The sequence below is a fragment of the Limnothrix sp. FACHB-1083 genome (assembly GCF_014696485.1).
GTDB lineage: Bacteria > Cyanobacteriota > Cyanobacteriia > CACIAM-69d > CACIAM-69d > CACIAM-69d.
The window spans coordinates 230,687-288,357 of record NZ_JACJQD010000001.1; the positions used below are offsets into that span (position 1 = coordinate 230,687).

49 protein-coding genes, 2 tRNA genes and 1 other RNA gene (2 of these 52 running past the window's edge) are annotated in these 57,671 nt (G+C 54.5%); 28 read left to right on the plus strand and 24 right to left on the minus strand.

Features of this window, described 5'->3' with window-relative positions; all coding sequences use genetic code 11:
- The 4 genes from H6F46_RS00900 to H6F46_RS00915 form a co-directional block, all read left to right on the plus strand.
- Nucleotides 1–210: the final stretch of a glycerate kinase gene (locus H6F46_RS00900; protein ID WP_190354799.1), read on the plus strand. Its footprint begins 717 nt before the window's first position; 210 of the gene's 927 nt are visible here — the last part of the coding sequence; its start codon lies off the left edge, out of view; it ends in the stop codon at nucleotides 208–210.
- Between the two features lie 59 nt (nucleotides 211–269).
- Nucleotides 270–1,109 (plus strand): 3'(2'),5'-bisphosphate nucleotidase CysQ, encoded by an 840-nt coding sequence (locus H6F46_RS00905; RefSeq protein ID WP_190354800.1) that lies wholly within the window; start codon nucleotides 270–272, stop codon nucleotides 1,107–1,109.
- 483 nt (nucleotides 1,110–1,592) lie between these two features.
- On the plus strand, nucleotides 1,593–2,252 hold the full coding sequence (locus H6F46_RS00910; RefSeq protein WP_190354801.1) for a Crp/Fnr family transcriptional regulator: 660 nt from the start codon (nucleotides 1,593–1,595) through the stop codon (nucleotides 2,250–2,252).
- Between the two features lie 137 nt (nucleotides 2,253–2,389).
- Nucleotides 2,390–2,560, plus strand: a complete 171-nt coding sequence (locus H6F46_RS00915) for a DUF2256 domain-containing protein (protein ID WP_099534134.1) — start codon at nucleotides 2,390–2,392, stop codon at nucleotides 2,558–2,560.
- 135 nt (nucleotides 2,561–2,695) lie between these two features.
- Here the strand turns inward: H6F46_RS00915 and H6F46_RS00920 are convergent, their stop codons facing one another.
- Nucleotides 2,696–3,589 (minus strand): glutaminase, encoded by an 894-nt coding sequence (locus H6F46_RS00920; RefSeq protein ID WP_190354802.1) that lies wholly within the window; start codon nucleotides 3,587–3,589, stop codon nucleotides 2,696–2,698.
- Between the two features lie 292 nt (nucleotides 3,590–3,881).
- On the opposite strand from H6F46_RS00920, the gene H6F46_RS00925 reads away from it, so the two are divergent.
- A complete protein-coding gene (locus tag H6F46_RS00925; RefSeq protein ID WP_099534136.1) occupies nucleotides 3,882–5,066 on the plus strand; it encodes a transaldolase in 1,185 nt (394 codons plus the stop codon).
- 84 nt (nucleotides 5,067–5,150) lie between these two features.
- On the opposite strand, the gene H6F46_RS00930 is transcribed toward H6F46_RS00925, so the two are convergent.
- A complete protein-coding gene (locus tag H6F46_RS00930) occupies nucleotides 5,151–6,461 on the minus strand; it encodes a hemolysin family protein (protein WP_099534137.1) in 1,311 nt (436 codons plus the stop codon).
- 251 nt (nucleotides 6,462–6,712) lie between these two features.
- A complete protein-coding gene (locus H6F46_RS00935; protein ID WP_099534138.1) occupies nucleotides 6,713–7,384 on the minus strand; it encodes a hypothetical protein in 672 nt (223 codons plus the stop codon).
- A gap of 211 nt (nucleotides 7,385–7,595) precedes the next feature.
- Here H6F46_RS00935 and H6F46_RS00940 point away from each other — a divergent pair.
- Both H6F46_RS00940 and H6F46_RS00945 read left to right on the plus strand, forming a co-directional pair.
- Nucleotides 7,596–7,668, plus strand: a tRNA-Ile gene (locus H6F46_RS00940).
- 169 nt (nucleotides 7,669–7,837) lie between these two features.
- On the plus strand, nucleotides 7,838–9,652 hold the full coding sequence (locus H6F46_RS00945) for a M3 family oligoendopeptidase (RefSeq protein WP_190354803.1): 1,815 nt from the start codon (nucleotides 7,838–7,840) through the stop codon (nucleotides 9,650–9,652).
- 47 nt (nucleotides 9,653–9,699) lie between these two features.
- Here the strand turns inward: H6F46_RS00945 and H6F46_RS00950 are convergent, their stop codons facing one another.
- Complete coding sequence (locus tag H6F46_RS00950; RefSeq protein WP_370567060.1) at nucleotides 9,700–11,004, minus strand: AmpG family muropeptide MFS transporter; 1,305 nt, start codon at nucleotides 11,002–11,004, stop codon at nucleotides 9,700–9,702.
- Nucleotides 11,005–11,320: 316 nt separating this feature from the next.
- Between H6F46_RS00950 and H6F46_RS00955 the strand changes: the two genes are divergently transcribed.
- Entirely contained in the window at nucleotides 11,321–11,716 is a 396-nt protein-coding gene (locus H6F46_RS00955; RefSeq protein ID WP_347278312.1) for a DUF1003 domain-containing protein, read from the plus strand.
- A 105-nt stretch (nucleotides 11,717–11,821) separates the two neighbouring features.
- Here H6F46_RS00955 and H6F46_RS00960 read toward each other — a convergent pair whose 3' ends face one another.
- The 3 genes from H6F46_RS00960 to acs form a co-directional block, all read right to left on the minus strand.
- Nucleotides 11,822–12,310, minus strand: coding sequence for a type II toxin-antitoxin system VapC family toxin (locus tag H6F46_RS00960; protein WP_190354805.1), 489 nt, complete (start codon nucleotides 12,308–12,310; stop codon nucleotides 11,822–11,824).
- A 45-nt stretch (nucleotides 12,311–12,355) separates the two neighbouring features.
- Nucleotides 12,356–12,955, minus strand: coding sequence for a hypothetical protein (locus H6F46_RS00965; RefSeq protein ID WP_190354806.1), 600 nt, complete (start codon nucleotides 12,953–12,955; stop codon nucleotides 12,356–12,358).
- 90 nt (nucleotides 12,956–13,045) lie between these two features.
- The gene (gene acs, locus H6F46_RS00970; RefSeq protein WP_190354807.1) at nucleotides 13,046–15,016 is read right to left on the minus strand and encodes an acetate--CoA ligase; all 1,971 of its coding nucleotides are present in this window, start codon (nucleotides 15,014–15,016) and stop codon (nucleotides 13,046–13,048) included.
- Between the two features lie 198 nt (nucleotides 15,017–15,214).
- On the opposite strand from acs, the gene H6F46_RS00975 reads away from it, so the two are divergent.
- From H6F46_RS00975 to H6F46_RS00985, 3 genes are read left to right on the plus strand one after another with little or no spacing between them, the layout of a single operon-like run.
- Nucleotides 15,215–17,326: an AAA family ATPase gene (locus tag H6F46_RS00975; RefSeq protein ID WP_190354808.1), complete on the plus strand. Its 2,112-nt coding sequence runs from the start codon at nucleotides 15,215–15,217 to the stop codon at nucleotides 17,324–17,326.
- A gap of 51 nt (nucleotides 17,327–17,377) precedes the next feature.
- Nucleotides 17,378–17,803, plus strand: coding sequence for a DUF29 family protein (locus H6F46_RS00980; protein ID WP_190354809.1), 426 nt, complete (start codon nucleotides 17,378–17,380; stop codon nucleotides 17,801–17,803).
- Between the two features lie 58 nt (nucleotides 17,804–17,861).
- Nucleotides 17,862–18,668: a hypothetical protein gene (locus H6F46_RS00985; RefSeq protein ID WP_190354810.1), complete on the plus strand. Its 807-nt coding sequence runs from the start codon at nucleotides 17,862–17,864 to the stop codon at nucleotides 18,666–18,668.
- Between the two features lie 89 nt (nucleotides 18,669–18,757).
- Here H6F46_RS00985 and H6F46_RS00990 read toward each other — a convergent pair whose 3' ends face one another.
- A complete protein-coding gene (locus H6F46_RS00990; RefSeq protein ID WP_190354811.1) occupies nucleotides 18,758–19,834 on the minus strand; it encodes a hypothetical protein in 1,077 nt (358 codons plus the stop codon).
- Nucleotides 19,835–20,207: 373 nt separating this feature from the next.
- The gene (locus tag H6F46_RS00995) at nucleotides 20,208–21,713 is read right to left on the minus strand and encodes a leucyl aminopeptidase (protein WP_190404964.1); all 1,506 of its coding nucleotides are present in this window, start codon (nucleotides 21,711–21,713) and stop codon (nucleotides 20,208–20,210) included.
- 207 nt (nucleotides 21,714–21,920) lie between these two features.
- On the opposite strand from H6F46_RS00995, the gene H6F46_RS01000 reads away from it, so the two are divergent.
- The 4 genes from H6F46_RS01000 to H6F46_RS01015 all read left to right on the plus strand — a co-directional run bounded on the left by H6F46_RS01000 (nucleotide 21,921) and on the right by H6F46_RS01015 (nucleotide 25,565).
- Nucleotides 21,921–22,100 carry a hypothetical protein gene (locus H6F46_RS01000; protein ID WP_099532734.1) on the plus strand — a complete coding sequence of 60 codons (180 nt, stop codon included), beginning with the start codon at nucleotides 21,921–21,923 and terminating at the stop codon, nucleotides 22,098–22,100.
- 57 nt (nucleotides 22,101–22,157) lie between these two features.
- Nucleotides 22,158–22,877 carry a class I SAM-dependent methyltransferase gene (locus H6F46_RS01005; protein ID WP_099532733.1) on the plus strand — a complete coding sequence of 240 codons (720 nt, stop codon included), beginning with the start codon at nucleotides 22,158–22,160 and terminating at the stop codon, nucleotides 22,875–22,877.
- 149 nt (nucleotides 22,878–23,026) lie between these two features.
- Complete coding sequence (locus tag H6F46_RS01010) at nucleotides 23,027–24,424, plus strand: NAD-dependent malic enzyme (protein ID WP_347278313.1); 1,398 nt, start codon at nucleotides 23,027–23,029, stop codon at nucleotides 24,422–24,424.
- 178 nt (nucleotides 24,425–24,602) lie between these two features.
- Nucleotides 24,603–25,565, plus strand: a complete 963-nt coding sequence (locus tag H6F46_RS01015; RefSeq protein WP_190354813.1) for an alpha-E domain-containing protein — start codon at nucleotides 24,603–24,605, stop codon at nucleotides 25,563–25,565.
- A 275-nt stretch (nucleotides 25,566–25,840) separates the two neighbouring features.
- On the opposite strand, the gene gndA is transcribed toward H6F46_RS01015, so the two are convergent.
- The gene (gene gndA / locus H6F46_RS01020) at nucleotides 25,841–27,262 is read right to left on the minus strand and encodes an NADP-dependent phosphogluconate dehydrogenase (RefSeq protein WP_190354814.1); all 1,422 of its coding nucleotides are present in this window, start codon (nucleotides 27,260–27,262) and stop codon (nucleotides 25,841–25,843) included.
- Between the two features lie 1,266 nt (nucleotides 27,263–28,528).
- On the opposite strand from gndA, the gene H6F46_RS01025 reads away from it, so the two are divergent.
- From H6F46_RS01025 to H6F46_RS01035, 3 genes are all read left to right on the plus strand, one after another.
- Nucleotides 28,529–30,331 (plus strand): adenylate/guanylate cyclase domain-containing protein, encoded by a 1,803-nt coding sequence (locus tag H6F46_RS01025; protein ID WP_242027723.1) that lies wholly within the window; start codon nucleotides 28,529–28,531, stop codon nucleotides 30,329–30,331.
- Nucleotides 30,332–30,426: 95 nt separating this feature from the next.
- Nucleotides 30,427–30,632: non-coding RNA, 6S RNA (gene ssrS, locus H6F46_RS01030), on the plus strand.
- 183 nt (nucleotides 30,633–30,815) lie between these two features.
- The gene (locus tag H6F46_RS01035) at nucleotides 30,816–30,980 is read left to right on the plus strand and encodes a hypothetical protein (protein WP_190354815.1); all 165 of its coding nucleotides are present in this window, start codon (nucleotides 30,816–30,818) and stop codon (nucleotides 30,978–30,980) included.
- 125 nt (nucleotides 30,981–31,105) lie between these two features.
- On the opposite strand, the gene H6F46_RS01040 is transcribed toward H6F46_RS01035, so the two are convergent.
- Nucleotides 31,106–31,372 carry a type II toxin-antitoxin system RelE/ParE family toxin gene (locus tag H6F46_RS01040; protein WP_190354816.1) on the minus strand — a complete coding sequence of 89 codons (267 nt, stop codon included), beginning with the start codon at nucleotides 31,370–31,372 and terminating at the stop codon, nucleotides 31,106–31,108.
- Nucleotides 31,373–31,391: 19 nt separating this feature from the next.
- Nucleotides 31,392–31,727, minus strand: coding sequence for a hypothetical protein (locus H6F46_RS01045; protein WP_190354817.1), 336 nt, complete (start codon nucleotides 31,725–31,727; stop codon nucleotides 31,392–31,394).
- On the opposite strand from H6F46_RS01045, the gene H6F46_RS01050 reads away from it, so the two are divergent.
- Entirely contained in the window at nucleotides 31,726–31,947 is a 222-nt protein-coding gene (locus tag H6F46_RS01050; protein WP_190354818.1) for a hypothetical protein, read from the plus strand. The genes H6F46_RS01045 and H6F46_RS01050 overlap by 2 nt on opposite strands.
- Here H6F46_RS01050 and H6F46_RS01055 read toward each other — a convergent pair.
- Together H6F46_RS01055 and H6F46_RS01060 are read right to left on the minus strand one after the other, a co-directional pair.
- Nucleotides 31,913–33,745, minus strand: coding sequence for a helix-hairpin-helix domain-containing protein (locus H6F46_RS01055; RefSeq protein ID WP_190354819.1), 1,833 nt, complete (start codon nucleotides 33,743–33,745; stop codon nucleotides 31,913–31,915). The two genes, H6F46_RS01050 and H6F46_RS01055, sit on opposite strands and share 35 nt — an antisense overlap.
- A gap of 158 nt (nucleotides 33,746–33,903) precedes the next feature.
- Nucleotides 33,904–34,869 carry a PRC-barrel domain-containing protein gene (locus tag H6F46_RS01060; protein WP_190354820.1) on the minus strand — a complete coding sequence of 322 codons (966 nt, stop codon included), beginning with the start codon at nucleotides 34,867–34,869 and terminating at the stop codon, nucleotides 33,904–33,906.
- A gap of 350 nt (nucleotides 34,870–35,219) precedes the next feature.
- Between H6F46_RS01060 and H6F46_RS01065 the strand changes: the two genes are divergently transcribed.
- The 4 genes from H6F46_RS01065 (at nucleotide 35,220) to H6F46_RS01080 (ending at nucleotide 39,064) form a co-directional block, all read left to right on the plus strand.
- Nucleotides 35,220–35,804: a TIGR04376 family protein gene (locus H6F46_RS01065; protein ID WP_190354821.1), complete on the plus strand. Its 585-nt coding sequence runs from the start codon at nucleotides 35,220–35,222 to the stop codon at nucleotides 35,802–35,804.
- A gap of 110 nt (nucleotides 35,805–35,914) precedes the next feature.
- A complete protein-coding gene (locus H6F46_RS01070) occupies nucleotides 35,915–36,649 on the plus strand; it encodes an SDR family NAD(P)-dependent oxidoreductase (RefSeq protein ID WP_190354822.1) in 735 nt (244 codons plus the stop codon).
- A 245-nt stretch (nucleotides 36,650–36,894) separates the two neighbouring features.
- Nucleotides 36,895–38,067, plus strand: coding sequence for a metal ABC transporter substrate-binding protein (locus tag H6F46_RS01075; protein WP_190354823.1), 1,173 nt, complete (start codon nucleotides 36,895–36,897; stop codon nucleotides 38,065–38,067).
- Between the two features lie 280 nt (nucleotides 38,068–38,347).
- Nucleotides 38,348–39,064, plus strand: coding sequence for a TrkA family potassium uptake protein (locus tag H6F46_RS01080; RefSeq protein WP_190354824.1), 717 nt, complete (start codon nucleotides 38,348–38,350; stop codon nucleotides 39,062–39,064).
- Here the strand turns inward: H6F46_RS01080 and H6F46_RS01085 are convergent.
- The 4 genes from H6F46_RS01085 to dapF all read right to left on the minus strand — a co-directional run bounded on the left by H6F46_RS01085 (nucleotide 39,021) and on the right by dapF (nucleotide 44,459).
- Nucleotides 39,021–40,670: a sodium:proton antiporter gene (locus H6F46_RS01085; protein WP_190354825.1), complete on the minus strand. Its 1,650-nt coding sequence runs from the start codon at nucleotides 40,668–40,670 to the stop codon at nucleotides 39,021–39,023. The two genes, H6F46_RS01080 and H6F46_RS01085, sit on opposite strands and share 44 nt — an antisense overlap.
- A gap of 211 nt (nucleotides 40,671–40,881) precedes the next feature.
- Nucleotides 40,882–42,081 carry an aminotransferase class V-fold PLP-dependent enzyme gene (locus tag H6F46_RS01090; protein ID WP_190354826.1) on the minus strand — a complete coding sequence of 400 codons (1,200 nt, stop codon included), beginning with the start codon at nucleotides 42,079–42,081 and terminating at the stop codon, nucleotides 40,882–40,884.
- Between the two features lie 211 nt (nucleotides 42,082–42,292).
- Complete coding sequence (locus H6F46_RS01095; RefSeq protein WP_099532708.1) at nucleotides 42,293–43,486, minus strand: hypothetical protein; 1,194 nt, start codon at nucleotides 43,484–43,486, stop codon at nucleotides 42,293–42,295.
- 124 nt (nucleotides 43,487–43,610) lie between these two features.
- Nucleotides 43,611–44,459: a diaminopimelate epimerase gene (gene dapF / locus H6F46_RS01100; RefSeq protein WP_190354827.1), complete on the minus strand. Its 849-nt coding sequence runs from the start codon at nucleotides 44,457–44,459 to the stop codon at nucleotides 43,611–43,613.
- A gap of 12 nt (nucleotides 44,460–44,471) precedes the next feature.
- Between dapF and H6F46_RS01105 the strand changes: the two genes are divergently transcribed.
- The gene (locus tag H6F46_RS01105) at nucleotides 44,472–44,687 is read left to right on the plus strand and encodes an RNA-binding protein hfq (protein WP_099532706.1); all 216 of its coding nucleotides are present in this window, start codon (nucleotides 44,472–44,474) and stop codon (nucleotides 44,685–44,687) included.
- Nucleotides 44,688–44,855: 168 nt separating this feature from the next.
- On the opposite strand, the gene H6F46_RS01110 is transcribed toward H6F46_RS01105, so the two are convergent.
- The 3 genes from H6F46_RS01110 to topA form a co-directional block, all read right to left on the minus strand.
- Nucleotides 44,856–45,812, minus strand: a complete 957-nt coding sequence (locus H6F46_RS01110; protein ID WP_190354828.1) for an FTR1 family protein — start codon at nucleotides 45,810–45,812, stop codon at nucleotides 44,856–44,858.
- A gap of 402 nt (nucleotides 45,813–46,214) precedes the next feature.
- Nucleotides 46,215–47,042 carry a M48 family metalloprotease gene (locus tag H6F46_RS01115; RefSeq protein ID WP_099532704.1) on the minus strand — a complete coding sequence of 276 codons (828 nt, stop codon included), beginning with the start codon at nucleotides 47,040–47,042 and terminating at the stop codon, nucleotides 46,215–46,217.
- A gap of 209 nt (nucleotides 47,043–47,251) precedes the next feature.
- A complete protein-coding gene (gene topA / locus H6F46_RS01120) occupies nucleotides 47,252–50,059 on the minus strand; it encodes a type I DNA topoisomerase (protein WP_190354829.1) in 2,808 nt (935 codons plus the stop codon).
- Between the two features lie 468 nt (nucleotides 50,060–50,527).
- Here topA and H6F46_RS01125 point away from each other — a divergent pair, with 468 nt between their 5' ends.
- Nucleotides 50,528–51,271: a phosphoadenylyl-sulfate reductase gene (locus H6F46_RS01125; RefSeq protein WP_347278314.1), complete on the plus strand. Its 744-nt coding sequence runs from the start codon at nucleotides 50,528–50,530 to the stop codon at nucleotides 51,269–51,271.
- 216 nt (nucleotides 51,272–51,487) lie between these two features.
- On the opposite strand, the gene H6F46_RS01130 is transcribed toward H6F46_RS01125, so the two are convergent.
- The gene (locus H6F46_RS01130) at nucleotides 51,488–53,209 is read right to left on the minus strand and encodes an AarF/UbiB family protein (protein ID WP_190354848.1); all 1,722 of its coding nucleotides are present in this window, start codon (nucleotides 53,207–53,209) and stop codon (nucleotides 51,488–51,490) included.
- A 210-nt stretch (nucleotides 53,210–53,419) separates the two neighbouring features.
- Here H6F46_RS01130 and H6F46_RS01135 point away from each other — a divergent pair, with 210 nt between their 5' ends.
- Both H6F46_RS01135 and H6F46_RS01140 read left to right on the plus strand, forming a co-directional pair.
- A complete protein-coding gene (locus tag H6F46_RS01135) occupies nucleotides 53,420–53,587 on the plus strand; it encodes a hypothetical protein (RefSeq protein WP_190354831.1) in 168 nt (55 codons plus the stop codon).
- A 131-nt stretch (nucleotides 53,588–53,718) separates the two neighbouring features.
- A tRNA-Val gene (locus H6F46_RS01140) sits at nucleotides 53,719–53,790 on the plus strand.
- Nucleotides 53,791–54,213: 423 nt separating this feature from the next.
- On the opposite strand, the gene H6F46_RS01145 is transcribed toward H6F46_RS01140, so the two are convergent.
- Together H6F46_RS01145 and H6F46_RS01150 are read right to left on the minus strand one after the other, a co-directional pair.
- Nucleotides 54,214–55,842, minus strand: coding sequence for an alpha-D-glucose phosphate-specific phosphoglucomutase (locus H6F46_RS01145; RefSeq protein ID WP_190354832.1), 1,629 nt, complete (start codon nucleotides 55,840–55,842; stop codon nucleotides 54,214–54,216).
- Nucleotides 55,843–55,927: 85 nt separating this feature from the next.
- Entirely contained in the window at nucleotides 55,928–56,458 is a 531-nt protein-coding gene (locus tag H6F46_RS01150; protein ID WP_099532700.1) for a DUF4330 domain-containing protein, read from the minus strand.
- A gap of 274 nt (nucleotides 56,459–56,732) precedes the next feature.
- Here H6F46_RS01150 and H6F46_RS01155 point away from each other — a divergent pair, with 274 nt between their 5' ends.
- A protein-coding gene (locus H6F46_RS01155; protein WP_190404970.1) for an RNA-guided endonuclease TnpB family protein crosses the window boundary here: on the plus strand, nucleotides 56,733–57,671 show its 5' portion. The gene runs 252 nt beyond the window's last position; the window shows 939 of its 1,191 coding nt (coding positions 1–939); it begins with the start codon at nucleotides 56,733–56,735; the stop codon falls past the right edge of the window.

Here is a 57,671-nt window from a genome sequence, read left to right on the forward strand (position 1 = left end):
ATTGCCGCCGGGGGGCAGGGGCTGAGTGAGGCGGAAATTTCTGATTTTGTGGATTACTTTTGGAAAGCTTTGCACCCGAAGCTATTTGTTGATCCGTTGCTAGCCGCCGGGGCTGCCGATTGGGTGTTTGAATTTGGAATCGATCGACAGTTAACCCGAGTGACCCGATCGCCCGGAAGCGACCTGAATTTTGGTCACCCAATAGCCTAATCCCCCAATAGCCTAATCAACTGATACCATCAAGGCTCCCATCCTGCATTTAAGCCACCATGCGACCCCTTGAGGATTTGTGCGCGATCGCCCGTCAAGCCGCCTGGGCCGCCAGCGACGTGCTGCGGGCCTATTACCGAGGCGATCAGTTGGCGATTGAAGACCAAGGCGACGGGCCCGTCACGGCCGCCGACCTGGCCGCTAATCAAACCATCCTCAGTCATTTGCAGCAGGAATTGGGGAGCGCCGAATTTGGCTACCTCAGCGAAGAAACCTATAAATCAGAAGGCATTCCAGCCGATCGGGATTGGATTTGGATCATCGATCCCCTGGATGGAACCAAGGACTTTATTCAAAAAACCGGCGAATATGCCATTCACCTGGCGCTGGTTTATCAAGGACGGCCGGAACTGGCGATCGTGGCTTGTCCGGAGGCGGAACGGTTGTACGCGGCCGTGAAAGGGTCGGGAACGGTGGCGTTCGATCGCGCTGGCCAAACCCGATCGCTCCGGGTGTCGGCCTGTGCCCAACTGTCGGAGCTGACCGTGGTGGTCAGTCGATCGCACCGAGACCAACGGTTTAACCAATTGCTGGCCGCCCTGCCCTGCCAAAATCAGCACGCCGTGGGCAGCGTTGGTGGCAAAATTGCCGCGATTGTGGAGCAAAAGGCAGATTTATACCTCTCCCTTTCGGGCAAATCGGCCCCCAAGGATTGGGACATGGCGGCCCCGGAATTGATCTTGACGGAAGCGGGCGGCCAGTTCACCCACTTTGACGGCCAACCCCTGCGCTATGCCACGGGCGATCTGAACCAGTGGGGCGGCCGCATTGCCAGCAACGGCCCCAACCATCGGGAACTCTGCCAAATCCTGCAAACGGAACTGGCCCACCTGCCTTGAGAGGGTGTCTGAAAAGCCAAAATTGCCACCCTGTAAGCTCCAGCGATCGACGCAGACAAGGGGCTTAAGCCCCTTGCCCCCACGGCAGTTGATGCTTGGCCCATACTGAAAGATGCTGCTTAGACATCCTCGGAGAGGGGGGATCATCCCTAAGCGCTGCGGCACAATCTTCATGGATCGTTAACATTCCCTTGGCAAGGGGTTAAACGGTCGCCGTTAGCCTGAGTTGGTGTGGGGCACTACAGTTTTGACCCAGTTATTGCAGAGGCTATTGACAAGCTGAGACCTCAGGCCTCGCAATCACTAGGGTTTTGCCGATGATTTGGTTATCGCTTATTGAAAATTACTGTCAATTTATCAAAAACTGATACGATCTCAATTGGCAGTCATCAAGCACAGATCATTCAAGTCCCAACTCCCAAGACTCAGCACCCGCAATTTGCGTCCTGGGATCGCACCCCATCGCCCTCTGCTTCCCCTCCCATGCCCAAAATGATCCGATCGACCCTGGCCAGTAGCACCGACCTGGAACTGCGCCGGTTGCTCGAAGCCCAATACCGCAGCCAAAACCTCGAATCTTTTCGCACCAACCAAACCATTCCCCTCCAACCCGATCGCCTCTGGGTTGTCTATCGCGGGGCCGTGGCCCTCGAAACCCTGCTGCCGGACGGTTCCGAAGCAATTTTGGGCTTTGCGAGCACGGGGACATTTTTTGGACAGGTTCTGAGCGCGGTGAATCCTTACCGGGCTTCGGCCTTGGCTCCCACAGATCTGTTGCCCCTCTCGATCGACCAGGTGCAACGATCCCCGATCCTGGCCCGTAACCTGCTGTTCCATGCCCTGCGCCGTTTGGATCAGGCCAGCGACTTGAAATCCTTGCTCACCCTGAAGCGCGCCGATGAGCGTCTTTGGCAATTGCTGCAACTGCTCGATCGGGAATTTGGGCAGCCCCTTGGCTCAGCGCGTCGTTTGAACTTGCGCCTCACCCATCGGCAATTGGCCAGCGCCGCCCAAACCACCCGGGTCACCGTGACTCGGCTGTTGCAACTGTTCCAAGCCCAAGGCCGAATCGAGATTGATGCCGATCGACACCTTTGGTTTCCCGCCGGAGGCAAGAATTCGCCTGATGCCCGCGGCCTTTGATACCAGAAGCCTTTGATGCCAGAGGTCTTGGAGACCAAAGGCCTTTGGGAAGCTGCCAAGAATCCGGGGTGAAAATTCGTTAGAATGCTTGCGCCAATTGAATGTTGAATTGTGCGCCCCATCCGCCTGAAGATTCCATGCCCAAACAACGCAAGAAAGCCGACTTTCCCACCAAAGTTTGTGTCGTTTGTGGCTTGTCGTTCACCTGGCGCAAAAAATGGGCAGACTGCTGGGACGAAGTGAAATACTGCTCCGATCGCTGTCGTCGCCGCAAAAATCAAGCCGATCGCCCCGAGTCTGCCTCCTGAACCGTTGCCCAATCAATAATCTTGACAATCAACAACCCTTCAACAACCCTTCAATAACCTTTCAACGGGATTTGAAGTGATTCTTGGATCATTTGAAGTGATTGATTGGATTCAGGCTATTGGGTTCAGGGTGAATCAAAACCAGCGAATAGCCCCTTCCACAAAGTCCAACCCCAAAATCGAATGGCCTTGGGGATTCAGCAGAGGACTGTAACAGGCGATCGATCCTTGGCCGGGCTGGATTGACCAAACCACGCCGCTCACGCCGGACTTGGTGGGCCAACCCACGTGCGCCATCCAGGTTTCCGAATCTTGGTAGAGACCCCCCACAGCGATCGCCCCTAGGGTTTGCTGCACCAATTCAGCCCATTGGGACGGCGGGTTGGCAAACCAACAGCCCAAAGCCGCCAACTCAGGCATCGTGATCCCCAGGCAACAAAGCCGGTTGTAAATCTCCAGGGCAATTTCCGGCTCTGCCACCCGGCCAGAATCCACCAAGGTTTGCACCAAAGCACGATTGCGGCCGTTGGGCAGGCTTTGCACCGAAGCCAGCACCGTCTCATTCACGGGCATGAGGCAGCCCGTTTCCCGATATAACCAAGCTTGGAACCGCCGCACCCGATCGCGTGCGGTGGTTCCAGGCAGGGCCCCCGCTAGGGCCAGGGCCCCACTGTTGAGCATGGGATTGCGGGGATGGCCCGCATCTTCCAGCAGTTGATCCAAGTCGTTATAGGCCTTGGCGGATGGTTGACAGCCCACCAAGCTGCTCACAACCTCGGGGCCCAGAAGCGCAAGGGCATAAAACAACAGCAGGGGTTTCATCACGCTCATCAACACCACCCGCCGCCCCGGGGGCGATCGATCCCAACTGCGACCATCCACGGCCTGCACGGCGGCCGCAAACTCTTGCGGATTGGCCTTGGCCAGAGCGGGCACGTAGTCTGGCAAGTAGCCACTGATGCCCGATCGGGTTCCTTGTCGAGCCAGATCATCCAACAACAACCGAGATGTTGCGATTAGTCCAGTCATGTCGCCTGCATCGCCTTGGGCCGGCATACAGGAAGCAGCCACCAGCCCTGCTAATACTCTAGAGAAGGCCAAGGAGCCTGATAAGCAATTGTGATCAAGTGATGAGGTTTCTTATCAATCGCTGATTGAACACTTACCGGCAACTCCTGCCCTCTTTGAACTTTTCTGTGATTTTGTTGAAGTTCTCATCGGGAGCGTCACCATTCCCGGTGGGATCGGCCACACTGGAAGCACATTTCCCGGCCCAACCGAGAGGGCGGGACACTCGCAACGCTCTCAGCGAGAAGTGATCATGGCTCAGACCTTGCTTGAACAATTACGCACAATGACGATCGTGGTGGCCGATACCGGCGACATTCAGGCGATCGAACGACTCAAGCCCCGCGATGCCACAACGAACCCTTCATTGATCACCGCCGCGGCCCAAATGCCGCAATACCAGGAAATTGTGGATCAAACCCTGCTGGAGGCCCGCACCGAAAAGGGCAAGCAAGCCAGCGCGGAGGAGGTGGCTTCCCTGGCCTTTGAGCGCTTGGCGGTGGCCTTTGGTAAAAAGATTTTGCAAATTATTCCCGGTCGGGTCTCCACGGAGGTCGATGCGCGCCTGTCCTATGACACGGAAGCGACGATCGCCAAGGGTCGCTATCTGATTTCGGAGTACGAAAAAGCCGGTGTTTCACGCGATCGAATTCTGATCAAAATTGCCGCCACTTGGGAAGGCATTCGCGCCGCCGAAGTGTTGGAAAAGGAAGGCATTCACTGTAATCTCACCCTGTTGTTTGGGTTGCACCAGGCGATCGCCTGTGCAGAGGCGGGCGTGACTCTCATTTCGCCCTTTGTGGGTCGAATTTTGGATTGGTACAAGAAAAAGACCGGTCGCGATTCGTTTCCAGCCCCAGAAGATCCCGGCGTGTTGTCCGTCACGCGGATTTACAACTACTACAAAACCTTCGGCCACAAAACGGAGGTGATGGGGGCGAGTTTCCGCAACATGGGCGAAATTGTGGAACTGGCCGGTTGTGATTTGCTGACCATTTCGCCGGCCCTTTTGGACGAGCTGGAAAGCAATCAGGGCGAGCTGGTGCGCAAGCTGAGTCCTGACTTGGCCGGTGCAGAGCCGATCGAAAAAATCGAGATGAATCGCGAAGTTTTCGATCAAATGCACCAAGACGATCCAATGGCTTCCGAAAAGCTCACGGAGGGGATTGAAGGCTTCTCGAAAGCGCTGGAATCTCTGGAGTTGCTGTTAAAAAATCGTCTGGCTCAATTGGAAGGTCAAGAAGCCCTCAGCCATGCGGCCGATGACATTTTCCATGTCTACGATTTGGATGGGGATGGCTTCATTACCCGTGAAGAATGGGCTGGGAGCGATGCGGTTTTTGATGCCCTAGATTCCAACCGAGATGGCAAAATCACCCCCGCTGAAATGGCGGCCGGTCTGGGGGCAGCCTATCACCACCATTTGGTAGGTGTTTAGGGCCTGATTTGGGGCACGGCTTCAAGATTCTCCAGTGGGGAATCTGAGGAACTGACGAAGGATTTTTAAGGATCTAGTCAGGATCTAGTGAAGGCGGCGAATGCGGATCCGATCGAGTCGGGCCCCATTGGCCGCTTCAATTTCAAATTCCAAACCGTTGTAACGAAAGCTTTCGCCCACTTGGGGAATTCGTTGCAGGTGGCAGAGCACAAACCCGGCCAAGGTTTGGTAATCGTCGGCTTCCGGCAGGGTTAGCCCCAGACGGCCATTCACCTCGTCAATCGTGATTTGGGCGGGCACGCAGGCGGTTTGTTCGTCGATCGCCTCGATCGAGCTGTCGTCGGCGGCCAGGGGCCCCACAATTTCCTCCGCCACATCGGTGAGCGTGACCAAGCCCGCCGTGTTGCCAAATTCATCCACCACGATCGCCATGGGTTGTCCTGATCGCCGGAGCGATCGCAGCAAGTCCGCCGTGTTGGCAAATTCCGGCACAAAACAGGCGGGCTGAATCCAGGCGCTCAGGGGCGTATCCAGGCTCAATTCCCCAGCGGCCAGGGGCGTGGCTAAATCTTTAAACCGCACCATTCCCACAATGTCATCGATCGAGTCACCCATCACCGGGTAACGCAGGTGGCCTGTTTGGCCCACGGCCGCCAGCAAGTCCGTCACGGAATCCGACTGCTCCAGCACCACCATCTGGGTGCGGGGAATCATCACATCTCGGGCCGTCACGGCTCGAAAGGTCAGAACATTTTGCAGCAGGCGGCGCTCATCGGCTTCCAAGTCCGGGGACTCTGTGGAATTCCCAACAATTTGTTGCAACTCCGAAAGGGCGATCGGGCTGGCCCAATGGCGATCGCTGGGCCGCAACCCCAAGGCCCGCAACACCCACCGCGTGGAGCGCTCCAAAAACCAAACGATCGGCTGTAAAAATCGCCCAATCGTGACGCTGGGCGGCCCCAACACCAAGGCCACCTGTTCCGCATGGCGCAGGGCGATCGATTTGGGGCCCAATTCCCCAAACACGATTTGCAGATAGGCCACCAACAGGAACGCGGTTCCCACGGCCACCGCCTGCACCAAAGGGCGATCGGCCGCAGCGGGCCAGTAGTGAATTGCGCCGCTGACCAGGGGCGCGGCCAAAACCGACTGACCCAACCAACCCAGGGTGAGGGCCGCCAGGGTGATCCCCAACTGGGTTGTGGACAGCAACCGATCGACATGTTGTTGCAAATACTGGACGCTGCGAGCCGCTGGATCTCCACCCGCAACGAGTTGATCAATGCGCGATCGCCGCACAGCCACCATGGAAAACTCTGCCGCCACAAAGAACGCATTCAGCGTGATGGGCAACAGCAGCACCCACAAGCTCAACGTCCAGCCTTGACTATCCACCGCTACTAGATTCCGTTTAATTGAGTTTGCTTGAGTTTGCTTGATCCTGGTTAAGTTTGCTGGATTTTGCGGAATTTTGCTGGGTTCTATTCAAAAACAAACAACTCAACCATCTTGCTCACGGGGCTTCCTCAGAGCTGTCAACCTGCTCTTGTCAACCTGCTCTTGTCAACCTGCTCTTGTCAACCTGCTCTTGGCAATATGCTCTTGGAATCAACAGCCGATGGAGCTGTGGCCAAGGGCGATCAGCCCTAACGCACGGGAATGCCCTGAATTTGAAGCTGTAATTGCTGATCGGGATAATCGGTCAGAGACAGTTGCAACGACTTCACGCCATCCAGCAACACCGTCGGCACGATCGCCTTGCCCCGAACGGTGGCTCCGTCGGCCGGTAACTCACTGGGCAAATCTTCCACGATCGCGCTCAGGGGATCGCCCCGATCGTCCGCCATTTCCAAAAAGCTATAGAGAAACTGCACCGCCCGATCGCCTTGATTGCGCAGCGTCAACTCCAGCACCAACGAATCGCCCACCCGACTGGCTCCCACCACCGTCAGGGTCACACCTTCCGCCTTGGCCGAAATGGGCAACTTAGCCACCGCCGTTTGTGACAAAGGCTTGGCCTGAGGTTGGGTTTGGGTCAAAGCCGGATCCACCGGCTTGGGCGGCGCATTGCCCACGGGAGCCGTTTGGGTGATGGCCTTGGTTTTGGCCAGCAACTGTTGCTCATTCAGCAGTTTCAGGGGAGCCGGTTCCGGTCGCTTGCCGCCTCGTCCTGAGGAGTCCGCCGTGGGGCGAAAGTCCGGCTGCACAATGCCCTTCAGCGCCTCCCGTCCGAGGTTGTAGCCCCAGGAGGTACTGGCGATGCCCGTGCCCGCCATCAACAACAACAACAGAATGGTCAAACCAGCGCTGGGATTCACGGCAGTTGATGAAGATTACTTGAGAGAGGTTGAGAGATCCAGGACAGATGGCGGCTGGCTGATCACTCAAGCCATTCAAACTCTATCCAAGAATATTGCCCAAACTAGCGGCCAATGGCAAAATTAATGACGAGTGTAAACTCACACGACTCTCCAAAAGCGATAGACCGCCCCCACAACCTATCGCTGAGCATTGAGTCTCCGACATTTTCCAGGGTTGGCCGAGCGGTTTAGGCAGCGAACTCATAATTCGCCTCAGACAGGTTCAACTCCTGTACCCTGGATTGTTTTACGATCGAACCGACTTGATCAAGCCAAATCGATCGAGCTGGCTCACTCGAACCGGCCTGATTGAACTGGCTTGCTTGAACGGGCTTGATTGAACCGGCTTGAATTGAATGTGACTGTCTGAAATTGCTGCGTGAACCCAAGGTTGAGGCGAAGGTTGGAGCTATGGTAGCAAGTGCGATCGGGATGGCCCAAACCACCGACAAGAACGACCCATTAACCTGGAATTTAGCCGATTTATACGCGGGATTTGATGATCCCCGCTATGAGGCTGATTTGCACTGGGTGAGCGATCGAGCAGAGAATTTTCGGATCACCTACCGCGATCGCGTGGCCTCGCTGACAGCGCAGGAGTTGGCCCAGGCTTTGGAAGAACTAGAAGGCATCTACCAAGCGGTGGGCTATCTTTGGAGCTTTCCCTCGCTCACCTTTGCGGCCAACACCCGAGACACCACCGCCCAAGGGGAGGTCGATCGGATCCAAACGGCCTTGACCACCGTGAATAACGAGCTGGTCTTTTTTGACTTGGAACTTCAGGCCATGAGTGCCGACCACTTGGCGGAGTTGCGACAGGCCCCAGAACTGCGGCTCTACGCCCATTACCTGGAATCCGTGGGGCGATTTGCGCCGTTTCGGTTGCCGGAAGTGGTGGAACAAACGCGCAACCGAGACAGCCTGACCGGTCGGCAGGCCTTTATTCAGTTGAGATCGATCCACTTGGGCGAACAGACCTACACCCCCGTCACCACGGCCGATGGCAAAACCGCCACCACGGAAGCCGAACTTTCGGCTCTGTTGTTTCAGGGCGATCGCACCGTGCGCGAACAGGCCTATCACTCGGTGCGAGTCGTCAGCCAACAGCACAACACCCTCTATGCCTACATCCTGAGCACGATCGCCCAGGATCACGCGATCGAAAACCAAATGCGCGGCTATCGATCGACCCTGGAAAAACAGTTAATTAGCGACGAAGTGCCCGAAGGGGTGTTTTGGGCCGTGATGAATGGCACGCGCGATCGCACCGAAATTTGGCAAAACTATTACCGCATCAAAGCAAAAGCCACCGGAGCCGCCATTCGCACCTGTGATGTTTATGCTCCCTGGAGCACTGAACCGATCGCCCCGCTCCCGTTCTCAGAAGGCACTCAAATCCTGCTGGCGGCCCTGGAACAATTCGACACAACCTATGCCCGCCGGGCCGAAGAGTTTTTCCTAAACCGTTGGGTTGATGCTGCCGTGCGGCCGGGCAAACGAGGCGGCGCATTTTGCAACTACACCCACGGCAAACATAGCTATTTGTTTTTGTCCTACACCGACGATTACAGCTCTCTATTCACCTTGGCCCATGAGATGGGTCATGGCTTGCACTTTGCCTGGATTGACGATCATCAACGCTATTTCAACAGCAGTCCGCCTCTGGTGTTGGCGGAAGTAGCTTCCACCTTTAATGAACTGCTGCTGTTGGATTATTTGCTCGATCGCCATTCCGATCCGAATATGCAGCGCAGTTTAATTACGCGACAACTAGAAGATCAACTGAGTTTGCTTTTCCGACAAACCACCATCAGCCGCTTGGAATTAGCTCTGCACGATCGAGCCACAAAGGGGCGATTTGATGCTGAATTTTTGAATGAAGTTTGGGATAGTCTCTACCGAGATTTGTGTGGCGATGCGGTTGAAATTCTGCCCGAGCACCAATACGACTGGGCCCGAATTGGTCACATTTTCTTCAAGCCCTTTTACTGCTATCAATACGCCGCTTCGGACATCGTGAGCCTGGCTTGCTATCAACAATATCGCCAGCGAGGCCGAGATTTTGTACCCGGCTATTTACAACTGCTGGCCAGTGGGGGCAGCGAAAACCAAATGGCCGCCCTTAAGCATTATGTGGGTGTGGATTTGGAAGACCCGGCAACCATTTCCCAAGCGCTAGATTATGTGGCGAATTTGGTCGATCGCCTGGCCAGCACCGTGCCCTAGCGGAAGGCTGCCCAATCATTCAGGCTGAAGTTGACCGGGGTTGCATTCTATTGGTTAAGCTCCGATGGAGAATTCGATTGATGCCAAGGAGCAAACCAGGGCAACAATGCCAACCCCGGCAGCGCCGCCCCGATCGTGAGCAAAAAGAAGCCAGGCCAACCCAACTGTTGGGCTAAAGCACCGGAAGGAGCCGAAAACAAATCACGACTCACAGCCATCAAACTGGACAGCAAAGCATATTGAGTGGCGGAAAAACGAGCATTACAAAGACTCATCAAAAATGCCGTAAATCCTGCTGTTGCTAATCCACCGCAGAAATTTTCCACATTAATCGCTAACACCATGGCGGTAGCATTTTTCCCCACCCAAGCCAAAATTAAATAGGCAACATTGCTCAGGGCTTGTAATCCACCAAAGACCCAGAGCGATCGCCCAATGCCAATTTGGCTGAGAATTGCACCGCCCGTTAAGGAGCCGACAATGGTGGCAATCAAGCCCATCACCCCTTGAATAGCGCCCACTTCCGTTTGGCTAAAGCCCGTTTGCAACAAAAAGGGCAGGGCCATGTTGTTCACCATCGAATCGCCCAAGCGATAGAGCACAATAAAGGCCAAAATGGCCAAGCCCCGCTGCCAATGGTAGCGATCGAGGAAATCCTTAAAAGGTAACCAAACGGCCTCCGACAAGCTGGCGGGTGGTTGTTGGGGGGCTGTGGGTTCTGGGGCCAGCCAACTCAACAGAATGCAGCCCGCCATCAAGACCGCCATCATGCTGTAGGTGACCGGCCAGGTGAAGCGATCGGCCAGCACCAGCGCTGCTCCGCCCGCAATGAGCAAGGCCCCGCGATAGCCCAACACGAAGATGGCCGCTCCGGCTCCCATTTCCCGAGGAGTCAACACATCCGTGCGATAGGCATCGGCGGCAATGTCCTGGGTGGCGCTGAGCAGGGCCACCAACACCGCCGCGATTGCCACCCCCTGTAGCCCCTGCTGGGGATTTTGCAACCCTAATGCCAACAGGGCCAGGGCGATTGCCCCTTGGCTGAGGGCCAACCAACCCCGCCGTCGCCCAAAAAACGGCGGCACAAATCGATCGAGCAAGGGGGCCCACAAAAACTTGAGGGAGTAGGGCAATCCCACCAGGCTAAAGGCCCCGATCGCGCTCAGGTTCACCTGCTCCATCGTCATCCAAGCCTGGAGGGTACGGCTGGTTAACAGCAAGGGCAACCCCGAGCTAAACCCCAAGAGCAGCAGAGCCGCCATCTTGGGCTGTTGAAACAACCGGGCGATCGAGGCTAGGGGTGACGGAAGAGGAACTTTCACGGGTGTTGGGCAACCGGCATAGAGAAACATTGGGTTGAGTTTACTGCTGTTAACCAACCGAGAGCGATCCGGCGGGAGTGGTGCAACAGTGGTGTGAATACCAGAGACTCCTCCCTTTCGCTGCGGCTATTTTTAGCCACAACCCCTTGAGCCTCCATATCCTAGTGCTAACTTTCTCCCACGAGATCGCGTTATGCCCGTCAATTCTCCTGGCTATCCTCGTCGCCCCAGCCGCGCCAATATTACCCCCGAGCAGTATCGGCTGATTCAGCGCCTACGGGAACGAAATCCCGCTGAGAACCCACCCAAAGAAAAAGCGGATTTGGGTTCGCATCTTGCTGACTTGGTGGCTTCAACGGTTGGCTCTTGGAAATTTGTCATCATCCAGTCCATTTGTTTAGGTTTCTGGATTTTCTGCAATGTCAGCAACAAGACTATCCATTGGGATTCCTATCCATTCATTTTGCTGAATTTGATGTTGTCATTCCAAGCAGCATACACAGCACCAATCATCATGATGAGCCAAAATCGGCAAAATGAAATTGATCGCCAAGAGGCTAAGCATGATCATGAAGTGAATCTGAAATCAGAACTAGAAATTGAGCTGCTGCATGACAAAATCAATCTTCTGCGCGAGGCAGAGTTAAGCGAAATTCTGCACCTGCTGCGTGAGCAACAAAAACAGATTGATGAACTCCAAAAACAACTGAAAGCCGCTTCCATCAAATCCGATTTAGCGTGAAGGCCAGGATCCTTTTTTTGAATTTCAGGTAAGTTCAGAGGATCACAGCTCATCGCAGCTAGACAATTCAGGATTTTTCTGAGTGCTCAAGTATGGGGCGATCGCTCATGATTCCATTCCTGGGAATAGGATTTCTTGGAACGATCGAGCATCAATGCCATAGCGTGTTAGGTGCTTGCGATTTTCAGTGACCAAAACCACATTGACCCAGGGTGAAAAGAGCGATCGAACCTGAGCCGCCAAAATGGGATCGCCTCCCAAGTCACGATCGCTTTCTGTTTTTTGGCCCCGGTAGCGCGCTTCGGCCCAAAGAGTTGCTGCGAGATTCAGATCAGTAATCGTGATGGGTAAGTATCGAACAGATTGTAAAAATCGGTTTAATCGCTCAATCCCTCGATAGTTTGGATCTTTAAGGCGCTGTAATTCTAAAGATCGCCGCATTTCATAATCAACAATTCCTGGTAGAAAAACTTCAGTATCAGAGAGCAATATTGCCCGAAACCAGGCTTTCAATTCAATGAATTTTGTAGGACTAGGGTTTAGTAATTGACCTAAAATATTTGTATCAAGAGCAAGTTTGTTAATGATTTTCATTTCATTAGATTAAGAATAATAGATTGGCATGATAAAGCAAAATTCTCACAAATTTGCCATTACTTCGTCCCAGGTGCGATCTAATTCATGATCAGGGTTGTTATTCCACTCATCGAGTAAATTCAAGAGTTCTTGATTTCGTGTTTTGATTTCCTGAAGACGATCTGCATGGAGTGATTCAGCATCAGGTACTAAGCTAGGATCCAATTTGAGTTCAATACTAAATCTGCTAGGGTCTGAAATTTGGTACGCAGACTGTACTTGTAATTCAGAATCAGAGGTTAACAAATTTCGATTTTTATCTACAGAACCATTTTGATGCTGTAGACAAAGTTCTAGCCCAGACATTGCAAGGCTCTGCAACATGGCTGTCGCCTGAACATGATGTTTTCTTTGGGATAATTCAATCAAAAAATTCACAAAACTTTCATCAATAATGATGAATCTTTCAGGTAATTTCGTTTGTGTGTTAATTGCAACCAAAAATTTTAGTTTCGGTGAGAGATGGTAATTTTCAAGCGCCAAAAACTGTAAAACAATGCTTAAAGGAAACGCATAGTCAGTTTGTGAAAATTGATAGACTGGAAGTAAGGTTTCTTTCACTGTAATCGCGCCGATAGAAAGTATCGTTGGATGAGTTGACATAGGATTTCTCTGATTAATTTAATGTTATGGAGTGTGGTTAGCATTCTGGGCAAGATAGATAGACTCTCTATCCTGCCCATAGTCTAGCAATTACGATCCTTCGCGGAGTTTGTCGAGGACGGAGCGATCTTCGAGGGTGGAAGTATCCCCAGAAACCTCTTGACCCGAGGCGAGCGATCGCAACAAACGACGCATGATTTTGCCCGATCGCGTCTTCGGCAGTGCATCCGTAAAGCGAATTTCACCGGGCCGGGCGATCGCCCCGATTTCCTTCACCACGTGCTGTTTCAGTTCCTTGATCAGCTCCTCGCTAGCCGTCGCCGTCCCTTCCAGGGTGACAAAGGCCACAATGTCTTCGCCCTTCAGGTCGTCCGGCTTGCCCACCACGGCCGCCTCCGCCACCGCCGGGTGCGACACCAGCGCCGACTCCACCTCCATCGTCCCCAGCCGGTGGCCCGACACGTTCACCACGTCATCGACGCGGCCCATGATCCAGTAGTAGCCATCGGCATCGCGGCGCGCGCCATCCCCCGCAAAGTAGAAATGCTGGCCGTCCTTGGGCGCGATGTGCTCCCAGTAGGTGCTGCGGAACCGTTGGTCATCGCCAAACACCGTCCGCATCATGCTCGGCCAGGGATGCTTCACGACCAGGTAGCCACCCTCGTTGTCGCCTACCGGGTTGCCATCGAGATCCACCACATCCGCCAAAATGCCAGGGAAGGGCTTGGAGGCGGAACCGGGCTTGGTGGGAATTGCGCCCGGCAGCGGCGTGATCATGAATCCGCCGGTTTCGGTTTGCCACCAGGTATCGACGATCGGGCAGCGCTCGCCGCCAATCACCCGGTAGTACCACATCCAAGCTTCCGGGTTAATCGGTTCGCCGACGGTTCCCAACAGCCGTAGGGAACTGAGGTTGCGGGCCTTGGGCAGGTGCTCGCCCATTTTGATGAAGGCGCGGATCGCCGTGGGAGCAGTGTAGAAAATCGTCACGCCGTATTTTTCAATCACATCCCAAAAGCAGCCGGGATTGGACGATCGGGGCGCGCCCTCATACATCAGCGTTGTGGCTCCGTTAGACAGGGGGCCGTAGACGATGTAGCTGTGGCCCGTAATCCAGCCCACATCGGCGGTACACCAATAGACATCGGTGTCTTTGATGTCGAACGTCCATTTAAACGTCATGTGGGTGTAGAGGTTGTAGCCCGCCGTGGTGTGGACGACGCCCTTCGGTTTGCCGGTGCTGCCGGAGGTGTAGAGCACAAACAGCAGGTCTTCGCTGTCCATCGGTTCGGCGGGGCAATCGGCGCTGGCGTTTTGTTGCAGGTCGTGCCACCAATGGTCGCGACCTGGCTCCATGTGTACGTCTTGGCCCGTGCGCTTCACGACCAGTACGTTTTCGACGCTGGGGGCGGCGTTGTTTTCGAGGGCGCGATCGACCTGGATTTTTAGGGGCACGGCGGTGTCTTTGCGGAAGCCCCCATCGGCGGTGATCACCAGTTTGGCCTTGGCATCGTTGAGGCGATCGCGCAGGGCTTCGGCGCTGAACCCACCAAACACGACGCTGTGGGCCGCGCCAATTCGGGCACAGGCCAACATGGCGATCGCCGCTTCCGGGATCATCGGCATGTAGATGCCAATGATGTCGCCTTTTTGCGCGCCGAGGGATTTCAAGACGTTGGCAAACTGGCAAACTTCCCGATGCAGTTGGGCATAGGTGAGAGTGCGCGAGTCGCCGGGTTCGCCTTCCCAAATCAGAGCGGCTTTGTTTTTCCGCCAGGTGGTTAAGTGGCGATCGAGACAGTTATGGGAAATGTTGATTTTCCCGCCGCCAAACCATTTGGCAACGGGGGGCTGCCAATCAAGAGCGGTGTCCCATTTTTGGAACCAGTCGAGTTCTTTTTCGGCCAGTTCTGCCCAAAAGGCGGTGGGGTCGGCAGCGGCGCGATCGTACAGGGCTTGATAGTCGTCCAGGCTTTTAATTTCGGCATTGGCCGCCAAATCCGCAGGCGGCGCAAAGGTGCGATTTTCTTGAAGGATCGATTCGATCGTCGGTTGTGACATGACAGTTCAACTGATCAGCGTTTGCTCTCAGTCGAATGTAGTACGAGCCGGGGCTACGGGCGATCTCTAGTTAAAACTCGATACAGATTATTCAGCAAAGCTGCTTTGGCTACAAGCGATAGCTAGATTGCATATCTGCTATAATTCCGAAAATTCACAAAAGCACTCTATCAAAGGCAACTTTTCCAAGGTCAAGCTATGCGTCTTCAATCTATATACATCAAAAATTTTCGAGCAATAGAATACCTAGAAATTAAAAATGTCAGTAAATTCATGATTCTTGCAGGAGCAAATGGATGTGGAAAATCTAGTGTTTTTGATGCAATTAGACTTTTGAAATCTTCATATGGAGAATATTATCCTTCTGAACTCCAATCATTTTTGCAAGAATTTCTAATCAATGGGCAAAATAAGCTGAAGGGAATTAAAAAGCTTTTTCGAGACCCCTCAAAAGAAATAGAAATTAGAGCCTCTTTTGTGATTGACGAAAGTGAAAAACTTTTTTTGCTTGAAAATCTTGATGATTTACTGAAAGAGAATTTCTGGAGACTTGGGTATCCTGGGATGGCTTATGGCTACACTGAAACAATGGATTTATTGATGACACGACTCAGAGATTTTGACGAAAAAACCTTTGTCGAAGATTGCAAAAGTAAGATTTTACAAGAACTGAAAGAAAAAGAACAGGTGGCTGTGCTTAAAATCAATACAAAACCCAAATTTGAGTACCCATCGGAATCGTTACTAATGCATTTGATATTTAGGATATTTTCACCTAGAGAAGTTGGTGTTCTTGAGTATCATCCAGCAAGTCGAAGCTATATTAGAGAGTCTGTTCAGGGGATCAATCTACAAAATCCTAGTTTTTCGGATCAATATAAGCATCACATGCTTTATAACACTGACAATAAGTATCGAAATATAAAAGCTGAAATTCTGCAAGAATATATTATATCAAGCTTGATTATCGATCAAAATATTTCAAAAATTCAGGATCTACCTACTTCTCTGAGCAAAACATCTTTAAAAGATTCGCTCAATGATTTATTTGCCACATTTTTTCCAGGCAAAAAATTTATTGGACTGAAGGCTTCTAAAGATGGAGATATTAATTTTTTTGTAGAATTGAGTAGTGGTGCTCAACATGAAATTGATGAACTCAGCGCTGGAGAGAAAGAAATTTTATTCGGCTATCTCCGGTTAAGAAATAATGCCCCACAAAACTCTATTATTCTCTTTGATGAGCCTGAACTTCATCTAAATCCAAGACTTCTGAAGGATCTACCCAGTTTTTATCGAAAAAATATTGGTGCACCATTAAATAACCAAATTTGGCTAACCACTCATTCAGACTCTCTGTTGAGAAATACAATTGATGACTCGGATTTCTCCATTTATCACATTAGTCCAGCATCAGATTTGGGCAATTTTAGAAACCAAGCTATTCTTGTCAAAGCTTCAACAGAGCTTGAGCGAGTTGTTTTTGATTTAGTCGGCAATTTAGCTGCATATAACCCTAAATCAAAAATTATTATTCTAGAGGGTGGTGGCAATACCAATTTTGATGTTCAGATGGTCAGTAAACTGTTTCCAGAAATATCGGAACAAGTCTCATTAATATCAGGATCGGATAAATACAATGTAACAACGCTTCAAACAATGTTGGATAAAGCAGCAAAAGATGCGGGCATCGCGTCTCGCTTTTATTCAATTGTCGATCAAGATTATGAGGGGCCAAAGCTGACATCAAATCAATATTCTTGGGATGTCTATTCTATTGAGAATTATCTTTTAGATTCTCAATTTATCCTTGAAGTATTTAAGGATATGGATCCTCATATCCCTCTGACAGAGGCTGAAATTGAAGAAGATCTATTTGGAATTGCAAGAGAAATTATGACTAAGATGATTTATGATCGTTTAAATATAGTACTTAATAAAAAAGTTATGAAATGCATTAGATTTGGAAGGGCTGGAGAAGATATGGTTGATGATTTCTACAATTCAGTTTTGAATTCTCATGAAAAAATGGCGAAACTTTTAGAAGGAGAACTATCCAGAGATAATATAGAAAAATTTAAGATAGAAATTGAACAAGATCTGCAAGAGTCCTTGACTTCTGGTACATGGAAGAAAAAGTTTAAGGGCAAGGAAATCCTCAAGCTATTTGTGGGTCAGAAAAAGTATGTAAAAGGAGTTAGTCTTAACTTCGAAGCATTAGCTAATTTGATTATTGGCAAGATGGCAAGTAGAAATTATCAGCCCCCTGGAATGAAAAAAGTTATTGATGAGATTCTCTGTGATAAGTAAAAATTGCCTATGTATGATTGACTTGCAAGCTCAATCAGGAGCCTAAGCGTTATGGAAGAAATCTTGACGTTGCATGAGTTATTGCTAGCGGGCGATGTGAATCGGGCGCTGGCGATTGTGGAAGAGATGGAAGAAATGGGACTAACTGCCATTCGCAACAAGATTCGCAGCTACAGCAAAATTTTATTGATTCATTTAATTAAACAAGCAGCCGAAAAGCGATCGACCCGTTCTTGGGAACTCTCGATTCAAAATTCTGTAGACGAAATCTTAAACACGAACCAACGATCGGCCGGTAGCTACTACATCAAGCGGGATGAACTGACAGCAATCCTCGAAAAGGTTTATGGACTAGCCCTGAAAGCAGCAGCGATCGAGGCCTTTGAAGGGCGACATGAGGCCGAAGAATTGGCCGCAATGGTCGATCGCCCCGAAATTTTGCAACAGGCATTGAAGATGATTGCCCCTGAGCAATAATTTTCTTGATCAATCAGCGTTTATAACTGACACACACCCGGCCACAGCCCGAAACATCATGAATATTGTGCAATATCACGAAGTTTGTCATCGGATGAGATCGGGAGATGTGATTGCTTTTGCGGGGGCGGATATCCTGTCGGGAACGGTGCGCCTTTCAACCCAATCCACAGTTTCCCATGTGGGCGCTGTATTTCAGCCAGAATTCATGATCAATGGGCCCAGCAGGATCAACGTTGATGGCAAGCCAGATGGCGAAGTTGATTCAGATGCCAAAGGTGACCAAAATCCTAGTGCAAGCGCAACGGAGGATCAGGAACATATCAGTTTGGAGCTAGCTTCCTCCCTACTCGAAATTGATATGCTGACCACGGATCAACCGGAAATTTATATTATTGAATCCCATCCCCTTTGCTTTGACCAAGACACGGGAATTGCCAAAAGTGGCGTACAAATCAATAAATTAAGCGCCCTGATGGATGGCTATGATGGCCAAATTTGGTGGCTACCGTTGGGGGAGCAACATCGCTCTCGCTTGGATCTGCAAAAGTTCACGGATTTCATGCGCCAAAGCGAAAAGCGTGCCTACGATTTTGTGCAGGCTGCGTTGGCGGGCTTGGATATCTTAGATGAAGTGGGATTAACCTGCGCCCAGGAAGATCACTCTAGTTTTTTCTGCTCTGAATTAATTGCAGCGGCCTTCCAAGCGGCTGGGTTAATTCAGGGGGTTAACCCATCGGAAACAACCCCGATCGACCTTTGTCGCTTTCCGATTTATGCGGAGGATTATTACTTGCTCTGGGGCGACCCGATCGAGATCCCTGGCTATAACGCTGCTGATTTTCCGAGTACCTTGAAAGATTAGTTCCTGTGATCAATTTAAATCACTACAGACAAGGGGTTTAAACCCCTTGCTGCCAGGATTTTGCGTTGTCATCAGGACTTGAAAGTGTCCTAAAATTGCTGACCCACAAACACAGAACGTGTTTCGCCATCTCGTCGGAGGGTCGCGGCTTGGTTGGCCACCTCCACCAAAGTCCAACCACTGGCCCCGATCGCCTCGCCCATGCTGACCCGTCTGGTCACGCCGTTCACGGAAACCAAGGCTGAGGAACGATCGCCCAATTCCAAAACCCCCACCAGAACGTAGGTCATGCTGGGAGCAACCGCAACGGGCCCCGGTGACGCGGCTGGGCTGGCGGTTGGTTGGGGGGAAGCGGCCGGCGCGGGGCTGGGGCGGGTGGCGGCTCCGTTGGGTTGGGGTAAGTTGGCGGACAAGTTGGGATTCCGTTCCAGCAAACGGGTTAAGCGCTCGATCGCGTCCACCAAGTTGCTGGACAGGGGAAACCCAACCGGGGCCGCAGGCGTGACGGCAGCGCTGGAGGCCGGTGGCGCGGGGCTGGGGTTCGGAGGATTGAGGGTGACAACGTTGGGCAATTGCGAGGGCACTGGCGCGATCGCGGGAGGCTGGGGCAACTGGGCAACGGGGCCGCCGCCATTGGTGCGCCGCTCGATCGCATCCAAGGAACGGGAAATATAGGCAGCAAATTCCGTATCTTCGGGGGCGCTGCTGCCGTCGTTGGCCACGGAAGCAACGGGAGCCGCCGGGGAGCCGTCGGCCATCACCGCTGCCGGTTCGTTGCGATTGGCAAACCAGAGGCCCACGGTGGCCAACAGGGACAGGGCCGCCGCGCCGATGGTTAAGCGATCGAACAGGCGCACCGATTGCCGGGCCCGTTCCGCGTCGGCCACTGCTTCGATTAACTCTGGATCTGGCTCTTGAATTTTGGGCGGCGGCGGGGGCGGCAACACCTCCGCTGGCAACACCAAGGGCGGCACGGCGATCGATTGCAGGGCGATCGGGGGCGAGGGTTCCGGGGGTGGGGTCAACAGTTCCACACCCTCTTCGAGCGATCGCTCCAAATCCCCAAACAAGTCATCCATGAGCTGGTCGGCATACCAGTCAGCGGCCGAGGTCGATCGGGGGGCGATCGTCGGGTTGGATTCGCGAGGCTCAATGGACAAAGTCATACCACCACACCAAATATGGGCAAGGGACGCAGCCGCCATCCCCAAGCACCGCCTTGCCCAGACACAACATTGGGTTGCTGGAAGGGGGCAAATTTCGCAACGGCCGGACTTTCAACTCGGCCGAACCACCGAAAGATTGACCCTGGGCAAGGCTACGGAGTTGGGGCCGATTCTATTGAATCGTCGCCAGTTCGTCAAACGCTAGGGGATCTAAATGCTAGGGGATCTGATGGATTCGCCGCTGGTCGGCGCTGCGGGCCTCATACGTCCTCGCAGCGCCCTGACCGGGAAAGGCCGTTACTGATCCAGACTGAGCCAGTCTAGACTGAGCCAGCCCTTGAACCAGCGATTCAGCCGCTCAATGAGCTAGTTATTAAGCCAAAATCCACTCCACCAAGGTACGAACCCCGTAACCGGTGGCCCCGGCGGGATTCAGTCCTGAATCCTTGTCGCTCCAGACGGGCCCCGCCACATCCAGGTGCGCCCAAGGCGTGTCTTTCACAAACTGCTTCAGGAACAGGGCCGCGGTGATTGAACCACCCGCGCGGCCGCCGATGTTTTTCATGTCAGCCACCACGGATTTCATCTTGTCGAAGTAGGGTTCTTCGAGGGGCATTTGCCACAGCTTTTCACCGGCCTTGGCGGCAGCGGCTTTCAAGCCGTTGGCCAGGGTTTCATCGGTGGCCCACAGACCAGCAATCTCATCGCCCAGTGCCACCACGCAAGCGCCCGTGAGGGTGGCCAAGTCCACGATCGCCTCCACGCCCAGCTTGTCCGCATAGACGAGCGCATCGGCCAGGGTCAGGCGGCCTTCTGCGTCGGTGTTGCCCACCTCGATCGTTTTGCCATTGGAGGCGGTGAGGATGTCGCCCGGGTGCATGGCTCGCCCGCTGATCATGTTTTCCGTGACGGCGGAAATGAAATGCACTTCCACATCCGGTTGCAACAGGGCGATCGCCTGGGCCGCGCCAAAGGTTGCGCCCGCGCCGCCCATATCGGTTTTCATCATCTCAATACTGCTGCCTACGCCGGCCTTGATGTTTAAGCCGCCGCTGTCGAAGGTCAGACCCTTGCCCACGATCGCCAACTTTTTGCGGGGTGTGCCTTGGGGCTTGTAAACCAAGTGGATAAACTTCGGCGGCAGGTCAGACGCTTGGGCAACTCCCAAAAAACTGCCCATACCCAGTTTTTCGCAATCTTCCTTTTCCAAAATCGTCAGTTCCCAGCCGGGGTTGGCGGCGATCGCCTGGGCCGTTTCGGCCATGGTGATGGGGGTGACCACGTTGGCCGGAGCGGCCACTAACTCGCGGGCCAAAATGGTTCCGGCAGCGATTTTTTCACCCCGATCGATCCCTTGGGCGATCGCGGCTGAATCTGTGGTTCCGTTTCGGAATGGCAACAGCTCGATCGTCTCGGGCTTGGGGGTTTTGCCGTTTTCTTCGCTATCGGACTTGAAGCGGCGATCGCGATAGAGCGACAAATGCACCCCTTCGGTGATGGCTTGGGCCGCGGCGGCCGCCTCTTGGTTGGCCAGCGGGAACGCCATGGCCAGGCGATCGCACTTTTGGGCCCGGGCGGCCTTGGCGGCGGCGGCGGCCCCTTGGCGCAGCCGATCGAGCGGCAGATCCTCTGAGTTGCCCAACCCAATCAAGATCAATTTACGAACGGGTGTGCTGCTGCCCACGCGCAGGGTTGCAGTGTTGCCGGGCTTGCCCTTAAATTCGGCCTCATCGATCGCCTCGCGCAGGGCCCCACCCAGTCGATCGTTCAAGGCCGCCAAGTCACCCGCCAGGGTTTCCAGTTCCGACTCAAACAGCCCGATCGCCAAACCAGCGCCCGTCCATTCGATCGGGCTGCTGACACTTGCTCGAAATTCCATGATTGCCTTGTGATGGTTGCGTTTTGCCGCTTTCTACTCTAACGGTTTGGCTACACTGATAGACAGGGTGAACCCGGAAGCCCCGGGAGTCGCTCCCCTCCCATCGCCGTTGACTGGCATCATTAGCACCCAAGTGCATCCAAAAGCATTCAGTCGCGTTTAGTCGCACTTAGTCGCATTTAACCGTTGTATCTAGAGGCTCGATCGATGGCTCAGCTTGCAACCCTCGTGATTTTTGGGGCTTACATCTTCTTTGGGGTGAAATTTTGGAACGGCTTTCAGCGAACCAACTTCACCCAAAATCGAATTTTCCTAACCCTACTTTGGCCAGTTTTGCTAATTAATGGCTCCTATCGTAAAAACTTCCAAAAAGCTCTCAAAGGTTAACCATCATTCCCCGGTTTCTAGAGCAATATTCAACCCCAATTTTTGAGGGCGCATTCATTGGTTAACTGGAGCATTGCCGAACTTCAATCCCGTGATTGGAACACCCCTGAACTACAGGCCCAAATCCAAGCCGTTGCTGCTCGATATAACAAAGAATATCGCGGCGAAGCCTTTGAAGTCCCCGACGAAGTGGCCGCCTTGCCGCTCTATCCTGAGTTCGTGACTGGATCCCTCACCAGCCGCATCACATCCCCCTTTTGGGAATTAGCAAAGCCCCAAAAAGGTTGGCGCTGTTTGGATTTGGGTTGTGGGGGCAGCTTTTTGTTTTATCCCTGGCGCGATTGGCAAGCCTTTTTCTATGGGCAAGATGTGGCTCGCGTCGCCTGCGATTTGTTGACAGCGCGGGGCCCACAACTGAACTCCAAACTGTTTAAGGGCGTGCATTGCCAACCGGCCCATGAACTGAACTATGAGCCAGGATTCTTTGATTTGGTGATTGCCACAGGGGTGAGCTGCTACTACCCGATCGACTATTGGGCCGCTGTGGTCGATCGAGTCAAGCCCCTCCTAAAACCCGGTGGTTTATTTGTCTTCGATGCCATTTTGCCCGAGTTACCCCTAGCGGAAAATTGGGCAATTTTGGAAACCTATTTGGGGTCAGAGGTTTTCTTGGAAGAGCCGATCGCCTGGAAAAAACTGATTCAGGCCGCCGGTGGCAAAGTGACCGCCACACGCGAAGGCGATGTATTTGCCCTCTATCGCGTCAAATTCAGTTGAAATGCAATCAGAACTGACCGGAAATCTTCAGCAATTCCTGACCGATCGACCAAGGCCAACGGCTCATGGGTGGTAGATTATAAAGCTTTAGTTATCCCTGCCTTGTCAGCTTCTAACTCATTAACCTGCTATTCGGGAAGGATCGGTTCGTGGTTAAACTAACGCCAAATCCCAGTTTCAGTGTTTCGTTGCGTCTTCAGTTGCCAAACCAGGTGGGAATGCTGTCCCAGGTCATTCAGGCGATCGCGGATGCGGGGGGCAACTTGGGCGATATCACCCTCGTGGAGCAAAATCGCCAACAGACCATCCGGGATTTGGCAGTGGATGCGGCCAGCACCGAGGGCGCGGAGGCCATTGTGGCAGCCGTGAAAGCGATCCCGGAGGTGTTGGTGCTGGCGGCGGCCGATCGCACCTTTGCCTTGCACCAGGGCGGCAAAATCACCGTCAACAGCAAGATTTCGTTCGATCGCCAGGCGGATTTGGCCATGGCTTATACACCGGGGGTGGGTCGCGTTTGTCGGGCCATTGCTGACCAGCCCGATCGGGTCTATGAGCTAACGGTGAAACAAAACATGGTGGCGATCGTCACCGATGGCAGCGCCGTGTTGGGGTTGGGCAATTTGGGGCCCGAAGGGGCGTTGCCCGTGATGGAAGGCAAGGCCATGCTGTTCAAGGAATTTGGCGGGGTGGATGCTTTTCCCATTTGCTTAGCCACCCAAGATGCCGATGAAATTGTGGAAACCGTGAAGCGGATTGCGCCGGTTTTTGGGGGAGTGAACCTGGAGGATATCGCCGCGCCGCGCTGTTTTGAAGTGGAAAAGCGGCTGAAGGAGGAGTTGAATATCCCCGTGTTCCACGACGATCAACACGGCACGGCGATCGTCTCCTTGGCGGCCCTGACCAATGCCCTGAAATACGTGGGTAAAGCCCTATCGGCGGTCAAAATCGTAATTAACGGTGCGGGAGCGGCGGGGATCGCGATCGCCCAACTGCTGCGCACGGCCGGAGCCACCGATATCGCCATTTGCGACTCGAAGGGGCTGCTGACGATCGATCGCACCGATTTGAACCCCCAAAAGCGAGACTTTGCAGTCGATCGCCCCGGGCCGCTCACCCTGGCTGATGCGATGGTCGGTGCTGATATTTTCCTGGGGGTCAGCGCGCCCGGGGTGGTGTCCGTGCCCATGGTGGAGTCTATGGCCAAAGACCCGATCGTCTTTGCCATGGCCAACCCGATTCCGGAAATTCAACCGGAACTGATCATCGGCAAAGCGGCCATCATCGCCACCGGCCGCAGTGACTATCCCAACCAAATCAACAACGTGTTGGCGTTTCCGGGTCTGTTCCGGGGGGCCCTCGACAGCCGGGCCAACAAACTCACCCAACGAATGTTCTTGGATGCGGCCTTGGCGATCGCCTCGTTGGTGGACGATGAGCAGTTGGGCCCCGAAACGATCGTGCCCTCAGCCTTTGATTCGCGCGTGGCTCCAGCGGTGGCCGCTGCGGTGCAAGCGGCCGCTCGCTTAGATGGCGTTGCTCGTTTGTAAGGCGATCGCCCAGCGGGGTGATGCTGAATGATTCAGGCGTTGATTGGGGAATTGCGGCCGCAGCTCAAGCTCAAGCCATTCTGGAACCAACTAGGATGTTTAAGATATGCTCTAGGCAACTTTCCCCGATCAAAGCTTCTTGCTGAATCACCCCTTGGAATTCATCCTTTAAATCACCATGCTCAGTCGCGTTGCGGACTCGATTTATTGGCTTAATCGCTATGTGGAGCGGGCGGAAAATGTGGCCCGATTTGTTGATGTCAACCTCAAGCTGAGTTTAGATTCTCCTGCGGGCGTGACTCAACAATGGGAACCCCTGTTAATGACCACGGGGGACTTGTCACTTTTTCAGGCCAATTATGGGGAAGCTTCCGCTGAAAATGTGATTCAGTTTCTAACATTTGATGCGAATTATCCCAATTCGATTTTGTCTTGCTTGAAATCAGCGCGGGAAAACGCTCGATCGATCCGAGAGATCCTGTCTACGGAAGTCTGGGAACAGATTAATGCGTTTTATTTAATGGTTAAAGAAGCGGCCGCCAGCTACAGCGCGGGAGCCGTTGATCTAGATAAGTTTTTTAATGAAGTGAAGTTGGCGAGTCATTTGCTCTATGGCGTGACCGATGCCACCATGACCCACGGCGAAGGCTGGCACTTTGGACAGGTGGGCCGATTCCTGGAGCGGGCAGATAAAACATCGCGAATTTTGGATGTGAAATATTACATTCTGCTGCCTTCGGTGCAGGATGTGGGCACAACGCTCGATCGCCTCCAGTGGATTGCGTTGCTGAAGTCCGCCAGCGCCTATGAAATGTATCAAAAGTGGCGCAATCACCGCATTTCGCCCACGGGAGTTGTGGAGTTTCTATTGCTCGATCGACAGTTTCCCCGTGCGGTGCAATTTTGCCTGTTGCAATCCCAAAAATCCTTGCATGAAATTACTGGAACACCGACGGGCACTTGGAGCAATCCTGTGGAGCGGCCCCTGGGACGGTTGTTAGCAGAACTCAGCTATTTTTCAGTGGATGAAGTGATCGATCGGGGTCTCCATGAATTCATTGACAATTTGCAGCAAGAACTCAATGTGATTGGCGAGCGCATGAATGAAACATTTTTTGCGCTGCGACCGGTGGGGCTTTAGACCTGTTTTTGGGAATTCGGACTCAACTTCGGCTTTCGAGTCGAGTGGTCGTATTACCTTAGTGGCGCTTAATTCTCGGGGTGTGGGAGAACAAGCCAACCATTCCGTAATCATGGGGCTGTGCTTCCCGTTTGGAGTTGAGCGGCGATCCGGTGATGCCGGAATTTCGGTTAGATTTACGAGCCATTTGGCCTCCCGAATCCACAGGAATCTCACCAAATGCGCCCTAATCTTCCCTTGCCACCGCTCAACAGCCTTGGGCGATCGCGGCCTAACTAACCGTTTGCCAATGCGGCCCATTCCGTGTGGAACGTGCCCGGTTTGTCGATCCGCTCGTAGGTATGTGCGCCGAAGAAGTCGCGCTGGGCTTGGGTGAGGTTTTGGGGCAATCGATCGCGCCGGTAGCTATCGAAATAGTCCAGGGAGGCGCTGAAGGCCGGAACCGCGATCCCCGTTTGGGCCGCCGTTGCCACCACCGATCGCCAAGCGGCCTGGCGATCAAGAATGGTTTGCTTAAACTCCGGAGCCAGCAGCAAATTCGGCAACTGTGGATTATCCGTAAAAGCTCGCTCAATCTTGCTCAGGAAGCCCGCACGAATGATGCAGCCGCCTTTCCAAATTCTGGCCATTTCCGCCAAATTTAAGCCATAGCCAAACTCAGCGGAAGCCTTTGCCAACAGGGCCATCCCTTGGGCATAGGAACAGATTTTGGAGCAGTAGAGCGCATCCCGCACTTGGTCAATGAATGTGGCTTGATCCACCGGGGCGATCGGGCCGGGGCCGCTCAGCTCTTGGGCCGCCGCCGTCCGCTCGGCCTTGATGGATGACATAATCCGGGCATTCACCGCCGCGATGATGGTTGGGATCGAAACCCCCAATTCCAGGGCACTCATCACCGTCCACCGGCCGGTTCCTTTTTGCCCCGCTGCGTCTTGAATCAGCTCCACCAACGGCTCTTGAGTGTCGGGATCACTAACCTTAAAGATTTCAGCGGTAATTTCAATCAAAAAGGAGTTGAGTTCGTCCGTTTGGTTCCAAGCCGCAAAGGTGGCTTGCAACTGGGATTGGTTCAGGCCACCCACGGTTTTCAGCAAGTCGTAGGCTTCGGCAATGAGCTGCATATCGCCATACTCAATGCCGTTGTGAACCATCTTGACGTAGTGTCCAGATCCGCCGGGGCCGATATAGGTGACGCAGGGGCCGTTATCCACCTGGGCGGCGATTTTGGTGACGATCGGCTCAATTTTTTCATAGGCCGATCGCGTGCCACCGGGCATCAAGCTGGGGCCATTCAGCGCCCCTTCTTCGCCGCCGCTCACGCCCATGCCAATGTAGGTCAGTCCCAAGGCTTCCAGATCTTGGGTGCGGCGCTCTGTGTCCTCATAAAGCGAGTTGCCACCGTCAATCAAAATATCGCCCGGAGCCAACAGGGGCTTGAGCTGTTCAATCACCGCATCCACGGGCCCGCCGGCCTTGACCATAATCAAAATTTTGCGCGGCGGTTCAAGGGCAGCCACAAATTCTTCCAAGCTGTAGGTGGGTTGCACCTGCTTGCCCTGGGCCCGGGTGGCCATGAATGTGTCGGTTTTATCGCGGCTGCGGTTATACACCGCGATCGGGAATCCATTCCGTTCAATGTTCAGGGCAAGATTTTCGCCCATCACAGCAAGACCGATGAGTCCGAAACTTTGAGCCATAGGAAAAATCTGGGTCGGCTAACAATCGGCTGAGTTGTGGCTGGCGGGCCAATCATGCAGGCCCCAACCAACATCACGGGAGTCGCAGTTCAAAGTTTTTAGCTCAAGCACTGTTGCGGGCGCTGTCGTGGATGTTGCAATGGGCTGGCCGAGGAAGCGCAGGCTATTCGGATTAGGGGGACGGAATCGCAACACCCGAGGCCACAACAGGGGCCAACCACTCAGCACCGTCATCCTTGATGACAACTTGCCTCAGATTAGCCCGATCCCCTGGGGACGGACTGGAAGATTCCGTTAAAAGTCTGCTCAAGAACCATCGGGACAACATCGAAGACTATTGATTGAAGACTATTTAAAGACTGCTGAAAGACTGCTGAAAGACTGCTGAAAGACTAAAAACTGGTTAAAGACTAGCCAAAGGCGGGTTCAAGGCAGATTCAAGCTCATTAATCGCTGTAATCGCTAATGGGATTGGGGTTGCCGGAAGTCGCCCAATTGGGGCGATCGGGGCTAATCTGGACTGAACTTGGACAGGATCGAGAATGCCACGGAACGCAACGTGGAAGGCAATTGCGCCATTGTCTAGGTTCAAGTGCTAGCGTTGGGTCAGGTGAGATTTTGACAGGCTGTCTCGGGTGCGATACCGGCTTGTTGATTTGCGGGAACTCTGCGGGAATTCTATTTTCATCGCAGTTCGTGACCGCAGTTCTCGATTGCAGTGGTTGATTGCGGTTCTTGATTACAGTTCGTGACCGTAATTGGTCACTGCAATTGGTCATCAACAACGCATCACCACAGATCAACTCAACTCGCATCTAGCGGGGAAAATGGGAAGGAGCGGTGCTTTTGCAGTGCCGGTTCTGGATTTGGGTATGGAAACGGGCGATCGGGGGACGCTTGGCCAACTGGTCGCAAGGGGAGGGCGATCGCAGGGGAAATCTCAAACAAACCGATTGCGTTCAGAGCGATCGGGCAAGGGGCTTAAACCAGGCTTTAATCAAGGTTGGACGGCTTAACCACCGCCTAAACACGAAAACAGCGAGGCAGTGATGGGGCAGCGGCGGGATTGGTTAACCGGACTGGGGCATGGGCGTTCTGAAAAACTGGTCTGGCCCCTCACCGCTTGTGAGCCTGAGCGCTGTCGAATAGGGTGTAATGCATCGATCGGTTAACGTTCTCGGCGCTGTTCCCGGTGCTATTCTCAGCGTTCCAGTCGATGCGGGTTTGGCGATATTGATTCGATTGCTGTGAAGCAGAGTAGATGGCATGGCTGAGATCCAATTACGCCTTCAGGTTCCCGGTAGCCCCGATCGACTGATTCCCGTGGAAACCGACTCCGTGACGATCGGGCGGGCCAGTGATTGCGAGCTGCCCCTTTCTCCCTATGGCGTGTCGCGACACCATGCCCGAATTAGCCGCGCCGATCGGGCTAGTCCCTGGATGGTTGAAGACCTGCAAAGCAAAAACGGCACACGCCTGAACCAAACCCCCCTCCAACAACCAACCCCCATCGCCCACGGCGATCGGATCTATATCGAAAATGTTTGCATCACTGTCCTGTTGGCAGGAGTGGGCACGGCCAACGCGGTCGCGAATCCCACCATCACCCGATCGCGCCAATCGCCCCAAGGGTCCAAAGCCGTCTATTCCCAACGGGTGCAGGTTCCCTTAAACCCCGAGGCTTTGCCGCCCACCGTGTCCGTGGTGCGGCCCAATCTGGTCAAGCTGCCCCTGATTGATGCCACGGCCGATGGCAAAATGCGAATTTCACGCGATGCCAGCGACCTCAAAGAACAGTGGCTCCGCACCAGCGAAGGCAGCGGCGACAGTCTTTATGAGCGCGATCGCACCATTGCCCGCCTGCGCGATCTCGTAGAAATCGCCAAAGGCCTCACCTCCGCCGCCAGCAGCAACGCCATCTTCTCCCAAGTGCAAGAAGTGGTGTTTCGCTATCTCACCAACATTGAGCGCCTGGCCCTGTTGGTGGATGTGGAAGGCAATGGCCAACTGCAACTGCTGAACGCGGCCGCCCGCGAAACCGAACGGGCCCGCGACCTCACCCTCAACAGCGGTTGGATCAGCCAAAGCATTTGCCAAAAAGTTTTCAAAGAAAAAATTGCCCTGCAAACGGCCGATGCCCAAGCAGACGAGCGGTTTGGCGCAGAACAAAGCATTCTCTATAAAGGCATTCGCAGCGCCATGGCCGTGCCGCTTTGGAACGAAGACAAAGTGGTCGGTGTGCTCTATGCCGATGCCAACCTGTCCTCCGAAAGTTGGGTGCAAGAGGGCGAAGACGATCTCAGTTTCTTTTCCGCATTGGCCAACCTCGTGGCTGCCAGTGTTCAGCGGTGGTTGCTCACCCGCAAACTTCAGGAAGAAGAGCGCCTGTGCCAAAAGCTAGAGCGCTATCACTCGCCTGCGGTGGTGCAACAAATGATCGCCGCTGGCACCCACGAGGATGGCCGGATTCCCACCACCGATGGGGAACTCAGCATTCTGTTTGCGGATATTGTCGGGTTCACGGCCCTTTCGGAGCGCCTGAGTCCGGCGGAGGTGGCGGACTTGTTGAACCGCTTTTTTGAAGAAATGCTGCAAGAGGTGTTTGCCCTAGGCGGAACCCTCGATAAGTTCATTGGCGATTGCATCATGGCCTTTTTTGGTGCGCCGGAACCACAACCGGATCATGCCGATCGCGCTGTCATTGCTGCCCGGCGAATGTTGGAGCGCTTGGATGATTTGAACAAACGGAACGTGTTGGGCGAGCATTTGCAACTACGGATTGCCATCAACAGCGGTCGGGCCGTGGTGGGAGATGTGGGCAGCTCCCAACGGATGGATTACACAGTCTTGGGCGGCGCGGTGAACCTGGCGGCCCGGATGGAGGCGATTTGTCCGGTGGGCCAGTGCATCATCAGCGCCAATACCTATGACCTGGTGTCGCGCAAGATGAATTGGGTGCAAATGGGAGAATTTCGGTTCAAGGGCATTGAACGGCCAGTACCCATTTTCCAAGATGGCCACCGCGCCCAAGAGCTAGAGTTGGTGAAGCTGTTGACGGAGCCTTCTTGAGAACTGACTGCGGATTTGGGCGATCGCCCCAGGGCCAAAACTAGGGATCTCGGGGCGATCGTAATCCTAAAACTGTTTGCTATAATTCCGGTTGGGTTTTGCTGCAATGTTGGTGACTGCCAATAATTGTTTTGCGATCTATGTTTGTTCCAATTCGGGGACTCACCGAACGTCTTAGTGGCAGTAGACTGAGCGAGCGTTTAGGCGCTTTGTTAACTCAGAAACTTTAAACGGAGACAAGAGTACCCACCTGGTTTTTCCAGGTCGGAAGCTGAGGCAAGACGGCATTTGCGGTTAACCCAACTCCTCAGAATTTGCTTCAACCAATTGATCAACAATTTGGTAAATAACACGGGCCACCACTCGCCTCAGCGACGGTGGCCCGTGTTTTGATTTGAATTTGATTGATTTGAATTTGCCAGTGGCAAATGGGTCGGCGCATATTGTTATATGTCCTCCGCCAGCATTGATCGATCGAAACGGATTGACCCTTGGAGATCTCTCGTACCGGAGGGCGCATGGCGATGCGCCCCTACGGGATTTGGGGGGCAATGGGGCGATCGATTCATGGGCCACGGCGCGATCGACCCACCTCGCATTCAACGACCATCCCCGATCGGTTGGGCCGCCCCATGCCAACGGTGCGTAGGGCACAAACCCAATCGCCGTAAACCGCCCACCGTTGCCCTACGACACCCTACGGGTCGGTGATGGTGAGTCGTTGCAGGATGGATTGGGCGATCGGAGAGGTCGGCGGCGCAAAATGTTGAGAGTTTAAGGAAAATAGCGATAGATCTCGCGACGATGTAGGGCGCGGACAAAAATAATGGTGTTGTCTTCTAATCGAAAGCCAAGGCGATAGTTGCCTACTCGGAGTCGATAGGTATTGGGGTGGCCTTCGATCGCTTTGATTTGACTCAACTCGCTTAAATGTTCGGCTGCTTCGATCGACAGTAGGGCGGTTTTGATGGCTTGTAATGCTGGGCGATCGCGAATGGCCTGCAAGTCTTTGCGAAAGCGCTTGAGAAATTGAACCTGCATTGTTGATCTAGTCCAACGCTTAACTATCCAACAGGGCAAAAATTTCAGCGCGATCGACAGGTTCTTCGTCTTCAGGCCCCAAGTCGTTCATGGCACGACCTAACGCCAAGTCTTCCAAAATTTCAAGCAAGAGGTCACGCAACAGATCGCGACGATCGCGCAATAGTTCAATCAGCAGGGGTCGCATCAGATCGCGGAGGCGATCATCGGTCAGGGTCAGATCATTCATGATGATTTGCGCAGAACTGGGGAGGGGCGATCGCGTTGTCTCAATGGTAGCGCGGGCTTTTGGGCGATCGACCTTATCGATCGAAACGAATTGACCCTTGGAGATCTCTCGTACCGGAGAACGCATGGCGATGCGCCCCTACGGGATTTTGGGGGCCATGGGGCGATCGATTCGTGGGCCACGGCGCGATCGACCCACCTCGCATTCAACGACCATCCCCGATCGGTTGGGCCGCGTTCAATTTTCGGTGCGTGGGAGGAACCCATCCAGTCTTTTTGTGACTCCCTTTGGTGACTCTGCGGCCTTGCTCCCTACGGTTGATCGGCGGGGCGATCGGGCTGGGTGAGCGTGCTGGGAACCACCACGGGCACAGGTGTAAGCGAGTCCAGCAAAATTTGGCGAGAGTCGGCCGTGAGGTGGCGGACTGTGGCGGAATCCAGATAGCCCCAAGCGTATTGGTCGCCCAAAATCCGTCGTTGATATTCGGAAATGGCTTCAATCCATTGAATTTGTAGCACCGTTTGGGTGGCCTCCCCACCCGGGGGCAAGGAGCCGGAAATGGTTCCATTGCCATAAAACAGGCCCGGCTTGCCCAGAGCAGCGGCGATCGCCCGTTGGGAGCGCTCCGTGAGGGCCGATCGGGAAAGCCGCACGAGGGGCCGATCGGGATCCTGCGTCAGGGTCACCATTTCTTGGGTGAGCTGATTGGTAAGGCCTTCGATTTGGCTGCGGGTGCTGTCAAATTGGATCAGGGCCAGGCGCTGCTGTTCTGGGCTAAGGACAGGGGGGCGAGCCGTCAGGACGCGGGGAATGAGAGCGGGGACTCCGGGGGTGGAAAAGTCGAGAGCTTCTCGGCTGGCAATGATGGCTGCGGAGACCAAAAAACAGCAGCCCAACCCGATCGCAGAAACCCAAGCGCTCGATCGGGAATAGCCGGGAGCCAGCCAATAGTTGCGGGCGGTGACGGTGGGCGGCAGAGGGCGCAGGGGAATCGTTTGGATGCTGGCGGCGGTGGGCGGCGGGGTCACCACCCGGGGGGCCTTGCGGTGCGTTTTTGCCAGTTGGATATGCTCGCCGCGCCGGATGGCGGCCGGAGAGGGAAAGGGATCGCGCCCTCGGAACTGCCGCGCCCGATCGCACCAGGGACAGGAACCCTGATGGCCAAAGTAGACATGCTGGGGATTGGCGCTACAGGTCACAAGGTTGTTTTCGGCGCTGTCCAAAACGGCTGCCCACTGACGGGCGCTGGGCCGATCGGCGGGGTGGCGGGTTTCAAAGGCCTGGCGAAAGAGGTTTTGCAATAGCGGATCGAGGCCCGCAAAGGGCGGCGCGATCGGCTTGGGTTTCCAACGGGGCGATCGGGCACTGTAGGGAAATTCTCCGGCCGCAATGCGTTGGTCGATCAGGGGCGGATCGCCGGATCCCAAAAAAGCGCCATCAAAGGGGTGGGTTCCCTCCATCAACAATTGAAAGAGCAACACCGCCAACCCAAAACAGTCTTGGGCCGCAGTGCGATCGACCTCTCGAAAGTTGCGCCCTTGCAGTTCCGGGGGCGTATATTCCGGCTTGCCCACAGGACAACGGAAGGTGCGCCGCTGTTGGCGATCGACCACCTGAAACGAATCCGTATCCACCAGGGTGACCAGGGCGGTGGGGGCGGCCAGCACATTGGACTCGTTCACATCCCCGATCGTGTAGCCCCGTTCATGGAGCACATCAACGGCGGCGGCCAGGTTGCGAGCCATCCGCACCAGGTAGCGATAGGTGAGGCCCGGCAGCTCGCGCCGTCGCATCTTGGGCGTGTAAACCTCGTGTAGGGGGCGGGTTTCGGGGGCTTTGGGCATCAAAAACCCAACAATCGCCCCGTCCACCACCACCGCATCCACGGGCCAGGCAATCGTAATCGGTGGTTCCAACGGATCCAGCGGCGGATCGTTCAACATGGCGGCCAGTTTGGCCACTCGATCGGGCGATCGTTGGTCGGGGTGATAAATCTTGGCCAGCAGGCTAGATGCTTCCGCAACCTGATAAATTTCCCCTTCGCCGCCCGCTTTCCCCGTGGTGCGCAGCGTGATCCGCTCGCCCGTCATGGCGCGTTGGGCCAGAAGGGTTCGGCTCCGTTTGGTTAGGTTCGATCGCTGCATGATCTGGGTTTTGCGCCGCCACCCTAAACATACTGAATTTCAGGGGCCAATTGCGGGAGCAAAATTCAAGCTAATGGCGGGGGCAATGGGAGACAATCGGAGGCAAGTTGAACCGGGCAGCGGGGCGATCGATCCGCTCAAACCATTCCGCGCCAGCATTAGTAATCTTCGTATTCCGGTTCCCGTTGCCGCACCTTCTCGGGAATCTCCAGCTTGGGTGCGCGGTAGCCCGGTTCCTCATCCGTCCAAGCATCGGAATCTACGTTGTCATCGTAGCGATCGTAGACTTCCTCATAGTCATACTCATCCTCCCGCACATACTCGCGGCCCCGTTCGCGGCGCGGGGGCTGATCGCTCCAGTTGTCGTCCTCGTCGTAATCTTGGCGGCGTTGTTGGCCATAGCGCGGGGCCGGCTCTTCCCAGGTTTCCTCTTCCCAAGCTTCCTCTTCGTAGCGGTGCTCGGCCCGGGTTTCGGTGCGAATTTCCGGGCGGGCTTCGGTGCGCAACCCGGAGGCTAACTGGTTGCCGGGGGCAGCGGTGGGAGTAAAGTACAGATCCTCTTCATCCCGTTCCCAGGGAGGGCTGCTGAGACCCAGACGCTCCAGAACACCAACGCTGAGTTGAATCAGGCGGGCTTCGGCCCCTTCAAACACAATCAACCGATCGGGGCCCGTGCTGACCACTTCTTCGATCGGGAGTTCATAGGTGCTGATCACCTGTTCGGGCACTTGGGGTAACCCGATCGAGGCAATGACAATCGAGACCAGCTTGCCATCTTCCACATCAAACTTGAACCCGCGTACCTTCCCCAGCAGTTCACCGGTTTCGGTGATCACCTCACAACCAATCAAGGTGTTGTAGGCATCCGCTTCAATGTAGTCCTCGATTGCCCGATCGTCCTCCACCAGAATCACATCACCAATTTGGCTGATGCTATCCAGGTTCATGAAGCGCGGCATCGCCGAAACGGCGAGGATATTGTCCTTTACGCCAAAGCCAATAATCTCCTGGCGATCAATATCGACCCAAACCTGGCTGATGATGCCCAGGCGCTTGCCGGTGTTTCGGGTAATGATTTGCGTTCCAAGCAGGTCAGAGCGCTGGCGAATCGATTCAGAGGTCATTGACTGCAAAGGGGGATGGATTGCAATAGATCCGAAGTCGGGATGCTTGTCGATAGTAAAGCATAGGTTGACGGATTGAGGGCGGGCGGCTGGTGGTGTCGATTGCCGAACGCGGTTGATTAGTTCAGGGGTGAGTGTTTGGCTGGGTACATAACATTGGACTGGCGGCGGCATCGATTGCGTACCTTTGGCGATTTTGGAGAATTGGCAGCCATTCCCAAGTAGCGAATGGGTAACCCTTTCAATGGTGCTGATTGAAACCAGTCGTTGTGCCAGAGGAGTACGCTGAGTCTGTAATGCAGCGCCCGGCCCCCGGGCTGGGCGAGGATTGAAACAAAAGGAGCGATCGCGTGAGTTTGCTCGATGATCTCAGTCAGTTTTTAGAAGCTCGGCTAGAAGCCTTTCTGCGCGAACATCCCGAGCTAGAGTTGCGGGCCCTAGAAGAGCAACTGCGGGAACAGGAAGCCGATGCCAAGCGATCGATCGGGGAATTACACACCCAAGAACAGCAACTGAAAGCCGACATTTGGGAAACAGCCCAAGACGTGCAGCGCTGGCACATTCGCATCGAAAAAGTGGAAGCCGCCGGAGAACACCAACTCGCCGCAGCCGCCCGCGAACGAGAAGCCGCCCTCTTGCGCAAAGGCAATCAACTTTGGGGACAAATGCAGGGCATTAAAAACCGCATTGAACAGTTAGAAACCCTGGTATCGCAACTGGCCAGCAAACGGCAAGAGGTGGCCGCGCGGGCTGCCCAGGCCGATGCGCAAACCCAGGCCCAAGCCAAGACCCGCACCAGCCGATCACCCTGGGACAGCAGCGATCGGGCCACCTACGGCAGAGGAATGGGAGCCGATCCCCTAGAAGAGCAGTTCCAACGCTGGGAAATGGATGAAGAACTAGAGCAACTGAAGCGCCAAATGGGCCGCCCTTGAGGGTTTGAGCAAGGGATGGCAGCTTTTTAGCCGATTCAACTGCTTTGGCCTCCAACGGCCGTGCTAGCTTAAGGATGTAACGGTTTGTAAAGAAAAGTAACAACCCGATCGTGCAAGACTGGCAAAGCAAGCTCAAAGGCAAAGTAATCGTCATTGTTGGCGGCACGGGGGGCATTGGCGCAACCCTGGCTCGCAAGCTGGCAGCGGCTGGAACCTCGTTGGTGTTGGCGGCTCGGGGAACGGAACAATTGGCGGCCCTCGCAGCGGAACTGCGGGGAACGGGAGCTACGGTGTTGGCGGTTCCCACGGATATTACCGATGCGGCTCAGGTGGCGAATCTATTCACCCAGGCGATCGCCCAATTTGGTCAGATTGATGGGCTGGTCAATGCGGCGGGCGCGGGAATTCTCAAACAGTTTAATAAGCTCACGGAAGCCGATCTGGATCAAATGTTGGCGGTGAATTTAAAGGGCAGTTTTCATACTTGCCAAGCCGCCATTGAGGTGATGAAAGATCGCAAGATGGGGCATATTTGCAACGTGATCGGTATTTTGGGCAAGCACTCTATGGCGATGGGTGCGGCCTATTGTGCTTCCAAGTTTGCGCTCACGGGCCTCAGCAAATGCATGGCCGATGAAGCCCGGCGCTACGGGATCAAGGTCACACTGTTCTATTTTGGGGGTATTGATTCACCCTTTTGGGACAACGTGAGCCTCAAGGTCGATCGCACCAAAATGCTGTCCACGGAAACGGCGGCCGATGCCATTTTGTTTGCTCTCAGTGCAGAACCGCAGGCAATTCCCATGGAAATCAATATTCAGCCGGAAAGCCATCTCTTTTTCTAGGCATCCGTGAATATTCATCCGTGAATATTCATCAGCCATTGAGAATAGCAATTTAGCGCCCCCATTCAAGGCAGTTGCTCAGGGAAAAAACTGCTGATTGATCGCCCCGCTTCGCCATTGACTCGCCTTGGCCGATTGCTCTATGCTTGTGATTGAGAATGATTCTCATTCTGGATAATCCTCTGAATCTGGGCGTGGGCCAACCAGAGGCATAACCGCAAGCTTAGGTGTGATTAATGGGTGGGATGACTCGAACCATGGCGGAACTGCGATCACGCAACTGGGGAGTCAGACGGATGCAACTGCCAGCGATCGCCCTTGGCCTGGCCCTGCTGGGAACGGGTTGCGGCACTGGATCCAACTCTGGGGCAACAGCCCCCAATGGCAACAGCACCCAAGCAGCCAACGCCACCAATTCCGATCGCCCCAAGGTGGTGGCCAGTGGCGGCGTGGTTTGCGACTTGGCCCAGCAAATTGCGGGCGAGACGATTGACCTCACCTGTTTGGTACAACCCGGCCGCGACCCCCACACCTACGAACCCACCCCCAGCGATCGCGCCGCGATCGAGTCTGCCAGCCTCGTGCTCTATGGCGGCTATGACTTTGAAGGGGGGTTAACCAAAACCCTCACCAGCGCCCCCACCCAGGGCCCCAAGGTGGCAATTTTTGAAAAGGCTGTTCCCAGTCCGCTGAAGATGGCCGCCCATGATCATGACCACGGCCACGACCACGGCCATGAAGATGACCATGACCACAAAACCGAAGCGGCCGCCAAGCCCGAGGAACATGATCACGACCATGATGCAGATCCAAAAACTGCCACTGGGGAAACGGCGGAATTAGTGGCGGATCCCCACGTGTGGCACAGCCCCCAAAATGGTCAAAAGCTAACGGCGATCGTGGCGGCCCAACTGAGCCAACTGATTCCCGCTCAAGCCGATCGCTATCAACAGGCCGCCCAGGCCCTGACCGGCGAACTGCAAGCACTCGATCGCTGGATTCAGACCCAAGTGGCCACCGTCCCGCCCGATCGACGGCGACTCATCACCACCCACGATGCCTTGCGTTACTATGCCCAAGCCTATGGATTTGAGGTGAAAGGGGCCCTCAGCGGTCTGAGCACCGAAGAGCGACCCACCCCCAGCAAGTTGGCGGAACTGGTGAAACTGGTCAAGGCGGCCAATGTGCCAGCCATTTTTGCAGAAGCTTCCACCAACCCCAAGACGATCGCCACCGTCGCTCGCGAGGCCGGCGTGCAGGTGGCCCCCAACCCGCTTTATATTGACGGGCCCGGCGCACCCGGCACGGCCGGATCCACCTATCAAACCATGCTGATTAGCAATACTTGCACGGTGGTGAATGCCTTGGGAGGCCAATGCGAACCCCAGACGGCTCCCCTGGGGAAATCTCGTTCTTGAAACCCCGTTCTTGAAATTCAAATCTCAAAATCTGGGTCTCAAGGTTTGGGTCTTAAAGTTGAGTTTCTAGAATTTAGTTCTTGAAATTAAGTTCTCGATTTTTGGCAATCGAAATTGAAATTTTGGAGCCATATTTTTCACCGCTTTTTGAGATTTAACTTTGCTCTAATCTTGGATTACGCTTCCTTGATGAATACATTCAATTCATCGGCTTAAGGAAGCAATTTCATCTCTGCGCTAACCTGAGATATCCAAGATTTGCGAGGCGAGTACAACAACCATGTACGTTCTCATTGGCGGCGCAGGAATGATGGGATTGCGGTTAGCCCAACAACTCCTAGAGCTGGGGCATACCGTTGCTGTGATTGACAAAGATCCCTTAGCCTGTCGATTTGCTCGCGAACAAATCGGGGTGATGGCCTTCGAGGGCAGCGCAGTCAGTACCGCAGTGCTCCTGGAAGCTGGGATCCGGCAGGCCAATGCGGTGGTAGCAGCCCTGAGGGATGATGCCTTGAATTTGGCGCTCATCACCTTATCCAAAAGCTACGGCATTGCTCATACTGTTGTTCGGATGCTCGATCGCGAGTTTCTGGATGCTTATCGTTTGGCCGGCGCTAGCCACATCATCAGCACCATTGATTTGGCAGTGGCCACGATGGCCAACGCGATCGAATACCCAGAAGTGGAATCCATGATGCACTTTGAACAGGGTCAGGTTGAAGTGCTCAAGCTGCCCGTTCCCAATGATTGTTATGTGGTCGATCGCACGGTGGCCCAGATTGCCCAAGATCCCGATTTTCCAACGGGATCGCTGATCATTGGTTATCAAAGTCATGCCTGTAGCAACCTAGAAATTCCCAATGGTCAAACAGTCTTGAAAGCTGGCTCCACCATTTTGGTTGTGACCCGGCCGGAACTCGTCCGGCCGATGATCAAATATCTTGGACTCACTGCTAGTCATCGTTCAGAGACTGAAGCTTCTGATCCAAATCTTTGATGTAGCGTTGCACCACATCTTCCGGAACAATTCGCTTGCGCAGGGCATCGTTAATTGCACCCTTTTCCGCAATAATTAACTGTCTTCGCACCACATCCAATTGGTTGGGATAATGCAGACCCAAATGGGCTTGGTGTTGGTTATAGACCTCCCTCAAAACCCGTTCTGATCCAGCGACTTTGGCTTGATAAGCAGCCCAAAGCTCCTCATAAGTTGCTTTTGGTAAAACGCCAGCCTTGAGTAGCTGGGCAAGTTCATCCTGCGCCGCCTTGGCCCCAATCAGTTGAATCTGTAATTGGCCAATTTCCTCGGATATGCCATTGCCTTGGCCGATGTTGAGCTGCTTGATCAGCCAAGGCAATGCCAGTCCCTGAATCACCAACGAAAACAGGACTGCCCCAAAAACCAGTTCAATAATGAATTCCCGGCCAACAAAACCCACAGGAATAGCGATCGCCAATGCCATGGACAGCGATCCTTTAATGTTGCCGAGCACTAGGACATGTTGCCAACGGAGGGGAATCGGGCGATCGAACCAGCGCAAGCCAGCCAGCAATGAATAAACAGAGATGATGCGTCCCAATTGATAGGCAATGATCACCAAAATAACGGCCGGGAGAATTTTCCAAAGGGTGAGGGGATTAATTTCAATGCCAATCAACAGAAAAATGAATGTATTAACACTGAAACCTGCATATTCCCAAAAGCTGAGCAGCGTGATCCGATAGGAGGCTGATGTGGCTTGGGGCAAACCCAAATTACCAAAAACCAAACCAGCAATCACGACGGCTACCGCACCGGAAACACCCAAAAACTGGCCCAGTTGAAACGTGCCTAAAGCCAATGCCACAGTTAGCAACAAACTGCTTAAGGGATCTTGCAGGCGATTAAAAATCGGCAAGCAAAGATAGCCTAAAACTGCGCCTAGGAATGCACCACCCAGGGAAACCAGTAGCATCTCTTTGATGCCTTGACTGACGGTAATGCTACCGGTGGAGTAAATGACCAACAGCAGATTGAAGGAAACTAAGGCGGCGGCATCGTTAAATAATGTTTCGCCTTCAACGATCGTTGAAAGCCGTGAAGGCACTCGCAATTCCTTAAAAACCGCGATCATGGAAACGGTGTCGGTATTAGCCAAAATTACACCGATCAACAGCGCATTAATCCAATCCAGCCCTAGGCTCAGTTTCACCAAAACAGCAATGATCCCTGAGGAGAGCAAGGAGCCAGGAATTGCGAGCAGGGCGATCGGTTTGAAGGTGCTGCGAAGACGACTAATATCCGTGTTGATTGCCGCTTCAAAGATCAGAATTGGCAGGAAAAGATTGAGCACCAGCGATGGATCCAGGCCAAGGCGCTGGGATAGCAAGTCGGTGATGGGTAGCCCCGCCAGCACCAAGCCGGTGACATAGGGAATTCTCAGCCGCTGCGTCACCAGGGCAACGGTGGTTGCCAGCAAGAGCAGGATAATGAGGATATTAATCAGTTCGGGAATGCTGCCGATCGCTAGACTGCTGACCGCTGCGTTGGAATTGTGAACTGAATTGCTGTTTGCTAGGGATTGTGGCCAGGAGGAAAGAGTCAGCAACCAATCATGCTTCATGCGGTTTTCTCCTAGATGAATGAGGAAGGTTAATGGCAAATTTACCCCGCTCTGATCTGGTTTGGAGGGGGGTAGGTATGGCCAGATTTCTGGCAAGCTGTTACGGTCGATCGCCCGGTTGATCGCCCGGTCGATCGCACAATTAAGCCGATCGCTCAATTAAAATGCCAGGCCGAACAGTTAGGTTAAATAGGTCAAAGTTAAGTCAAAGTTAGGCTGCTACGAGCGATCGAATCAGTTCCGCCAGTTGATCGACTTCCGCTTCTTGGGTGAAGTAATGAACACAGGCCCGCGCACAATCGGGATTAGGCAGGGTTCGGAGCAAGTATTTTTGTTTTTCCAGGGTGGCCACGAGCGATCGAGCGTTGTGGGAGCCGCTGACCTTGAAGGAAATGAGGCCGGTTGGCGGCGGGTATGGCAGCCAACATTCCACCTGGGGAATGGTTTGCAGATGTTGCCAAAGGCGGCCAGCAAGCTGCACGATTCGATCGTACCGTTGCTGGGGTGTGCCCCAACGGCGGTGCAAGTCCAGAGCCGATTGGAGACCTAGCCCAAGCGCATAGGCGGAGGTGGCCACTTCAAAGCGCTGACCGGTGGTTTTGTGACCCGTGGGGTTGCCCTGGCGATCAGCCGTGATGCCACGCCAGCCCACGAAGGTCGGCTCCAGGCTCGATCGGGGATTAACATACAATCCCCCCAACCCATCGGGCCCACAGCACCACTTGTGGCCCGTGAAGGCATAGAAATCAATCTCTAATTCCGACAGATTCAAGGGCAACAGGCCCACCGATTGAGCCGCATCAACCAGGATTTGCACAGAGGGCTGTTGCTGGCGGCAAGCGCGGGCAATGGCTTGCACATCGAGAATTTCGCCCGTATTCCAAAGGGCATGGCTCACCAGCACCAAGCGGGTTTGGGGATGCAGATGGGCCAAAATGGCCTCCACGATCGGTTGCTCAGGGACTCGATCGCGCAGGGGAAACTGATCGATCGTCACTCCCCAACGCTTGGCGATCGCCTGGGCGGCGGCCACCACCCCCGGATGCTCGGAATCGCTAATCAATAGCCGATCGCCCGATCGCCAAGGCAATCCCCAAAGGGCAATGTTGCAACCAGCCGTCACATTCTCAGTCAGGGCGATCGTTTCCGGACTCACCTGCAATTCCTGCGCAATGGTTTGGCGGGTGGCGGCCAGTTGCGCATCAACCCAATCGCCCACGGCGCTGCTGAAGGGGCCCAGTTGCTGCATCGTCTGCCAGGCTTGCACCATGGCTTCCAAGGATCCTTGGGGTAGTGGCCCTTGGCCGCCGTAGTTGAAATAGGTTTTGTTGTCTAGGGCGGGGAATTGGGAACGCACCTGATCAATGCTCCAGGGTTCTCCGTTCCTAGGTTCTTGGTTCGTTTGTGCCATATTCCTGTTGCCCGCAACCACCATGTTTCCAAACGCTCCTGCCAATAGGCTGCTAGTGGGTTTCAACTAAACCCTTATGCAGTCAGTCCCAAGGTTTTTACTTTGCTGTTTTTTGCGGTTTCTATTCCGCAGTTTCTATTCCGCAGTGTCTGTCTCGCAGCCGCTATCCCAATGTTTCGAGGTGGCGGGTATGAGCCAGGTTGCGTGAATCTTAGCCAGCAGCCCAGTCGCGATCGGTTGCCCGTCGTTTGGTGTCATTCAAAGACTGTTTGACCCGCTCCAAGACCCAACTGAAGGTTTCAAAAACCTGCCGGAGCGATTGTTCATCCCGCAGGGTTGAAAGGCTGAAGTTGGGGGCCCGGCGCTCCCGTGAGTCCGGCGGGAGGGCCAGGCCGATCGAGCTGAAGTGGCTGCGCAATTCCATCCATTCGTCATGGCGCGTGAAGGGATACCAAGAAGCGTAGGTGCTGGAATTGATTTCCAAGCCCCCATCAATCCCCACTTTGAACAGTTCATGGGACTCGCCCCGCCCAAAATCACACATGGCCACAAACCCGCCGTAGGTGTCGCCCGTGCGCCAGTAGACCTCCACATTGGGATGATCGCTGCACCACTCGTAAATGTGGTGTGCAATGGCGGCTTCGTCTTCCCCCTGGCGGGTGCTGAATTCTTGGAAGAAGCTGTCTTCGTCCCAACGCCGCCGATCGAGGGCGGGGGAAGCGCTCTTGGAGTCGGTCATGCGCCCAATTAATCGGGGCACGAGGGTGCGAAATCCTTCATCGCTCACGTATTGGCGCAGCTCGATCGCCTGCACCTCTGCCGGATCCATCTGGGCGTTCAAAAACTCCACCGTCCGCACCAGTTCCGGCGAGAGGGCATCGGAAACCACCACAATTCGGATCCGGCCCGCTTGCAGGTTAGTTTTCACCTGTTGCCAAAAACGCTCTTCTTCCTCGTCATGGCCCAGGAAGTCTTCCACCACTTGATCGGGATCCCGATCGTTGGCGCGGCAGTTGGCTTCAAATTGGGCCAGCATGGTTTCGATCGGCCAATATTGCGACAGGTTCGCAGCATATTCGATCGCCTGGCCAATCAGCTCTTGGGCCTGTTGACCGCCACCGCGTCCGTGGCTGCAAAATACTTCCACCACCGTGGGCACACCGCTGCGATCGAGAAAAATCCGATCCAGAGACCAGCGATCGGCCCGTTCGTCATCAAAAATCACCGTGTTCTGGCGAGTGATGGCCAACCAGTCCTGATCACGGTTAATGAGGCTGCGATCGCCAGCCAATAGGTTGGGGTAAGTTTCCAAGAGTTCCTGAAGAAGCGTCACCGACCCATAGGGCTGCTCCATCATCTCCACGAGTCGCCCATCATTGCGTACGAAGTAAATTCCGCTGCTCATGCCTATTGCTCTTCAGTTGCTGCCGTGAACTGGTGATCGCCGGGGGGCCATGGCGGCCCCCAATCCTTAGCACCGCTTGGGCGACGGACTCATTGGCGACGGATTAACTTGACCCGGGGCCGGATCACCAGCCCCTCCACACCCCGTTAAAAACCGCTTCTGCCGGCCCCGTCATGAGGATCCGATCGCTCACAGCATCCCAGGTGATCTGCAATGGGCCGCCGGGAAGCTCCACCGTAGCCACTCGATCACTGTGGCCACTTAACACGGCTGCTACCAGTGTTGCACAGGCCCCCGTTCCACAGGCCAACGTAATGCCCGCGCCGCGCTCCCAAACCCGCATTCGTAGATAGTCGCGCCGCACCACTTCCACAAATTCCACATTGGTTTTTTGGGGGAAGGCCGGATGGCATTCGATTTGCGGGCCAATGGCGGGCAGGTCGATCGCGCTCACATCCTCCACAAAGGTGACACAGTGGGGATTTCCCATGCTGACGGTGGTTACTGTCCAATCCTGACCAGCGGCCGTGAGCGATCGGGCCAGGGCCGTTTCGCCCGCTGTGCCCAAGGTGGTGGGAATCCGCTCGGCCGCCAAAATCGGCTGGCCCATGTCCACAGTCACCTGGCCATCGGACTGAATGGTGGGAATAATGGAACCCGCCAGCGTGTGGACTTTGTAGGTTTTTTCGGTGTTGTCCAGGCCTTCCAGGGCCGCTAAATATTTGGCAAAACAGCGAATGCCATTGCCGCACATTTCCGGTTCGGAACCATCGGAGTTAAAAATTCGCATGGTGTAATCGGCTCCCTGCTCGCCGGGCAGCACGAAGATCACACCGTCGGCCCCAATGCCAAAATGGCGATCGCACAGTTGCACGGCCTGCTCAGGCGAGAGAATTGGCTCTGCTCGATCGCGGTTATCCAGCAGAATAAAGTCATTCCCTAATCCGTGATACTTTGCAAACGCAAGTCCCATTGAGCACTCCCTATGGCTGAAGAATTTAATACTGGGCTGCCCAGCACCCGTCAAGTGCAGACAGCCATTAAGAATAAGCAAGAAGTGGAACTAAAGCTGCTGACCAATGACCTGATTGCAGGCAAGGTGAGGTGGCAGGACAGTGATTGCATCTGCATTGTTGACCATTACGACCAGCCTACAATCGTTTGGCGACACGCGATCGCCTATCTCAAGCCCAAGGCCTAGGGGCAACTCAACGGCTCATTCAGCGGCTGAACTGGCTGATCAGCGAACGATTGATTTTCCATGTCCCAGTCGTCGTAACAAGGGGCCTAAGCCCCTTGTCCTCCACGATCTGCCAAAGGTGGAATCAGGGTTTCAGGCGATTTGTTTCAGGCTATTTAACGACAGGCCCTAGCCTTGACCCGATTGGGCAGAAGACTGGGCCGGCGAAGCTCCGGCCGGGGCCGCAGGAGAGCGCTGGCCCCGCAAACTGCGGAAGTAAAGGGTTCCCACGCCGCCTAAGAAGAGGCCATACCCGATCGCCTGAGCCAGGTAGAGATGGTCACGGTAGCCAAAGAGGGTTTTGAGCAATACACCCGGCAACACCCGATCGCTCAAGGTCGCTGACCAATCCCAAACCAGGGGCCCCAGCAAGCAGGAATCGCCCCCCATAGCACAAAGGCCAGCCCAGGCAGGATGCAGTTGCCCCCAAAGCACCGTCGCCGCGTCCAGGTGCTTGAGCACGGAAATCACCAACGCGCCCACCACCAGCAGCAGAATTGTGCCCACCACTTGGAAAAATCGGCGCACGTCAATCTTGATGCCAAAGCGGAATAGCAGCAGCCCCATGATGGCGGCTCCGATTACACCCGCGATCGCCCCCACGGCGGCCCCGAGGCTTTCCTGAAACTGGGCGGCAATGAAAATAACCGTTTCCAGTCCCTCTTGCAGCACGGCGGCCGTGACCAAGCCAAAAATTTTCCAGGAGGCCCCCGCTTGCTCCCCGATCGCCCGCTGCACAGAGGATTGCACCTCTCCTTTCAGTTGTTTGGCCTGCTGAGTCATCCAAACCAACATCCAACTCAACAGACCAATGGCGATCGCCCCCAGAATTACTTTTAAGCCTTGAGTCCAAAAGGGGGCCCAAGGGGCAACCGATCGATCCAAGGCCCCGAAGACCCCAGCCAACCCAACGCCCACCAAAGCACTCAGGCACAACCCCGCCACAATCCCCCAAGCCACCGATCGGTTGAGGTGGGTTTGACCCGCTTGTTGCAAACAGGCCAACACCAAGCCAATGATCAAAACCGCTTCAAACCCCTCGCGCAGGGCGATCGAAAAGGTTGGCAACGCATCCACAAGGTTCATGGCGGGGAAACCCCAATAGCATTAATCGTTCAGCAATCGTTCGGCGCTCTTCTCCAAGCTAGCGAGGAATGGCGCGATTGGGCAAGACAAGAACAAGATCGGCCGGCTAATTAGTCGGATATGAATTGGTTGATTGCTGGGTTAATTGCTTGGCTGATTGCTGGGTTAATTACTTAACTGATTGCTTGCTGGATTGACTGAATAATAATCTCGAAAAGCATTCTTAAAAATATTCCCGCAAAATATTCCCGCAACATTCCCAGAAAGATACTCAAGCAACTTGCTCAAAAGTCTTCATCATCAGAATTGCACAAAAAATAGGCGATCGAACCGCTTTCACGACCCGATCGCCCCTCAAAGACAACGAGAAAAATCCCTAACGCAATGGACTAACCCAATTCTCTAGCGTCCTGCCAAACGGGCCAACGCAGCAATTCGGGACTCCGTGGAAGGATGGGTGGAAAACAAGTTGCGCAGCCAGTCTTTGGCGCTGGGGTTAATGATCAGCAAGGGCGAAAAGGCGGGATTACCCTCCAAACGGGTGGCATCAGCCATCGTTTCCAAGCGCTTCAGGGCCCGAGCCAAGGCCATCGGATCGCCCGTTAACTCTGCGGCTCCCGCATCGGCCGAAAACTCCCGCGTTCGGGAAATGCCCAGTTGAATCACCGTGGCAGCGATCGGGGCCAAAAGCATGGCCAACAACCCTGCAAGCGGATTGCCCCGATCGCGATCGCCCCCAAACCACATGGCCGCCTGCGCCAGGTAAGAAATCGCGCCCGCAATGGTGGCCGCCACCGCCTGAGTCAGGGTGTCGCGGTTGCGGATGTGGCTGAGTTCGTGGGCAATCACCGCCGCCAACTCATCTTCCGGCAGAATTTCCAGAATCCCTTCCGTCACAGCCACCGCCGCATGGTTGGGGTCACGACCGGTGGCAAAGGCATTAGCCATCGGGCTGGGGATGATGTGCAGGGTGGGCACGGGCATTCCCGCGCGATCGCACAGTTGCTCCAGCATGGCGTAAAGGTGGGGCGCTTGCGATCGATTCACGGGCTGGGCCCCATAGGCCGCCAGAGCGATTTTGTCCGAATAGAACCAGGATCCCAGGTTCATCACCGCTGCCAAAACCAGCCCCAGGAAGGCCCCGCGAGCACCTCCAAACAAAAGACCGCTGGCAAAAATCAGCAGGCCGCTCATGCTGGCGAGCAAAACCGTGGTTTTTAGTTGATTCATAGCACCAAACCGAAAGAAGAAATCGGCATCGGTGTTTGGAGTTTGGAAATCCGAAGACCGGCCGTTGCTTCAATTCTAGGAAGGATTTGGGGATGCGCACGCGGTGGGAATTGCCCCGCTGGAGGGTGGTTTTCCGCCATTTCCCCGATCGCCCCCAAAGTTCTAAGCCCAGAATCCTAAACCCAGAGTCCTAGGGGCTGAATTACGGTTTAGGAAGCCTTGCGGCGAGTGCTGCTCGATCGGGTCGATCGGGTGGTTTCGCCTTCTGGGGCCTTGTCCTCAGTGGTTTTGGCTTTGCGGGTGCGAGTGGTTTTGGGAGCTGCTTCTGAGGCCGCTTCTGCGTCTGCGGTTTTGGCCTTGGTGGTTTTGCTGGTGGTTTTACCCGTCGTCTTGCTAGCGGTCTTGCTAGTGGTTTTCGTGGTTTTACCCGTGGTTTTGCTCGCAGTCTTACGGGCAGTCTTTTTCTTGCTGCCCGCTTTGGCCGCCAACAATTCCAACGCCTCCGCCAAGGTCAGGCTCTCCACGGTTTGCCCTTCTGCCAAGCCCGCATTCACCTTGCCATGTTGGACATAGATGCCATAGGGCCCCTGATACAGGTTCACCGGTTCGTTATCGTCCGGGTGGGGGCCCAACTCGCGAAGCGGGGTTTTCTGTTTGCGGCTGCGGCTGGCCTTCGGTTGGGCCAATAGCTCCAGGGCCCGTTCCAGGGTGATGGTGGTGACATCATCATCGGCCTTGAGCGATCGGTAATCTTGGCCCCCGTCCTTGCCCATGTCGTGAACAATGTAGGGGCCAAAACGCCCAAGGCTGGCTTTGACGGGGCGGCTGGTCTCCGGGTGCTGCCCCAACAAGCGCGGCAAAGAGAGCAGACCCAAAGCCAGCTCAAGGGTCAGGTTTTCGGGGGTCACGCCTCGGGGCAAGGAGGTGCGTTTGGGTTTGGGATTTTCGTCAGTTACTTCGCCCAACTGCACGTAGGGCCCATAGGCTCCCGTCAGCACGTAGATGGATTCGCCGGTTTCGGGATGGTTGCCGATCGAGGCGGGGCCTTCGGTCTTTTGGCGAATCAGGGCGGCAATTTGCTCCGCGTCTAGATCAGCCGGGGTCAAATCCTTGGGCAGGGAGGCTTTGATCGTTGCGCCCTGGTCGTCCACGACCTCCACATAGGCTCCGTACCGCCCAATCCGAATATCGGCGTTCAAATCTTCCAAAACGATCGTGCGGGCTTCGGCCGGGTCGATCGCGCTTTCGCGCACCTTCACCTGAGTATCCAGCCCCCCATCGCCCAAGTAGAACTGACGCAGATAGGGCAGCCAAGAGGTTTTGCCCGTGGAAATTTCGTCCAGGGTGCGTTCCATTTGGGCCGTGAACCCAAAGTCCACCAGGTCAGGAAAATGATTTTCCAGAAGCCCCGTCACCGCAAAGGCCGTGAAGGTGGGAACCAGGGCATTGCCGAGCTGTTGGGCATAGCCCCGATCGACGATCGTACCGATGATGCTGGCGTAGGTACTGGGGCGGCCGATGCCTTCGTTTTCCAGCATTTTCACCAAGGCCGCTTCCGTGTAGCGGGCGGGGGGTTGGGTGTCGTGGCGTAGAGCCTCCAGGTCTTGGCAATTGACCCGATCGCCCTTGGTCAGGGGCGGCAACAGCACTTCCCGATCCTCGATCGCCGCATCGGGATCGTCTGACCCTTCCACATAGGCTCGGAAAAAGCCGGGAAAGTCAATCCGCTTGCCGCTGGCCCGAAACTCAGCGTTTTCCACCCGAATTTGGGCCGAAACGAAGGTTTGGCGCGCGTCGGCCATTTGGCAAGCCACCGTCCGTTTCCAGATCAAATCGTATAGTTGCAGTTCCCGTCCGCTGAGGCCCGTTTGTTGCGGTGTGCGGAACGTGCTGCCGGCCGGGCGGATTGCTTCGTGGGCTTCTTGGGCCCCCTTGGCCTTGGTGGCATATTGACGCGGTTGGGGACTCAGGTAATTTGCGCCGTAGAGTTCCGTCACGCAAGCACGGGCCGCCTCGATCGCCTGTTGAGACAGGTGTACCGAGTCGGTTCGCATATAGGTGATATAGCCCTGCTCGTAGAGACTTTGGGCCGTGCGCATGGTGTCCCGGGCCGAGAGCCGCAGTTTGCGGTTCGCCTCCTGTTGCAAGGTGGAGGTGGTGAAGGGAGGCGATGGCTTGCGGGTGTTGGGTCGCTCCTCAATGTCCGCCACCGTCCAATCGCCCGATCGCAGGCGATCGCGCAGGGTTTGGGCCTGCTCTTCGTTGAGCAAAACAACCTTTTTGCCCGCCGCAATTTGCCCGGTGGCTTCGTCAAAATCCGCCCCCGTGGCCAATTTTTTGCCGTCCAGGGCCACCAACTTGGCTTCAAAGGGGCGATCGTCCAAGCTGGTCAACGCCGCCTTCAAGTCCCAATAGGTTCCGGTTTTGAACGCTCGCCGGGCCCGTTCCCGAATCACCAGCATCCGCACCGCCACAGACTGCACCCGCCCTGCCGACAGGCCCGCCGCGATTTTTTTCCACAGCAAAGGCGACAGGGTGTAGCCCACCAAGCGATCGAGAATTCGGCGGGTTTCTTGGGCATGAACGAGGTTATCGTTCACCTGGCGACAGTTTTGAATGGCCGATCGAATAGCCTCTTCCGTAATTTCATGGAAGACCATTCGTTTCACGGGCACTTTCGGTTTCAAAACCTGCAATAAATGCCAGCTAATGCTTTCCCCTTCCCGGTCTTCGTCAGTGGCCAAGACCAATTCATCAGCCAGCTTCAAAGAGTCTTGTAACTCTTTAACGACCTTTTTTTTGTCCTTGGGAATGACGTAAAGGGGTTCAAAGTTCTTTTCAATGTTGACCCCTAATTGGGCCCACTGTTCGCCCTTAACCGCCGCCGGAATCTCACTTGCCGATTGGGGCAAGTCGCGAATATGACCCATCGAAGCCGTTACCTGATAGCCAGACGGCAGAAAGTTACGAATGGTCTTCGCTTTGGTCGGGGACTCGACAATAACAAGGGTTGTCATGGATGGCGGAGGGCTGACCCAGTATTCCTAATATATAGATAGATCGAAACTTGGATAGATGACAGTGCGATCGCGGTCACAGGCTGAGGCGGACGACGCGATCGGGACAAAACGGGCGATCGAAGTGGCTGCAAAGACTAGCCGTAAAGACTAATTGGACAGAGTGGAAGAAATTTCGGGAAATGTCAAGTCGCGATCGCTTCGGTGGCAAGATTGGCCGGCTTGGATGCATGGGCGCTGCCATTGACCCGGCTTTTGCCAACAGACGGCCGTTTGCTCACGATTGACGGTGGATCCCCTTCGGAGCAGGCCGCAACGCCAACCCTGAATCCCTGAATGGTCGTCGCCATCATAGAATGGATCCCTTGGACTTCAGCATTTCAGCAAATTGGGGTGGGATTGCCTCGCCGTTCGCTTCCCGCTCAATTGCGCTCAATTTTCATCACGATCCAAGGGAGAACACCAACCGTGACATCCTTAGCTGCCCCCGCCATTGACATTAACAGTTTGGCTCAGGAATTAGAGAATGAAAGCCCCCAAAAAATTCTCGATCGGGCCCTGAGTTTGTATGACAATCTGGCCATTTCCTTCAGCGGCGCTGAGGATGTGGTTTTGATTGATATGGCCCATCGATTGGGCAAGCCCTTTAAAGTCTTTACCCTGGACACGGGGCGGTTACATGCGGAAACCTATCAACTGCTCGATCGCGTTCGTCAACGCTACAACATCTCGATCGATGTGATGTTTCCCGATGCAGCGGCCGTGGAAGCATTGGTGAACGCCAAGGGGCTATTTAGCTTCTATGAAGATGGCCATAAAGAGTGCTGTGGCATCCGTAAGGTTGCCCCCCTGCGCCGTAAATTAACCACTCTGGATGCTTGGATTACGGGTCAACGGAAAGATCAAAATCCTGCCACTCGGGATAGTGTCCCGATCGTGCAAGTGGATGGTGGATTTTCCACACCCGACCATCAATTGGTGAAGTTTAATCCGCTGGCTAATTGGGCTTCCAGCGATGTTTGGATGTACATTCGCGCCTACGAAGTGCCCTATAACGCACTCCATGAAAAGGGCTTTATCAGCATTGGTTGTGAACCTTGCACCCGGCCCGTATTGCCCAACCAACATGAGCGGGAAGGTCGTTGGTGGTGGGAAGATGCGGGCAAAAAAGAATGCGGTCTCCATGCGGTGAACTTGAACGAGCAAAAGTAGGCTAGTAGCTCCAACGATCAGCGCAACCAAAACGGATGAAACCATAACAGACAAGGGGCTTAAGCCCCTTGTTCCATAGCTTAAGCCCCTGATCTAATTGGTTAAGTTTTCGTTGGTTTTCGTCAGTTTGCGTTGGTTGACGTTAATTGGTTGGCGTGGATTAGTTGACGTGAATTAGTTGGCGTTCATTAACCACAATTAACTATGGGTTGCAGGCTAGCTTTTAAAGGCGGCAGCCGGTGCGCCCCAAGTGGGCAACAATTGAGCAGCCCGATCGCGCGAAAACTCAGTGATCGCATCCCAAGCAGTGTCCAACGCCACTTGCATCAGGCGGCTGGGTTCCAAATCATCCTTCACCAAATCCCACAGGCGTTGCAATTCAGCCCCATGGAGGCGATCGTCTTCCACCAGGGCTAGCAACAACCGTTGACGCAGCAATTGCCCCTCTTCGGACATCAAATAGCGCAATCCCAAACCGGCGGTAGGAACCAGGTCAAACCCGGAATCTGAACGGGCGATCGCCAGCATATTTTCCAGGCGCGTCCATTGAAATTTGCCATCTTCAAACAGCACTTCAATCAGACGGCGACGCAGTTGGGGCGATTCCCCCATCAACAACCGTCGCGCCACGTAAGGATAGGCAATTTCCAGAATCTTGAACTGGGGGTTCAAACTCAGGGCCAAGCCCTCTTGGGTGACGAGCGATCGAATAATCAAGGCAAATTTGGCCGGCACTCGGAACGGATAGTCATACATCAATTCCGAGAACCGATCGGTGACGGTTTTGAAGTTGAAGCTACCCACATTCCGCCCGATCGCCTCGCCCAAAACCGATTCCAACGCCGGAATAATGGGACGAATATTCGTATTCGGAGCCAGGAAGCCGAGGCGCACAAAATCCCCCGCCAATTCCTCATACTTCCGGTTCAACAAATGCACCACCGAATCCACGATCGTTTCCTTGGTGGATTCGTTTAACTGATCCATCATCCCAAAATCAATGTAAGCCATTCGACCATCGCGCAGGGCAAACAGATTTCCCGGGTGGGGATCCGCATGGAAAAAGCCAAACTCTAGGAGCTGTCGCAGACCAGAAGTGACCCCAATTCCGATCAAAGAATCCCGATCGAGACCCGCTTCCCGCACCGAGTCCGTGTTGGTCAGCTTGAGGCCATCAATCCATTCCAACGTCAGCACCCGATGGCTGCTGTAGTCCCAGTAAATGACCGGTACTTTGACCGTGGGATCATCACGGAAATTTTCACCAAATCGCTCGGCGTTGCGTCCTTCGTTTTGGTAATCAATTTCTTCAAAAAGTTTGCTGCCAAATTCATCCACAATCAGGGTCAAATCATGGCCCAAATTGAGCGGCAACCAGGGAGCGGCCCAACTGGCGCACCAGCGAATTAAATACAAATCAAGGGTCAAGGTTGGCAGCAGATTCGGCCGCTGCACTTTCACGGCCACGTCCTCGCCGCTGTAGAGCTTGGCGCGGTAGACCTGTCCCAAGCTGGCCGCCGCGATCGGTTCGGGGGAAATTTCGCGAAAGATGTCCCGCAGGGGGCGATCCAAGTCCGCTTCAATGATGCTGAAAGCCAGTTCCGTCGAAAACGGCGGGAGCTGATCCTGAAGTTTCTCGAGTTCCGCCAAATAATCCACCCGCACCAGGTCGGGCCGAGTGGACAGGGCTTGCCCAACTTTGATGAACGTGGGGCCCAAGTGGATCAAAATTTGACGCAGTTGCTCGGCTCGCTGGCCCACTTGGTCAGACCGCTCGCCCCACAATTGATCGCTCAACCAGCCAAACACGAATGCAGCACTGAACCAAGCAATTTGCAACAGTCGCAAGATGCCAATCCAAGGTCGCCGGCCGTAAAATCGGGCAATTTCCTTGGGATCGTAGCGACGGGCGCGATTGCTGGTTGTGCCAGCGCGCAAATCTTCCAAAAGAACCGAAGTGGCGTTCACGCTAGCAGCCTCAACCAACCTAAAGCCGGTATTTATTTTAGCTGTAGCACCCGTATAGGAAACTACAAAAATCGAAAAACAATCAAAGCTTTTCGTTACAACCAGCTTGGGGGGTCGTCAAATCGCCTGAAACCCTGATGCTGCCGTTGCCGGATCGTGGGAAGCAAGGGGATGCAGCCCTTGGTTACAACCAGCCGATCGCATTGCCCCGCTCGATCGCCCTTGCTCGATCGCCCCCGATCGCCCGTGGAATTGGTGTTCCACTGGAGCGGCCCTGGAAATGATTACGCCCGATCGCTCGAAAAATCGGGTGTTTCAGCTCCTGCACCGCTGCCCGATCGCGGCTGATGCGCGAGCATTGGCAAACAAGTTCCCAATGGAAGTTCAGAAAATGTTCAAAAAATTTTGCCAAATGACTTGAGCAATTGCGGTCACCATGCTAATCTTTGATTCTGCAAAGGCGGAAACGCACTGAGCGCGGGCGATTAGCACAGTGGTAGCGCACTTCCTTCACACGGAAGGGGTCACTGGTTCAAATCCAGTATCGCCCATCTAAACAGGTTCAACACAAGCTCAACGGGTCTTGATGAGCCAATTCACCAATTCAATCGAGAGTTTCGATCGAGGCTGTCGAGGCCAAGCCGGAAAACTCAGGGTTGATCAGCCAAGCATCCGGTAACTGATCCCAGATCCAGGATCGGTGAAAATGCGACCACGAAAGCCGCTCGCTGGGTGCAGAACTCGCCTCATCCTCAATAGGCCGCTTGCATTAATCCAGACCCTCACCCTAAATCCCTCTCCCAAGTCGGGAGAGGGACTTGAAAATCAACAACGAAATCGCCGTTATTCCTGATTTCTGGCTCCCCTTCGCCCGCCTTGGGAGAAGGGGTTGGGGGATGAGGGCTGTTAGCTGATTCGCGCAAGAAGTCTAATCAGCAATCAGATCGCAGCAATCAGATCGCAGCAAGTGATCGTTAGGTGATCACCGTGGGGCGATCGCGCCCGGTCAGGGACTTGATTTGGGCCACTTCCTCCGCAATCGCGATCAAATCCCCGAGGGCCACTTGGGTGTCTTGATCATGCTTGGCGGAATCGGGTTCGTAGCTTTCCAAATACAACCGCAGCGTGGCTCCTTGGGTTCCCGTGCCCGACAGGCGGAACACAATCCGGGAGCCATCCGTAAACCCGATCCGAATCCCTTGTTTTTGGCTGAGGCTGCCGTCCACAGGATCGGTGTAGGCAAAATCATCGGCGTAGTCCACCTCGTAGGAGCCGAATTTCTGGCCCTTCAGGTCGCCCAGCTTGGCCCGCAGATTATCAACCAGGGTATTAGCCCGATCGCTCTCCACCTCTTCATAGTCATGGCGGGAGTAGTAGTTGCGGCCGTAGGTTTGCCAATGTTCCCGCACGATCGCCTCCACAGACTGGCCACGCACCGCCAGCAAGTTCAGCCAGAACAGCACCGCCCAAAGACCGTCTTTTTCGCGCACATGGTTCGACCCCGTGCCGAAGCTTTCTTCGCCGCAGAGGGTGGCCTTGCCCGCATCCAGCAAATTACCGAAGAACTTCCAGCCGGTGGGGGTTTCATAGCAATCAATGCCCAGCTTGGCCGCCACCCGATCGACTGCGGCGCTGGTGGGCATCGATCGCGCCACACCGGCCAAACCTTCGCGATAACCCGGAATGAGGGTGGCGTTGGCGGCCAACACGGCCAAGCTGTCGCTGGGGGTGACGAAGAAGTTACGCCCCAAAATCATGTTGCGATCGCCATCCCCATCGGAAGCGGCCCCAAAGTCCGGCGCACCGTCGCCAAATAGAATTTCCACCAAGTCATGGGCATAAACCAGGTTGGGATCCGGATGCCCCCCGCCAAAGTCCTCCAGGGGCACACCGTTCATCACCGTGCCGGCCGGCGCACCCAACAGCCCTTGCAAAATTGCCTGGGCATAGGGGCCAGTCACGGCGTGCATGGAATCCACACAGGCGCGGCCGGTTTTGAACCAATCCCGCAGGCGATCGAAGTCAAATAACGACTGCATCAGAGCCGCGTAGTCGCTGACGGAATCGATCACCTCAACGGTCATGTCACCCAGTTGGCTCGTGCCGGGGCGATCGAGATCCAAATCCGTCGCCTCCAGAATTCGATAGCCATCCAGGGTTTTGGTGCAGTGATAAATCGCATCCGTCACCTTTTCGGGAGCCGGGCCGCCGTTGGCCGTGTTGAACTTAATGCCAAAGTCCGCATCGGGGCCGCCGGGGTTGTGGCTGGCCGAGAGGATGATGCCGCCAAAGGCTTCGGTTTTGCGGATCACGCAGGAGGCCGCCGGAGTGGACAAAATTCCCCCCTGACCCACCAACACGCGCCCCACCCCATTGGCCGCGGCCATTTTCAAGATTGTTTGGATCGCGGTGCGGTTGTAGTAGCGCCCATCGCCACCCAGGACTAGGGTTTGGCCGGCAAAATTTTCGAGGCTGTCAAAGATGGATTGAACAAAGTTTTCTAAATAATGCCGCTGCTGAAAAACGGGCACGCGCTTCCGCAGGCCGGAAGTGCCGGGCTTTTGATCTAAAAAAGGCTGACTGGCGACGTGGTGAATATTCATAGGGTAATAGGGCGAAATTTTATGGGGTCATGGGGGCGATCGCCTCTGCTGGGAACCCGCACTAGCAGAAACCAAAAGACCAGTCCTATTTCTTCAGCAACCGCACATCAATCACGCTGGCATTGAAGTTATAGGCCTTTCCTTCTAATTCCACGGGAATGCCAATTTTGAGCTTGTTATTCCCCAGAACGGGCCCATTTTCCGTCATGGTGGCCTCGCCGCTGAGGGTCAAATACAGGTCACTGTTATATAAATCAGGGCGGGGATCCGGCAGGGCTTTCACCGTGCCATCGGGTTGAGGAACCAGGGTGGTGCGGGTGAGGGTTTGCACCGATTTCACGGTGATGCTGCCGTAGGGTTGGTTCCGAATAATCACGTTGGTTTTGCCGGAACTGGTCATTTCTTGGATCACGGTTTGCGGATCCCGAATGGAAAGACCCCGAGCCACCGCGTCAATTTCAACCATTTGTTTTACTGCGCCCACTTGGGCCACGGAGCCGCCGGTTCCGGGCACCAAGAAGATCCCAACCAGCACAAGCAGGATAACCAGGCCTGCACCGAGGTCTAAAATGCTGAGTTTGCCAAGGAGGCGACCCTGTGAGTCGAGCAGTTTCATGGCGGTATGCCGAAGGTGTACGAAAGGGGCGAGGGTTGTGCAGCCCAAGACCAACCCCTAGATCCCAGATTCAAAATCCAAGATCCAAGGGGAAATGAGATCCAAGAACCTGCGCGGTCTAGATAACCTAGAAAGCCTAGACAGCAGTAAGGTTATCAGGTCGCACGGGAGCATGAAAACCTTGTCTCTTGAGAGCAAGGATAAAAGGCGACAGGGGTACTTTAGCGCCCGTCATTCTTATGCTAAGCAGGTCAGCATAAGATATAATGCAAATATGCTAATTCTTGAGTTCAAAGTCTACGGAAAGCCTGCTCAGTTCAGCGCGATTGATGAGGCGTTGAGGACTGCCAAGTTCATCCAAAACAAGTGCTTACGCTATTGGATGGACAATAAAGGCTTGTCTAAATACGACCTCAACAAGTACTGTGCGGTGCTGGCAAAAGAATTTCCGTTTGCCAATGAACTCAACTCAATGGCTCGTCAAGCATCGGCAGAACGCACTTGGTCTGCGATCTCGCGGTTTTATGAGAACTGCAAAAAGCAGATCCCAGGCAAGAAAGGCTTTCCGCAATTTAAGAAAGACGTTCGCTCAGTGGAATACAAAACGACTGGGTGGAAACTAGCGGAGGATCGTAAATCAATCACGTTCACTGATGGTAAGCAGATTGGCAGATTGAAACTGAAGGGAACTCGTGATTTGCATTTTTACCAACCTAACCAAATCAAGCGGGTCAGACTGGTAAAACGCGCAGATGGGTACTATGTTCAATTTGCCGTATCTGTTGAACGCTTTGAAGTAGTCCAGCCTTCTGGTAAGGCGATTGGGTTAGATGTAGGACTCAACGATTTCTACGTCACTCAGGATGGCGACAGAGCGGAAAATCCGCGCTTTCTTCGCAGGGGAGAGCAACGGATTAAACAGGCTCAAAGGAGGGTTAGCAGAAAGGTTAAAGGGTCAAGCAATCGTCGCAAGGCGAGGGTGATTTTAGGCAAGCGCCATCTCAAGATAAGTAGGCAGCGTAAAGACCATGCTGTGAAATTGGCACGGTGCGTAGTTCAGTCTAACGACTTGATCGTCTACGAAGATTTGAGAATCGAAAACATGGTGCAGAATCACTGCCTTGCCAAGTCGATTAACGATGCATCCTGGTATCAGTTCAGAGTGTGGCTGGAATACTTTGGCAAAGTGTTTGGCAAAATTACCGTTGCCGTC

Excerpts from the sequence above, each read along its gene's own strand:
- H6F46_RS00905 (WP_190354800.1), top strand. The coding sequence starts at position 270 with ATGCGACCCCTTGAGGATTTGTGCGCGATCGCCCGTCAAGCCGCCTGG.
- H6F46_RS00910 (WP_190354801.1), top strand. The coding sequence starts at position 1,593 with ATGCCCAAAATGATCCGATCGACCCTGGCCAGTAGCACCGACCTGGAA.
- H6F46_RS00915 (WP_099534134.1), top strand. The coding sequence starts at position 2,390 with ATGCCCAAACAACGCAAGAAAGCCGACTTTCCCACCAAAGTTTGTGTC.
- H6F46_RS00920 (WP_190354802.1), bottom strand. The coding sequence starts at position 3,589 with ATGACTGGACTAATCGCAACATCTCGGTTGTTGTTGGATGATCTGGCT.
- H6F46_RS00925 (WP_099534136.1), top strand. The coding sequence starts at position 3,882 with ATGGCTCAGACCTTGCTTGAACAATTACGCACAATGACGATCGTGGTG.
- H6F46_RS00945 (WP_190354803.1), top strand. The coding sequence starts at position 7,838 with ATGGTAGCAAGTGCGATCGGGATGGCCCAAACCACCGACAAGAACGAC.
- H6F46_RS00950 (WP_370567060.1), bottom strand. The coding sequence starts at position 11,004 with ATGTTTCTCTATGCCGGTTGCCCAACACCCGTGAAAGTTCCTCTTCCG.
- H6F46_RS00960 (WP_190354805.1), bottom strand. The coding sequence starts at position 12,310 with ATGAAAATCATTAACAAACTTGCTCTTGATACAAATATTTTAGGTCAA.
- H6F46_RS00965 (WP_190354806.1), bottom strand. The coding sequence starts at position 12,955 with ATGTCAACTCATCCAACGATACTTTCTATCGGCGCGATTACAGTGAAA.
- acs (WP_190354807.1), bottom strand. The coding sequence starts at position 15,016 with ATGTCACAACCGACGATCGAATCGATCCTTCAAGAAAATCGCACCTTT.
- H6F46_RS00975 (WP_190354808.1), top strand. The coding sequence starts at position 15,215 with ATGCGTCTTCAATCTATATACATCAAAAATTTTCGAGCAATAGAATAC.
- H6F46_RS00980 (WP_190354809.1), top strand. The coding sequence starts at position 17,378 with ATGGAAGAAATCTTGACGTTGCATGAGTTATTGCTAGCGGGCGATGTG.
- H6F46_RS00985 (WP_190354810.1), top strand. The coding sequence starts at position 17,862 with ATGAATATTGTGCAATATCACGAAGTTTGTCATCGGATGAGATCGGGA.
- H6F46_RS00990 (WP_190354811.1), bottom strand. The coding sequence starts at position 19,834 with ATGACTTTGTCCATTGAGCCTCGCGAATCCAACCCGACGATCGCCCCC.
- H6F46_RS00995 (WP_190404964.1), bottom strand. The coding sequence starts at position 21,713 with ATGGAATTTCGAGCAAGTGTCAGCAGCCCGATCGAATGGACGGGCGCT.
- H6F46_RS01000 (WP_099532734.1), top strand. The coding sequence starts at position 21,921 with ATGGCTCAGCTTGCAACCCTCGTGATTTTTGGGGCTTACATCTTCTTT.
- H6F46_RS01015 (WP_190354813.1), top strand. The coding sequence starts at position 24,603 with ATGCTCAGTCGCGTTGCGGACTCGATTTATTGGCTTAATCGCTATGTG.
- gndA (WP_190354814.1), bottom strand. The coding sequence starts at position 27,262 with ATGGCTCAAAGTTTCGGACTCATCGGTCTTGCTGTGATGGGCGAAAAT.
- H6F46_RS01025 (WP_242027723.1), top strand. The coding sequence starts at position 28,529 with ATGGCTGAGATCCAATTACGCCTTCAGGTTCCCGGTAGCCCCGATCGA.
- H6F46_RS01040 (WP_190354816.1), bottom strand. The coding sequence starts at position 31,372 with ATGCAGGTTCAATTTCTCAAGCGCTTTCGCAAAGACTTGCAGGCCATT.
- H6F46_RS01050 (WP_190354818.1), top strand. The coding sequence starts at position 31,726 with ATGGCGATGCGCCCCTACGGGATTTTGGGGGCCATGGGGCGATCGATT.
- H6F46_RS01045 (WP_190354817.1), bottom strand. The coding sequence starts at position 31,727 with ATGCGTTCTCCGGTACGAGAGATCTCCAAGGGTCAATTCGTTTCGATC.
- H6F46_RS01055 (WP_190354819.1), bottom strand. The coding sequence starts at position 33,745 with ATGCAGCGATCGAACCTAACCAAACGGAGCCGAACCCTTCTGGCCCAA.
- H6F46_RS01060 (WP_190354820.1), bottom strand. The coding sequence starts at position 34,869 with ATGACCTCTGAATCGATTCGCCAGCGCTCTGACCTGCTTGGAACGCAA.
- H6F46_RS01075 (WP_190354823.1), top strand. The coding sequence starts at position 36,895 with ATGACTCGAACCATGGCGGAACTGCGATCACGCAACTGGGGAGTCAGA.
- H6F46_RS01080 (WP_190354824.1), top strand. The coding sequence starts at position 38,348 with ATGTACGTTCTCATTGGCGGCGCAGGAATGATGGGATTGCGGTTAGCC.
- H6F46_RS01085 (WP_190354825.1), bottom strand. The coding sequence starts at position 40,670 with ATGAAGCATGATTGGTTGCTGACTCTTTCCTCCTGGCCACAATCCCTA.
- H6F46_RS01090 (WP_190354826.1), bottom strand. The coding sequence starts at position 42,081 with ATGGCACAAACGAACCAAGAACCTAGGAACGGAGAACCCTGGAGCATT.
- H6F46_RS01095 (WP_099532708.1), bottom strand. The coding sequence starts at position 43,486 with ATGAGCAGCGGAATTTACTTCGTACGCAATGATGGGCGACTCGTGGAG.
- dapF (WP_190354827.1), bottom strand. The coding sequence starts at position 44,459 with ATGGGACTTGCGTTTGCAAAGTATCACGGATTAGGGAATGACTTTATT.
- H6F46_RS01105 (WP_099532706.1), top strand. The coding sequence starts at position 44,472 with ATGGCTGAAGAATTTAATACTGGGCTGCCCAGCACCCGTCAAGTGCAG.
- H6F46_RS01110 (WP_190354828.1), bottom strand. The coding sequence starts at position 45,812 with ATGAACCTTGTGGATGCGTTGCCAACCTTTTCGATCGCCCTGCGCGAG.
- H6F46_RS01115 (WP_099532704.1), bottom strand. The coding sequence starts at position 47,042 with ATGAATCAACTAAAAACCACGGTTTTGCTCGCCAGCATGAGCGGCCTG.
- topA (WP_190354829.1), bottom strand. The coding sequence starts at position 50,059 with ATGACAACCCTTGTTATTGTCGAGTCCCCGACCAAAGCGAAGACCATT.
- H6F46_RS01145 (WP_190354832.1), bottom strand. The coding sequence starts at position 55,842 with ATGAATATTCACCACGTCGCCAGTCAGCCTTTTTTAGATCAAAAGCCC.
- H6F46_RS01150 (WP_099532700.1), bottom strand. The coding sequence starts at position 56,458 with ATGAAACTGCTCGACTCACAGGGTCGCCTCCTTGGCAAACTCAGCATT.